Annotated in this window: 58 protein-coding genes and 1 pseudogene (2 of these 59 running past the window's edge); 36 read left to right on the forward strand and 23 right to left on the reverse strand. The window is 73.7% G+C overall.

What is annotated here, in order from left to right; translation table 11 throughout:
• Window positions 1-830, reverse strand: the 5' portion of a protein-coding gene (locus ACIBZJ_RS01505; protein ID WP_395924269.1) for an MFS transporter. 313 nt of this gene lie to the left of the window's left edge; 830 of the gene's 1,143 nt are visible here — the first part of the coding sequence; the start codon lies at window positions 828-830; its stop codon lies off the left edge, out of view.
• 213 nt (window positions 831-1,043) lie between these two features.
• On the opposite strand from ACIBZJ_RS01505, the gene rsgA reads away from it, so the two are divergent.
• From rsgA to ACIBZJ_RS01535, 6 genes are all read left to right on the forward strand, one after another.
• Window positions 1,044-2,063 (forward strand): ribosome small subunit-dependent GTPase A, encoded by a 1,020-nt coding sequence (gene rsgA, locus ACIBZJ_RS01510; protein ID WP_395924271.1) that lies wholly within the window; start codon window positions 1,044-1,046, stop codon window positions 2,061-2,063.
• Between the two features lie 141 nt (window positions 2,064-2,204).
• Complete coding sequence (locus tag ACIBZJ_RS01515) at window positions 2,205-4,094, forward strand: ABC transporter ATP-binding protein (protein ID WP_395924273.1); 1,890 nt, start codon at window positions 2,205-2,207, stop codon at window positions 4,092-4,094.
• The gene (locus ACIBZJ_RS01520; RefSeq protein WP_395924275.1) at window positions 4,091-4,351 is read left to right on the forward strand and encodes a hypothetical protein; all 261 of its coding nucleotides are present in this window, start codon (window positions 4,091-4,093) and stop codon (window positions 4,349-4,351) included. Before ACIBZJ_RS01515 ends, ACIBZJ_RS01520 begins: the two co-directional genes overlap by 4 nt.
• Window positions 4,352-4,377: 26 nt before the next feature.
• Window positions 4,378-4,881 (forward strand): SigE family RNA polymerase sigma factor, encoded by a 504-nt coding sequence (locus ACIBZJ_RS01525; protein WP_395924277.1) that lies wholly within the window; start codon window positions 4,378-4,380, stop codon window positions 4,879-4,881.
• Window positions 4,878-5,672, forward strand: coding sequence for a hypothetical protein (locus tag ACIBZJ_RS01530; protein ID WP_395924279.1), 795 nt, complete (start codon window positions 4,878-4,880; stop codon window positions 5,670-5,672). Before ACIBZJ_RS01525 ends, ACIBZJ_RS01530 begins: the two co-directional genes overlap by 4 nt.
• A 198-nt stretch (window positions 5,673-5,870) precedes the next feature.
• Entirely contained in the window at window positions 5,871-6,806 is a 936-nt protein-coding gene (locus tag ACIBZJ_RS01535; protein ID WP_395924281.1) for a hypothetical protein, read from the forward strand.
• A 154-nt stretch (window positions 6,807-6,960) separates the two neighbouring features.
• Here ACIBZJ_RS01535 and ACIBZJ_RS01540 read toward each other — a convergent pair whose 3' ends face one another.
• A complete protein-coding gene (locus tag ACIBZJ_RS01540) occupies window positions 6,961-7,977 on the reverse strand; it encodes a GlxA family transcriptional regulator (protein WP_395924283.1) in 1,017 nt (338 codons plus the stop codon).
• A gap of 229 nt (window positions 7,978-8,206) precedes the next feature.
• Here ACIBZJ_RS01540 and ACIBZJ_RS01545 point away from each other — a divergent pair, with 229 nt between their 5' ends.
• Genes ACIBZJ_RS01545 through ACIBZJ_RS01555 form a run of 3 tightly spaced genes read left to right on the forward strand, consistent with a single transcriptional unit; the run spans window position 8,207 to window position 9,402 of the window.
• Window positions 8,207-8,785, forward strand: coding sequence for a dihydrofolate reductase family protein (locus ACIBZJ_RS01545; protein ID WP_395924285.1), 579 nt, complete (start codon window positions 8,207-8,209; stop codon window positions 8,783-8,785).
• A gap of 42 nt (window positions 8,786-8,827) precedes the next feature.
• Window positions 8,828-9,106 carry a hypothetical protein gene (locus tag ACIBZJ_RS01550; protein WP_395924287.1) on the forward strand — a complete coding sequence of 93 codons (279 nt, stop codon included), beginning with the start codon at window positions 8,828-8,830 and terminating at the stop codon, window positions 9,104-9,106.
• On the forward strand, window positions 9,103-9,402 hold the full coding sequence (locus ACIBZJ_RS01555) for a CopG family transcriptional regulator (protein WP_395924289.1): 300 nt from the start codon (window positions 9,103-9,105) through the stop codon (window positions 9,400-9,402). Before ACIBZJ_RS01550 ends, ACIBZJ_RS01555 begins: the two co-directional genes overlap by 4 nt.
• Window positions 9,403-9,451: 49 nt before the next feature.
• On the opposite strand, the gene ACIBZJ_RS01560 is transcribed toward ACIBZJ_RS01555, so the two are convergent.
• Entirely contained in the window at window positions 9,452-9,934 is a 483-nt protein-coding gene (locus ACIBZJ_RS01560) for an FBP domain-containing protein (RefSeq protein WP_395924291.1), read from the reverse strand.
• 60 nt (window positions 9,935-9,994) lie between these two features.
• Between ACIBZJ_RS01560 and ACIBZJ_RS01565 the strand changes: the two genes are divergently transcribed.
• Both ACIBZJ_RS01565 and trpS read left to right on the forward strand, forming a co-directional pair.
• Complete coding sequence (locus ACIBZJ_RS01565) at window positions 9,995-10,582, forward strand: TetR/AcrR family transcriptional regulator (RefSeq protein WP_395924293.1); 588 nt, start codon at window positions 9,995-9,997, stop codon at window positions 10,580-10,582.
• Window positions 10,583-10,726: 144 nt separating this feature from the next.
• Window positions 10,727-11,701, forward strand: a complete 975-nt coding sequence (gene trpS, locus ACIBZJ_RS01570; RefSeq protein WP_395924295.1) for a tryptophan--tRNA ligase — start codon at window positions 10,727-10,729, stop codon at window positions 11,699-11,701.
• A 4-nt stretch (window positions 11,702-11,705) separates the two neighbouring features.
• Here trpS and ACIBZJ_RS01575 read toward each other — a convergent pair whose 3' ends face one another.
• Complete coding sequence (locus ACIBZJ_RS01575) at window positions 11,706-12,296, reverse strand: helix-turn-helix domain-containing protein (RefSeq protein ID WP_395924297.1); 591 nt, start codon at window positions 12,294-12,296, stop codon at window positions 11,706-11,708.
• A 67-nt stretch (window positions 12,297-12,363) separates the two neighbouring features.
• Here ACIBZJ_RS01575 and ACIBZJ_RS01580 point away from each other — a divergent pair, with 67 nt between their 5' ends.
• On the forward strand, window positions 12,364-14,067 hold the full coding sequence (locus tag ACIBZJ_RS01580; RefSeq protein ID WP_395924299.1) for an FAD-dependent oxidoreductase: 1,704 nt from the start codon (window positions 12,364-12,366) through the stop codon (window positions 14,065-14,067).
• A gap of 27 nt (window positions 14,068-14,094) precedes the next feature.
• On the forward strand, window positions 14,095-14,865 hold the full coding sequence (locus tag ACIBZJ_RS01585; RefSeq protein WP_395924301.1) for a class I SAM-dependent methyltransferase: 771 nt from the start codon (window positions 14,095-14,097) through the stop codon (window positions 14,863-14,865).
• A gap of 17 nt (window positions 14,866-14,882) precedes the next feature.
• Here the strand turns inward: ACIBZJ_RS01585 and ACIBZJ_RS01590 are convergent, their stop codons facing one another.
• Together ACIBZJ_RS01590 and ACIBZJ_RS01595 are read right to left on the reverse strand one after the other, a co-directional pair.
• Window positions 14,883-17,279 (reverse strand): FtsX-like permease family protein, encoded by a 2,397-nt coding sequence (locus tag ACIBZJ_RS01590; RefSeq protein ID WP_395924303.1) that lies wholly within the window; start codon window positions 17,277-17,279, stop codon window positions 14,883-14,885.
• Entirely contained in the window at window positions 17,276-17,968 is a 693-nt protein-coding gene (locus ACIBZJ_RS01595) for an ABC transporter ATP-binding protein (protein ID WP_395924305.1), read from the reverse strand. Before ACIBZJ_RS01595 ends, ACIBZJ_RS01590 begins: the two co-directional genes overlap by 4 nt.
• Window positions 17,969-18,182: 214 nt before the next feature.
• Between ACIBZJ_RS01595 and ACIBZJ_RS01600 the strand changes: the two genes are divergently transcribed.
• Window positions 18,183-19,577, forward strand: a complete 1,395-nt coding sequence (locus tag ACIBZJ_RS01600) for a sensor histidine kinase (protein WP_395924307.1) — start codon at window positions 18,183-18,185, stop codon at window positions 19,575-19,577.
• Window positions 19,574-20,236 carry a response regulator gene (locus ACIBZJ_RS01605; RefSeq protein WP_395924309.1) on the forward strand — a complete coding sequence of 221 codons (663 nt, stop codon included), beginning with the start codon at window positions 19,574-19,576 and terminating at the stop codon, window positions 20,234-20,236. The genes ACIBZJ_RS01600 and ACIBZJ_RS01605 overlap by 4 nt, the downstream gene beginning before the upstream one ends.
• Window positions 20,237-20,275: 39 nt before the next feature.
• Here the strand turns inward: ACIBZJ_RS01605 and ACIBZJ_RS01610 are convergent, their stop codons facing one another.
• Entirely contained in the window at window positions 20,276-21,505 is a 1,230-nt protein-coding gene (locus ACIBZJ_RS01610) for a CynX/NimT family MFS transporter (RefSeq protein WP_395925970.1), read from the reverse strand.
• 19 nt (window positions 21,506-21,524) lie between these two features.
• On the opposite strand from ACIBZJ_RS01610, the gene ACIBZJ_RS01615 reads away from it, so the two are divergent.
• The 9 genes from ACIBZJ_RS01615 to ACIBZJ_RS01655 all read left to right on the forward strand — a co-directional run bounded on the left by ACIBZJ_RS01615 (window position 21,525) and on the right by ACIBZJ_RS01655 (window position 28,708).
• The gene (locus tag ACIBZJ_RS01615; RefSeq protein WP_395924311.1) at window positions 21,525-22,199 is read left to right on the forward strand and encodes a FadR/GntR family transcriptional regulator; all 675 of its coding nucleotides are present in this window, start codon (window positions 21,525-21,527) and stop codon (window positions 22,197-22,199) included.
• Between the two features lie 121 nt (window positions 22,200-22,320).
• Window positions 22,321-23,391: a site-specific integrase gene (locus tag ACIBZJ_RS01620; protein ID WP_395924313.1), complete on the forward strand. Its 1,071-nt coding sequence runs from the start codon at window positions 22,321-22,323 to the stop codon at window positions 23,389-23,391.
• A 32-nt stretch (window positions 23,392-23,423) separates the two neighbouring features.
• Window positions 23,424-24,263: a helix-turn-helix domain-containing protein gene (locus ACIBZJ_RS01625; protein WP_395924315.1), complete on the forward strand. Its 840-nt coding sequence runs from the start codon at window positions 23,424-23,426 to the stop codon at window positions 24,261-24,263.
• Between the two features lie 87 nt (window positions 24,264-24,350).
• The gene (locus ACIBZJ_RS01630; RefSeq protein ID WP_395924317.1) at window positions 24,351-24,932 is read left to right on the forward strand and encodes a dihydrofolate reductase family protein; all 582 of its coding nucleotides are present in this window, start codon (window positions 24,351-24,353) and stop codon (window positions 24,930-24,932) included.
• 70 nt (window positions 24,933-25,002) lie between these two features.
• Window positions 25,003-25,524 carry a hypothetical protein gene (locus ACIBZJ_RS01635; protein WP_395924319.1) on the forward strand — a complete coding sequence of 174 codons (522 nt, stop codon included), beginning with the start codon at window positions 25,003-25,005 and terminating at the stop codon, window positions 25,522-25,524.
• A gap of 59 nt (window positions 25,525-25,583) precedes the next feature.
• The gene (locus tag ACIBZJ_RS01640; protein WP_395924321.1) at window positions 25,584-26,432 is read left to right on the forward strand and encodes a DUF4097 family beta strand repeat-containing protein; all 849 of its coding nucleotides are present in this window, start codon (window positions 25,584-25,586) and stop codon (window positions 26,430-26,432) included.
• Window positions 26,429-27,361, forward strand: a complete 933-nt coding sequence (locus tag ACIBZJ_RS01645; RefSeq protein ID WP_395924323.1) for an ATP-binding cassette domain-containing protein — start codon at window positions 26,429-26,431, stop codon at window positions 27,359-27,361. Before ACIBZJ_RS01640 ends, ACIBZJ_RS01645 begins: the two co-directional genes overlap by 4 nt.
• Window positions 27,358-28,152 carry an ABC transporter permease gene (locus ACIBZJ_RS01650; RefSeq protein ID WP_395924325.1) on the forward strand — a complete coding sequence of 265 codons (795 nt, stop codon included), beginning with the start codon at window positions 27,358-27,360 and terminating at the stop codon, window positions 28,150-28,152. The genes ACIBZJ_RS01645 and ACIBZJ_RS01650 overlap by 4 nt, the downstream gene beginning before the upstream one ends.
• Window positions 28,153-28,486: 334 nt before the next feature.
• Window positions 28,487-28,708, forward strand: a complete 222-nt coding sequence (locus tag ACIBZJ_RS01655; protein ID WP_395924327.1) for a hypothetical protein — start codon at window positions 28,487-28,489, stop codon at window positions 28,706-28,708.
• 122 nt (window positions 28,709-28,830) lie between these two features.
• On the opposite strand, the gene ACIBZJ_RS01660 is transcribed toward ACIBZJ_RS01655, so the two are convergent.
• Together ACIBZJ_RS01660 and ACIBZJ_RS01665 are read right to left on the reverse strand one after the other, a co-directional pair.
• Window positions 28,831-29,229, reverse strand: a complete 399-nt coding sequence (locus tag ACIBZJ_RS01660) for an MmcQ/YjbR family DNA-binding protein (RefSeq protein WP_395924329.1) — start codon at window positions 29,227-29,229, stop codon at window positions 28,831-28,833.
• A gap of 50 nt (window positions 29,230-29,279) precedes the next feature.
• Complete coding sequence (locus tag ACIBZJ_RS01665) at window positions 29,280-29,639, reverse strand: recombinase family protein (protein WP_395924331.1); 360 nt, start codon at window positions 29,637-29,639, stop codon at window positions 29,280-29,282.
• 150 nt (window positions 29,640-29,789) lie between these two features.
• Between ACIBZJ_RS01665 and ACIBZJ_RS01670 the strand changes: the two genes are divergently transcribed.
• The 3 genes from ACIBZJ_RS01670 (at window position 29,790) to ACIBZJ_RS01680 (ending at window position 31,485) form a co-directional block, all read left to right on the forward strand.
• Window positions 29,790-30,044 (forward strand): hypothetical protein, encoded by a 255-nt coding sequence (locus tag ACIBZJ_RS01670; protein WP_395924333.1) that lies wholly within the window; start codon window positions 29,790-29,792, stop codon window positions 30,042-30,044.
• Entirely contained in the window at window positions 30,041-30,481 is a 441-nt protein-coding gene (locus ACIBZJ_RS01675; protein WP_395924335.1) for a hypothetical protein, read from the forward strand. The genes ACIBZJ_RS01670 and ACIBZJ_RS01675 overlap by 4 nt, the downstream gene beginning before the upstream one ends.
• 170 nt (window positions 30,482-30,651) lie before the next feature.
• Window positions 30,652-31,485 carry a DMT family transporter gene (locus ACIBZJ_RS01680; protein WP_395925972.1) on the forward strand — a complete coding sequence of 278 codons (834 nt, stop codon included), beginning with the start codon at window positions 30,652-30,654 and terminating at the stop codon, window positions 31,483-31,485.
• 54 nt (window positions 31,486-31,539) lie between these two features.
• Here the strand turns inward: ACIBZJ_RS01680 and ACIBZJ_RS01685 are convergent, their stop codons facing one another.
• From ACIBZJ_RS01685 to ACIBZJ_RS01695, 3 genes are all read right to left on the reverse strand, one after another.
• Window positions 31,540-31,992, reverse strand: a complete 453-nt coding sequence (locus tag ACIBZJ_RS01685; protein ID WP_395924337.1) for a hypothetical protein — start codon at window positions 31,990-31,992, stop codon at window positions 31,540-31,542.
• A 255-nt stretch (window positions 31,993-32,247) separates the two neighbouring features.
• Window positions 32,248-32,787 carry a hypothetical protein gene (locus ACIBZJ_RS01690; protein WP_395924339.1) on the reverse strand — a complete coding sequence of 180 codons (540 nt, stop codon included), beginning with the start codon at window positions 32,785-32,787 and terminating at the stop codon, window positions 32,248-32,250.
• A gap of 432 nt (window positions 32,788-33,219) precedes the next feature.
• Window positions 33,220-34,284, reverse strand: a complete 1,065-nt coding sequence (locus ACIBZJ_RS01695) for an LCP family protein (protein ID WP_395924341.1) — start codon at window positions 34,282-34,284, stop codon at window positions 33,220-33,222.
• A 447-nt stretch (window positions 34,285-34,731) separates the two neighbouring features.
• Here ACIBZJ_RS01695 and ACIBZJ_RS01700 point away from each other — a divergent pair, with 447 nt between their 5' ends.
• Window positions 34,732-35,514 carry an SDR family oxidoreductase gene (locus ACIBZJ_RS01700; protein ID WP_395924343.1) on the forward strand — a complete coding sequence of 261 codons (783 nt, stop codon included), beginning with the start codon at window positions 34,732-34,734 and terminating at the stop codon, window positions 35,512-35,514.
• Window positions 35,515-35,527: 13 nt separating this feature from the next.
• On the opposite strand, the gene ACIBZJ_RS01705 is transcribed toward ACIBZJ_RS01700, so the two are convergent.
• Window positions 35,528-36,292: a TetR/AcrR family transcriptional regulator gene (locus ACIBZJ_RS01705; RefSeq protein ID WP_395924345.1), complete on the reverse strand. Its 765-nt coding sequence runs from the start codon at window positions 36,290-36,292 to the stop codon at window positions 35,528-35,530.
• Window positions 36,293-36,398: 106 nt separating this feature from the next.
• Here ACIBZJ_RS01705 and ACIBZJ_RS01710 point away from each other — a divergent pair, with 106 nt between their 5' ends.
• Window positions 36,399-37,916 (forward strand): MDR family MFS transporter, encoded by a 1,518-nt coding sequence (locus ACIBZJ_RS01710; RefSeq protein WP_395924347.1) that lies wholly within the window; start codon window positions 36,399-36,401, stop codon window positions 37,914-37,916.
• Here ACIBZJ_RS01710 and ACIBZJ_RS01715 read toward each other — a convergent pair.
• Genes ACIBZJ_RS01715 through ACIBZJ_RS01730 form a run of 4 tightly spaced genes read right to left on the reverse strand, consistent with a single transcriptional unit; the run spans window position 37,846 to window position 43,852 of the window.
• Entirely contained in the window at window positions 37,846-38,676 is an 831-nt protein-coding gene (locus tag ACIBZJ_RS01715) for an alpha/beta fold hydrolase (RefSeq protein WP_395924349.1), read from the reverse strand. The two genes, ACIBZJ_RS01710 and ACIBZJ_RS01715, sit on opposite strands and share 71 nt — an antisense overlap.
• Window positions 38,648-40,633: a cytochrome c oxidase assembly protein gene (locus ACIBZJ_RS01720; protein ID WP_395924351.1), complete on the reverse strand. Its 1,986-nt coding sequence runs from the start codon at window positions 40,631-40,633 to the stop codon at window positions 38,648-38,650. The genes ACIBZJ_RS01715 and ACIBZJ_RS01720 overlap by 29 nt, the downstream gene beginning before the upstream one ends.
• A gap of 26 nt (window positions 40,634-40,659) precedes the next feature.
• A complete protein-coding gene (locus ACIBZJ_RS01725; RefSeq protein ID WP_395924353.1) occupies window positions 40,660-43,644 on the reverse strand; it encodes an AAA family ATPase in 2,985 nt (994 codons plus the stop codon).
• A 46-nt stretch (window positions 43,645-43,690) separates the two neighbouring features.
• Entirely contained in the window at window positions 43,691-43,852 is a 162-nt protein-coding gene (locus ACIBZJ_RS01730) for a hypothetical protein (RefSeq protein ID WP_395924355.1), read from the reverse strand.
• A gap of 133 nt (window positions 43,853-43,985) precedes the next feature.
• Here ACIBZJ_RS01730 and ACIBZJ_RS01735 point away from each other — a divergent pair, with 133 nt between their 5' ends.
• From ACIBZJ_RS01735 to ACIBZJ_RS01750, 4 genes are all read left to right on the forward strand, one after another.
• Window positions 43,986-44,174 (forward strand): isochorismatase family protein, encoded by a 189-nt coding sequence (locus ACIBZJ_RS01735; RefSeq protein WP_395924357.1) that lies wholly within the window; start codon window positions 43,986-43,988, stop codon window positions 44,172-44,174.
• A 72-nt stretch (window positions 44,175-44,246) separates the two neighbouring features.
• Window positions 44,247-45,506, forward strand: coding sequence for a cytochrome P450 (locus ACIBZJ_RS01740; protein ID WP_395924359.1), 1,260 nt, complete (start codon window positions 44,247-44,249; stop codon window positions 45,504-45,506).
• A gap of 103 nt (window positions 45,507-45,609) precedes the next feature.
• The gene (locus ACIBZJ_RS01745) at window positions 45,610-45,948 is read left to right on the forward strand and encodes an Imm51 family immunity protein (protein WP_395924361.1); all 339 of its coding nucleotides are present in this window, start codon (window positions 45,610-45,612) and stop codon (window positions 45,946-45,948) included.
• A 125-nt stretch (window positions 45,949-46,073) separates the two neighbouring features.
• Window positions 46,074-47,681, forward strand: a complete 1,608-nt coding sequence (locus ACIBZJ_RS01750; protein ID WP_395925974.1) for a RecQ family ATP-dependent DNA helicase — start codon at window positions 46,074-46,076, stop codon at window positions 47,679-47,681.
• 55 nt (window positions 47,682-47,736) lie between these two features.
• Here ACIBZJ_RS01750 and ACIBZJ_RS01755 read toward each other — a convergent pair whose 3' ends face one another.
• Together ACIBZJ_RS01755 and ACIBZJ_RS01760 are read right to left on the reverse strand one after the other, a co-directional pair.
• Window positions 47,737-48,894, reverse strand: coding sequence for a glycosyltransferase (locus tag ACIBZJ_RS01755; protein ID WP_395924363.1), 1,158 nt, complete (start codon window positions 48,892-48,894; stop codon window positions 47,737-47,739).
• Window positions 48,891-49,511: a TetR family transcriptional regulator gene (locus ACIBZJ_RS01760; protein ID WP_395924365.1), complete on the reverse strand. Its 621-nt coding sequence runs from the start codon at window positions 49,509-49,511 to the stop codon at window positions 48,891-48,893. Before ACIBZJ_RS01760 ends, ACIBZJ_RS01755 begins: the two co-directional genes overlap by 4 nt.
• A gap of 61 nt (window positions 49,512-49,572) precedes the next feature.
• Here ACIBZJ_RS01760 and ACIBZJ_RS01765 point away from each other — a divergent pair.
• Together ACIBZJ_RS01765 and ACIBZJ_RS01770 are read left to right on the forward strand one after the other, a co-directional pair.
• Window positions 49,573-50,118 (forward strand): annotated as a pseudogene (locus ACIBZJ_RS01765) (AAA family ATPase); the annotation flags it as partial.
• A complete protein-coding gene (locus ACIBZJ_RS01770; RefSeq protein WP_395924367.1) occupies window positions 50,115-50,879 on the forward strand; it encodes a hypothetical protein in 765 nt (254 codons plus the stop codon). The pseudogene ACIBZJ_RS01765 and the gene ACIBZJ_RS01770, both read left to right, overlap by 4 nt.
• A gap of 64 nt (window positions 50,880-50,943) precedes the next feature.
• On the opposite strand, the gene ACIBZJ_RS01775 is transcribed toward ACIBZJ_RS01770, so the two are convergent.
• The 4 genes from ACIBZJ_RS01775 to ACIBZJ_RS01790 form a co-directional block, all read right to left on the reverse strand.
• Entirely contained in the window at window positions 50,944-51,891 is a 948-nt protein-coding gene (locus ACIBZJ_RS01775; RefSeq protein WP_395924369.1) for a hypothetical protein, read from the reverse strand.
• Between the two features lie 96 nt (window positions 51,892-51,987).
• On the reverse strand, window positions 51,988-52,665 hold the full coding sequence (locus ACIBZJ_RS01780) for a response regulator (RefSeq protein ID WP_395924371.1): 678 nt from the start codon (window positions 52,663-52,665) through the stop codon (window positions 51,988-51,990).
• Complete coding sequence (locus ACIBZJ_RS01785) at window positions 52,662-53,330, reverse strand: sensor histidine kinase (RefSeq protein ID WP_395924373.1); 669 nt, start codon at window positions 53,328-53,330, stop codon at window positions 52,662-52,664. The genes ACIBZJ_RS01780 and ACIBZJ_RS01785 overlap by 4 nt, the downstream gene beginning before the upstream one ends.
• A 119-nt stretch (window positions 53,331-53,449) precedes the next feature.
• The gene (locus ACIBZJ_RS01790; protein WP_395924375.1) at window positions 53,450-53,833 is read right to left on the reverse strand and encodes a hypothetical protein; all 384 of its coding nucleotides are present in this window, start codon (window positions 53,831-53,833) and stop codon (window positions 53,450-53,452) included.
• A gap of 125 nt (window positions 53,834-53,958) precedes the next feature.
• On the opposite strand from ACIBZJ_RS01790, the gene ACIBZJ_RS01795 reads away from it, so the two are divergent.
• Window positions 53,959-54,588 carry the 5' portion of an SGNH/GDSL hydrolase family protein gene (locus ACIBZJ_RS01795; RefSeq protein WP_395924377.1) on the forward strand. It continues 117 nt past the right edge of the window, so only the first 630 of its 747 coding nucleotides appear in the window; it begins with the start codon at window positions 53,959-53,961; its stop codon lies off the right edge, out of view.

Raw genomic sequence — 54,588 nt, forward strand, 5'->3', positions numbered from 1 at the left:
CCGGCGCTCACTGCGGTGAGGGCCAGCAGCCGCGACGGGTCGGCCCGGCCGGTGACCCGGGGCGCGAACAGCTGCCCGGCGCCGATCAGGGCCGTGTTCACGGCGATGACCAGCCCGTACGCCCGGGCCGGCAGGCCGTCGGCGGCCATCGAGAGCGGGAGCGCGGTCAGGTGCTGCCCGAACACCAGCGCGGTCAGCAGCCCGGTCGCGCACAGTCCGAGGAAGACGCGGTCGTGCCGGATCCGGGTGCGGGCCCCGGGCCGCCCGGCCGGGTCGGGGCGGGTCTCCCGGACCAGGACCGCGACCAGCCCGGCGGCGGTGACGCCGGTGGCGACGTCCACCGCGAACACCAGCCGCAGGTCGACACCGGCCAGCAGCCCACCGCCGAGCGCCGCGACGCCGTTGGCGAGGTTCTGCGCCCAGTACAGCAGGCTGAACGCCCGCATCCGGTCGGCCGGGTCCACCACGTCCACGGCGACGGCGGCCAGCGCGGGCTCGTGCAGGCCTCTGGTCGCGCCGGTCGCGAACGCCGCCGCGACGATCAGCGGCAACGACCGGGCCAGGCCCAGCGCGCTGAGCGCGGCGGCGTTGGCGAGCAAGCCGGTGATCAGCGTCGGGCGGCGACCCCACCGGTCGGCGAGCTGTCCCCCGGCGAGTGCCCCGGCCATCCCGCCGAACCCGGCCGCCGAGAGCACCAGCCCCACCGCCGCCGGGCCGAAGCCCCGTTCGCCGGTCAGGTAGAACGCGAGCAGGAACAGCACGACCGACCCGGCGCGGTTGAGGACCTGGACGGTCCAGACGCACCAGAACGTGGCGGGCAGCCGGCTCACGCCGGTGAGCGTGGCACGCGAATATTCGGATGCGCCGCGAATTCGCGGCCGGTAGCGTCCGGGCCGGACAGGAACGGAGAGGGAGGTGTGCATGGCCGCCACCGTGGTTGACGCTGCCCCACGCCTCTCGTGGGCGGGGCGCAGCATCCGGCCCTCTCTCCGACCGGTCACCGGCTGAATCCCGGGACCGCCTACCCGTAAAGGGTTCCTGCGTTGTCTTCTCTTCTCGATCTGTACGGCTGGGATGCCACCTGGGCGGACGCGTTCGCGCCGCACTCCGCCGGGGGCCTGGTCCCGGGCCGCGTGGTCCGCGTCGACCGCGGCCGGTGCGGCGTCCTCACCCCCACCGGTGCGACCCACGCCGAGTTCTCCCGCACCGACGTGTGCACCGGCGACTGGGTCGCGCTCTCCGGCGCGTCCGTCCACGCGGTCCTGCCGCGCCGCACCGCGCTGGTGCGCGCCTCCGCGTCCGGGCTCTCCCACGGCCAGGTCCTGGCCGCCAACGTCGACGTCGTCGCGGTCGTCGTCGCGGCCACGGTGGACGTCGACCTCGGCCGCGCCGAACGTCTGCTGGCGCTGGCCTGGGAGAGCGGCGCCCAGCCCGTCGTGGTCCTCACCAAGACCGATGCCTGTCCGGACGCCGGTCCGGCCCTGGAGTCGCTCGGCGGCGTCGCCGTCGGGGCCGACGTGCTGGCGGTGAGCGCCGTGGCCGGCCACGGGCTCGACGCGCTCGCCGCCGAGCTCACCGGCACCGTGGTGCTCATCGGGCCGTCCGGCGTCGGCAAGTCCACCCTCGCGACCGCGCTGACCGGCGCCGAACTGGCCGTGCGGGGCGTCCGCGCGGCCGACGGCAAGGGCCGGCACACCACCGTGCGGCGCGAGATGATCCCGCTGCGCGGCGGCCGGGGTGTCCTCATCGACACGCCCGGACTGCGGGGCGTCGGCCTGTTCGACGCCGGCGAAGGCCTCGGTCTCGCGTTCGCCGACATCGACGCGCTGGCCCCGGACTGCCGGTTCCGCGACTGCGCGCACGGCAGCGAACCCGGGTGCGCGGTGCGAGCCGCGATCGACTCCGGGGCGCTGCCCGCGCGGCGGCTGGAGAGCTACCGCAAACTCGTCCGCGAGAACGAGTGGGCCGCGTCCCGGACCGACGCCCGGCTGCGCGCGGAGCGGAAAGCCACGATGCGGGTGGCGCAGCGGCAGTACCGCAACCAGTTCGATCGCCCGCGGTGACGGCCGGGGCGGCTTTTTGTCGGGGGGCCGCGGTAGTTTCGCGGTCCGCCGGTGCCGTCGAGGAGGCGGCACCGGCCTTGACCTGAAGCACGCTTCACCTCTTACCGTTCCGGGCGACCCCGACTTCGTGAGGAATCCCCCATGAGCATGGAGATGACCGCGTGGAACTCGATGTACCACGCGATACACGCCCACGAGGAACAGCGGCCGTTCTCCCGCGCCACCCTGCGGCGGATCGGCCGGTTCGCCGCGCCGCACCGCCGGGCACTGACGCTGTTCGTCGCGCTCTCGGTCGTCACCGCGATGCTCGCGGTCGCCACCCCGGTACTGGCCGGGCGGGTGCTCGACGCGAGCGTGCGCGGCGCCCAGAGCAGCGTCATCACCTGGCTGTCGGTGGCGATCGCGGTCATCGCGGTCGCCGAGGCCGGGCTGGGTCTCGCCACGCGGCGCCTGTCGGCCGGGATCGGTGAGGGCCTGATCCTCGACCTGCGCACCGCGGTGTTCGATCACGTCCAGCGGATGCCGATCGCGTTCTTCACCCGCACCCGCACCGGCGCGCTGGTCAGCCGCCTCAACAACGACGTCATCGGCGCGCAGCGCGCGTTCAGCGACACGCTGTCCGGTGTGGTCGGCAACGTCGTCACGCTGGTGCTGACGCTGGTCGTGATGCTCGGCATCTCCTGGCAGGTCACGCTGCTGGCGTTGGTGCTGCTGCCGGTGTTCGTCGTCCCGGCCCGCCGGATGGGCACCCGCCTGGCCCGGCTGGAACGCGAGGCCGCCGACCACAACGCGGCCATGGGCACCCAGATGACCGAGCGGTTCTCCGCGCCCGGCGCGACGCTCGTGAAGCTCTACGGCCGCCCGGCCCGCGAGTCGGCGGCGTTCGCGCTGCGCGCCCGGCGGGTCCGCGACATCGGGGTCCGCACCGCGATGGTGCAGTGGGTGTTCATGACCGCGCTGACGCTGGTGTCCGCGCTCGCCCTGGCCCTGGTGTACGGGCTGGGCGGCTTCTACGCGCTGCGCGGGCAACTCGACCCGGGTGACGTCGTCGCGATGGCGCTGCTGCTCACCCGCCTCTACGCCCCGCTGACGGCGCTGGCCAGCGCCCGGGTCGAGGTGATGAGCGCGCTGGTGAGTTTCGAGCGGGTCTTCGAGATCCTCGACCTGCCGCCGCTGATCACCGAGAAGCCCGGTGCGCGGCCGGTGCCCGGCGGGCCGGTGTCGGTCGAGTTCGACGCGGTGCGCTTCGCCTACCCGTCCGCCGACAAGGTGTCGCTGGCGTCGCTGGAGGAGGTCGCGGCGCTCGACACCCGGGGCGGCGTCGAGGTGCTGCACGAGGTGTCGTTCACGGTCGGCGCCGGGCAGATGGTGGCGCTGGTCGGGTCGTCCGGGGCCGGGAAGTCCACGATCGCGCAACTGATCCCGCGCCTGTACGACGCCGACGGCGGCGCGGTGCGGCTGGCCGGTGTCGACGTGCGTGACCTGAGCACCGACTCGATCCGCGAGACGCTCGGCCTGGTGACGCAGGACGGGCACCTGTTCCACGAGTCGATCCGCGAGAACCTGCTGCTGGCCCGGCCCGAGGCGAGCGACGGCGAGATCTGGGACGCGCTCGGGCGGGCCCGGCTCGCCGACCTGGTCGCGGCGCTCCCGGACGAGCTCGACACGGTCGTCGGGGAGCGCGGATACCGGCTGTCGGGCGGGGAACGTCAGCGGCTCACGATCGCCCGGCTGCTGCTGGCGCGTCCGCGGGTGGTGATCCTCGACGAGGCGACCGCGCATCTGGACTCCACGTCGGAGGCCGCGGTGCAGGCCGCGCTGGCCGAGGCGCTGTCCGGGCGGACCGCGGTGGTCATCGCCCACCGGCTCTCCACCGTGCGCGCCGCCGACCAGATCCTCGTCGTCGAGGGCGGCCGGATCGTCGAACGCGGCACCCACCCCGAGTTGCTCGCGCTGGGCGGCCGGTACGCGGAGCTGCACTCGACGCAGTTCGCCACCGACCCGGACGACCTGGCCGCGCAGCCCGCATGAAGCGGGTCGTGGTGCTGGGCCGCGGCGGCGCGGGGAAGTCCACGCTCGCGCGGGCGCTCGGGGAGAAACCCGGCGTCCCGGTGCACCGTCCGCCGCTTCCTCGCCCGAGCCTGACCGGCGCCCGGCCCGGCCGTCGGGCCGCGGTGCGAGCCACCGCGGCCGGGTCACCGGCCCTCGTCGCGTCCGGCCGGTATGCGGTGACGCCGTCGCGAAATCGAGGTGCAACCGGACGCCCGCGTCAGCGTGTATTCCAGTGAGTGCACTTGACCGGACGGAGCCGCTGGTGGAATCCCAGAGCGAGGCGGAGTTCGCGGCGTTCTACGCCGCCCACTTCCCGTCGCTGTGCAAGCAGCTCTACGCCTACGTCGGCGACCGGGGCGCGGCCCAGGATCTCGTCCAGGAGGCGTTCGCCCGCGGGTGGGCGCGCTGGTCGACGATCCACGCCTATGACGAACCGGCGGCGTGGGTGCGCACCGTCGCGTTGCGGCTGGCGGTCAGCCGGTGGCGCCGGGCTCGTCGATCCCTCGCCTTCGTGGCCGGGCAGCGGGACCAACCGGTGGTGCCGCCGCCGGATCCGACGCACGTGGCGCTGGTGGCCGCACTCGCGCTGCTTCCGGCCAAGCAACGCAAGGCGATCGTTCTGCATTACCTCGCCGATGTCCCGATCGCCGAGATCGCCGCCGGCGAGCGAGTGGCCGAGGGAACGGTCAAGTCCTGGCTGCACCGGGGCCGCACCGCGCTGGCCTCCGAGTTGGGCGAGCCGACCGTCGAGGGGAGGATGCGATGAACCCGGAGGAGGACGTGACGCGGCTGCTCCGCGGGATGATGACCGCCGCCGACGAGCCCTACGGGGGTCCCGGACCGACGCACGCCCGGCGCATCGCGGCGGCTCGCCGCCGCCGGCGGCGCGGCCTGGCCGCCGCGGTGACCGCTCTGGTCCTGACCATTGCCGCGGTCGGCGTGGTGCTCGGGTTCGCCGGCGGCCACGACACCGACCGGCTGCGGCCGATCGCACCGAAGCCCACCGCGTCCCCGTCCCGGACGCCCGGCTCCCCACCGCCCTCCGGCCGGCCGTCGGCGCGGGCATCGGACGCCAACGGGTCGAGTTCCGTGCCGCCCACCAGCACCCCGACCGTGACCGCACTGCGGCCGATCGACTGGCGTAACTCGGTCATGAACCTGCCGGCGAACGACGTCTGCCCGAACACTCGCGTCCAATTCTCCCGGGGAGTCGCCTCGCTGCCGCCGTGGCACTACGAGATCGCCCCCACCACGCAGCCGGTCTACGGCGACGTCAACCAGGACGGGCGCACCGATGCGGTGGTGGTGATCACCTGTTGGGGCACCTCCACCGTCGGCGGTCCGGAGACCAGGTTCATGATCATCGCGTTCACGGGCAACGCCAAGGGCGGGCCGACGCCGATCGGGTTCGTGGACGGCCTGCAGGCCTACGTCGATCCGCTGCCGAGTCTGCGTGAGAACGGCCGCGTCATCGTCGTCGACTGGCGTCCGGAATCCGGTGGCACGTTGGTCCGCACCCACCGCTGGAACGGCACCACGTTCGTCGCGGGTGGCTGACTGATCACTCCGGCTCCCGCCGCCGGCGCGGGCGGGGCCGCCCGGGAGGACGATGATTCGTTCGCGTTGATTCGGTCGCGTTCACCGGGGAGCCGCGCAGGCGTGTTCATGGGGGCGTGATCCAGTGGCGTGAATCCGGCGGAGGCTGGCGTTCGCGCCACTTCTGCGCGGGCGGGCGGCGGTCCTAGCGTCGAGGTGGTGACCTCAGCGTTCTTCCTCTCCCTGCACGTGCTCGCCGCGATCCTCGCGATCGGACCGGTGACGGTGGCGGCCAGCATGTTCCCCCGTTACCTGCGGCGGGCCGGCACCGATCCGCAGGCGGCCACGATCCTCGTCGCGCTGCACCGGGTCTGCCGCGTCTACACGGTCCTCGGCCTGCTGGTCCCGGCGTTCGGCCTGGCGACCGCGGCGTCGCTCGGCGTGCTCACCGACGCGTGGCTGCTCACGTCGATCGCGCTCACCGCGGTCGCCGCCGCCGTCCTGACGCTGCTGGTCCTCCCGCGCCAAGCCGAAGCCCTCACCCTCGCCGGCGCCCCGACGCTGCCCCGCGCCGGAGTGCTGCCCGGCGCCCCAGTGCTCTCCGGGACCTCCGCGTCGACCGAGGCCTCGGCGCTGTCCACGAGTTCTGCTCGGTCCGGCGTCCCGACGCTGCCCGGTGCCGAGGCGCCGTCCGAGATCCCGACGCTGTCCGGGGCCTCAGCGTTGTCCGAGATCCCAGCTTCGTCCGGCGGCTCAGCTTCGTCCGGCGGCTCGGCTCCGTCCGGGGACGGGGCGCTGTCCCAGATCTCGGCGTCGTCCGCGGCCTCGGCGCTGTCCGGCGGGCCCGCGCCGCAGGCGCCGTTCCCGGCGGCGTCCGGTTCCGCAGGCCGTACCGGACGAGACGTGGGTCCGGGGCCGGCCTCACGGTCAACCGCAGCTTCAGCCGAACCTCGCCCGATCGAGGCAGCCGATCCGGCCCGCGAATCCGATCCGGTCGACGAATCCGCCCTGCCCGCCCCGGCCGGCTCCGGGACGCGCTCGGCGCCCGAGCGGCTCGCGGCGCGGCTCGGGATGGTCACCGGCATCTTCAACCTGCTCTGGGCCGTCGTCGTCGTGCTGATGATCGTCCGCCCCGGCTCCACCACCGGCGTGTGACCCGCCCCGAATGTGACCCGCCGGTGCGACCCCGTCCCGAGCAACGGCCCCAAGCAACCGGCCCCGAGCGAACTCCCCGGCGTGCATCCGGCGCGACCCACCCCGCATACCCCGCCCCGGCACGTCCCGGCAAACACGTCCCGGCCGGCGGGTCTCAGCCGGGGAACGACCGGCGGTAGGCGGCCGGGCTCACGCCGACCAGGCGCTTGAAGCGATCCCGGAACGTGCTCGCGGCGGTGAACCCGACCTGCGACGCGATCCGCTCCACCGGCTGCCCGGTGGTCTCCAGCAACTGCTGGGCCCGCCGCAGCCGGACCCGGTTGAGCCATTGCAGTGGCGTCGTCCCGGTCTGTTCGCGGAACCGCCGCGAGAGCGTCCGGTTCGACAGGGCCGCGCGCCGGGCCAGGTCGTCGAGCGTCAGCGGGCGGTGCAGGTTCTCCTCGGCCCAGGCCAGCAGCGGCCGCAGCGACGTCCCGTCCGGCGCCGGCGGCTCGTAGGCGATGAACTGGGCCTGCCCACCGTCGCGCTCCAGCGGCATCACCGAGAGCCGGGCGGCGTCGGCCGCGACCGCGGCGCCGTGGTCGCGGCGCACGAGGTGCAGGCACAGGTCGAGGCCCGCGGCCGCGCCGGCCGAGGTGAGGATCTGGCCGTTGTCCACGAACAGGACGTCCGGGTCGACGTCGATCGCCGGGTACCGCGCGGCCAGTTCGGACGTGCCGAGCCAGTGCGTGGTGGCGCGCAGCCCGTCGAGCAGTCCGGCGGCGGCCAGCGTGAACGCTCCCGCGCACACCGACGCGATCCGCGCGCCGCGCCCAGCGGCCTCCCGCAACGCCTCGAGCACCGGATCCCCCACCGGCCCGGAGGCGCCCACCGGCCGGGAGACTCCCACCGCCCCGGCCGGCCCGATGCCCGCCTCCCTGACGCCCGCCTCCCTGACGCCTTCCTCGCTGACGCCCGGCACGATCACGGTGTCGGCCACGGCGAGTGCCTCCAGCCCGTGCCGGACCCGGATCGCGAACGTGCCGGCGTCCACGTCGCCGGTCGCGCCGCAGACCAGGACCCGGTACGCGGGACGGCCGCCGGGCAGGCGGGCCCGGCCGAAGACCTCGACCGGGACCGCCAGGTCGAACGGAACCACGTGCTCGAGCGCAAGCACCGCCACCGTGTGCACCGGGCTCCTGCCCGGCACCTCACTCCCGCCCGGCACCGGCTCACCCCTCGGCGCCGGGCTCCCCGTCAACGCTGGGCTCCCCGTCGGCCCGAGATTCTCCGTCAGCATGGCAAAAACCTAGCCCACCGCTGGGATCCGGCCACCGGGTGTGCCAGTAATGCACAACCGAGTTGCGTAATCACATCCGCCTCGATACGCACGAGCCATGCCGCGGAGACTGGTACTGAAAATGAACGTTTCGCTCGACGGGTTCGTCGGCCGTAACGACGGTGACGTCGAATGGATCTTCCCGAGCATCGACGAGGAGTTGCAGGAGTGGCTGGCCGACATGCTCGGCCAGGCCGGGGCGCACGTGATGGGCCGGGTCACCTACGGCGACATGGCCGCGCACTGGCCCAGCTCCGACGAGCCGTACGCGGCACCGATGAACGACATCCCGAAGATCGTGTTCTCCCGGACGCTCACCGAGGCCACGTGGCCGCAGACCACCGTGCTCTCCGGCGACCTGGCCACCGAAGTGGCCCGTCTGAAGGCCGAGGACGGCGACGAACTGCTCGCGCACGGCGGCGCCGGATTCGCCCGCGCGCTGATCAGCCGCGACCTCGTCGACGAGTACCGGCTGATCATCCACCCGGTGGCCCTCGGGTCCGGGCTGCCGCTGTTCACCACCGCCACCGACTTGCGCCTGGTCAGTTCCGAGCCGTTCCCGGGCGGCGCGATGGCCGTCACCTACGCCCCCGCCGGCACGCCCCACGCCCCCGCCCGCACGCCCGACCCCGCCCGCACGCCCGGCGCCGCCGAGGGCTAGGCCGATCGGCCCGGGCTGTTTACACTCGTCTACGTTCAGTCCGTGGACGAGACCTACCGGTTCGACGAGCGTTCCTACGACGCCCTCGACGCCGCCGGGATCGGCTGGCAGGCCGCCTTACAGGTGCTGCGCGCACCGAGGCGGGTCCGTCAGCACGTCGGTGCGGTGCTCCGGGTGGCGGCCGCGACCCGCGACGGCCGATGGGTGGCCGTGGCGCTGGTCGAGGAGGAGCCCGATCAGTACCTGGTGGTCTCGGCCCGCGAGCTGGACGGCGACGAGGCCGGCCTGGTGGCCGGAATGCTCGGAAGGAGCGAGGCATGAGCGACGCCGAGATCAACGCCGCCGAGCGGGCCTTGGCCGGCACGGACTGGTCCGGGGCCACGGTCGAGACATCCGCCCGTCCGGTCACCGTCGTGCACTCCACCCGGTTGCCCGCGTTGCTGTCCGAGCGGCTGGAGGCCGAGGCCGCCCGGCGGGGGGTCACCCCGTCGGCGCTGGTCCGTGAGTACGTCGAGGCCGGTCTGTTCGGCCTGGCCGCGACCGGCGATGCCACGGTGACGCTGCGCCTGGCCGACCTGCACCGGGCGATCGACCAGCTCGCCCGCGACGTCGCCTGAGATCCCCGCGGGGGCCCGGATCCCCGCCGGTGCCGGGAGCGGAAGTGGCTCAGGCTCCCAGGGACGTCAGGAATCCGTCGAGGTGCCCGCGCAGGCGCGCGACCTGCTCCTCGACGGTGAGCGACTCCTCGATCCGTCCGCCGACGGCGGGTTTCTTCAGCCCGCGGACGTAGAGCGGGCACGCCAGGTCGGCGCACACGTACGTGCCGACCGAGTTGCCCTGACGCCCGGCCGCGCCGGTCTTGCGCGCGGTCATCAGCGCGACCCCGCTGCCCGGGTGCTGGGTGAGGCAGAGCGAGCACATGCTGCGCCGCAGGTAGCCGCGCTGCCCGGTGGCGGCCCGCAGCACCACCCCCACCGTGTCGGTGACCAGGTAGCTGCGGTCCGGGGCGGACAGGTCGGTCCAGCCGAGGAAGTCCAGGTCGTCCCACGGGCGGGTGTCGAGGTCGCGCGGCAGCGGGAGGCGGTTCGCCTCACCTTTGGAGCAGTTGACGAACGAGCCGCGGATGTCGGAGTCGGTCAGGGCCTTCATGGTCCCGACGCTACTTCGCCTAGGATCCCTAGGCAAACGACTATTTTTTTAAGGAGCGGGATGCCGCGCCAGGGCCTCACCCCCGAGACCGTCGTGCTCGCCGCCGCCGACCTCGCCGACGAGATCGGCGTCGACCGGGTGACGGTGTCGGGGCTGGCGCGCCGGCTCGGTGTGCGCGACGCCAGCCTGTATTCGCACGTGCGCAGCCTGGACGATCTGCGGGTCCGGATCGCGCTGCGGGCCTCGGGCGAACTGGCCGACCGGCTCGGCGACGCGGTGGCCGGGCGCGCCGGGCGCGACGCACTCGGGGCGTTCGGCTCGGCCTACCGGGCGTACGCGCTGGCGCACCCGGGCCGGTACGCGTCCACGCACCTGCAGCTGGATCCGGCGCTCGTCGCGTCCACTCCGTCGGCGCAGCGGATCCTCGACCTCACCGGCGCGATGTTCCGCGGCTACGGACTCACCGATCCGGACCTGACCGACGCGGTCCGCCTGGTGCGCAGCACGTTCCACGGCTTCGCGACGCTGGAGGCCGCCGGCGGCTTCGGTCACCCGCGCGACCTCGACACGTCCTGGCGCCGGGCCCTCGACGCCCTCGACTATCTGCTGCGCCACTGGTCCGACACTGCGCTACCCTCAGCGCCATGACTTCCCCGTCGTGCCTGACCTGGTGGCGCTCCTCGTAGGAGCGGCACCTCTGACAGGCATGACTTCACCAGGGCCGTTCGGCGGAACGGCCCTGACGCGTGTCCGGGGTGATGCCGGGCGGTCCCCGTTCCCAGGAGACCTCCGATGGACAGAGTCCTCACCGGTGACCGGCCCACCGGCCCGCTGCACCTCGGCCACTACTTCGGCACCCTGCACAACCGCGTGCGCCTGCAGGCCGCCGGCGCGGCGCTGACGCTGGTGATCGCCGACTACCAGGTCCTCACCGATTCCGACGCCGCCGGGCGCCTCGCGCCGGTCGTCGAGGGCCTGGTGCTGGACTACCTCGCGGCCGGCATCGACCCGGAGAAGACCACGGTCTTCACCCACAGCGCGGTCCCGGCCCTCAACCAGCTGCTGCTGCCGTTCCTGTCGCTGGTGTCGGTGCCGGAACTGGAACGCAATCCGACCGTGAAGGACGAGATCGTCCATTCGCGCCGGGCGTCGGTGAGCGGCCTGATGTTCACCTACCCGGTGCACCAGGCCGCAGACATCCTGTTCGGCAAGGCGACGCTGGTGCCGGTCGGGCAGGACCAGTTGCCCCACCTGGAGCTCACCCGCACGATCGCGCGGCGCTTCACCGAGCGCTACGGGCCGCTGTTCGATCAGCCGGAGGGACTGCTGTCGGCGGCGCCGCTGCTGCTGGGCACTGACGGCGGCAAAATGAGCAAGAGCCGCGGCAACGCGATCCCGCTGGCCGCGACCGCGGACGTGACCGCGCGGCTGATCCGCGGCGCGAAGACCGACGCCGACCGGCACATCACGTTCGACCCGCAGGGCCGCCCGGAGGTGTCGAACCTGGTGCTGATCGCCGCGTTGTGCACCGGCCGCGCGCCGGAGGCGGTGGCCGCCGAGATCGGTACGGCCGGGGCCGCGGGCCTCAAGAAGCTGGTCACCGACGCGGTCAACGAGTACTTCGCGCCGATCCGGGCCCGCCGCGCGGAGTACGCCCGCGATCCCGGCGTGGTCCGCGCGATCCTGCGGTCCGGCAACGCTCGCGCCAACGCGGTGGCCGACGCCACCCTCGCGGAGGTGCGGACCGCGATGGGAATGGCGTACTGAACGCCTAGCTGTCCGGCCGGGCCGGCCGGGCCCGGACGTGGAGGCGTTCACCCTGGGGCCCGAAGAGGGCGAGGATCTCGGCGGCGTCCGGGCCGGGGTTGCTGATCGAGTGCGGCGTCCGGCAGTCGAACTCCACGACCTCCCCGGCGCCGAGCAGCAGGTCGTGCTCACCCAGGATGAGCCGCACCCGCCCGGACAGCACGTACATCCATTCGTAGCCCTCGTGGACCCGCAGTTCGGTCACGTCGACCGACGCCGGGGTCGGCGGCAGGATCTGCTTGTAGGCCCGCAACCCGCCGAGGTGCTGGCTGAGGGGGATCGTCGTGCGCCCGTAGGTGGTGTAGGGCTTCAGATGGACGCGGGGGTCGCCGGTCACCGGGGCGCCGACCAGTTCGTCGAGCTGGACCTGGTGGGCCCGGGCCAGCGGCAGCAGCAGTTCGAGCGTGGGTTTGCGCTGCCCGGATTCCAGCCGGGACAGCGTGCTGACCGAGATGCCGGTGGATTCCGACAGCTGGGTCAGCGTGGTGCCGCGCTCGATCCGCAGCGATTTGAGCCGCGGCCCGACCGCGGTGAGCACGTCGTCGAGATCCGTCATCCCACCAGTTTGCCATTCCGGCAAGAAAGTTTGTCATTCTCTCCGGGCCGGGTGCACGCTTCCGGCCATGACGACGACTCAGTACGACGTGATCGTGATCGGCGGCGGCGCCGCCGGCCTGAGCGGTGCCCTGACCCTCGGCCGGGCCCGCCGTTCCGTTCTGGTGGTGGACGCCGGCCGCCCGCGCAACGCCCCGGCCGACGGCGTCCACGCGTTCCTCACCCGCGACGGGCTGCCCCCGGCCCGGCTCGCCGCGATCGGCCGCGCCGAGGTCGAGTCCTACGGCGGCACGGTCGTGTCCGGCACCGTCACCGACGCCCGGCCGGACGGCGACGGCTTCACGGTGCGGCTGGCCGACGGCACGACTCTGCGGGCCGCCCGGCTCCTGGTCGCCACCGGGGTCACCGACGAGATCCCCCCGGTGCCCGGCCTGGCCGCCCGCTGGGGCAAGGACCTGCTGCACTGCCCCTTCTGCCACGGCCACGAGGTCCGCGACCGCGCGATCGGCGTCCTGAGCACCGGACCGTTCGCGGTCGAACAGGCGCTGCTCTGGCGCAACTGGTCGGAGCGGATCACGCTGTTCCTGCACACCGGCCCGGAACCCACCGACGAGCAGTTCGAACAGCTCGCCGCCCGGGGCGTCGCCGTGGTGGACGGAGAAGTGACCGGCGTGCGGGTCACCGGCGACCGGATGACCGGCGTCGAACTCGGCGGCGCGCGGGTCGCCGGCGTCGACGCGGTGGTGACCGCCACCACGATGCACGTGCGCCTCGACGGCTGCGAGAACCTCGGCCTGGAGGTCGCCGACCTCCTGCGCGACGGAACCCGGATCGGCACGTACGTGCCGGCCGACCCGACCGGCAAGACGGCCGTGCCGGGCGTGTGGGTCGCGGGCAACGTCACCGCACCGGCGCTGCAGGTGATCAACGCGGCCGCGGCGGGCAACCTGGCCGGGGCGATGCTGACGTTCGACCTGGTCGCCGCGGAGACCGCCCGCGCGGTGCAGACCCGCCGCGCGGACGCGGCACCGTTCTCGGCCGCCGCCGAGCGGGCGGCCGCCGAGCGCGCCGCCGGCCACCACCACCACGGCCTGGGAGAGAATGCGTCCATGTCCGACGAGCTGGCCGAGACTTGGAACACCCGGTACAACGAGACCGCGTCGATCTGGAGCGGGGAGCCGAACTCTGCCCTGGTCAAGGAGGTCACCGACCTGACGCCGGGCCGCGCGCTGGACCTGGGCTGCGGCGAGGGCGGCGACGCGGTGTGGCTCGCCGGGCAGGGCTGGACCGTGACCGCGGTCGACATCTCCGAGGTCGCGCTGGGACGCGCGGCCGCGGCGGCCGAGACGCACGGCGTCGCCGGGCGCATCACGTTCCTGCAGCGCAACCTCGGGCTCTCGTTCCCCGAGGGGCAGTACGACCTGGTGTCGGCGCAGTTCCTGCACTCCTGGGGCGACATGCCCCGGGAGGAGATCCTGCGGCGGGCCGCGGCGGCGGTCGCGCCGGGCGGGGTGCTGCTGATCGAGGGCCACTCCGGAGCGCCGCACTGGCAGGAGTCCGACGGCTCCCCGGCCGGGGACCCGCACGCCGCGCAGCACCAGCACCCGGGCCACGAACTGCCCGGCCCCGACGAGGTCATCGCGGCGCTGCGGCTGCCCGACGGCGAGTGGGACCTGCTGGTCGTCGACGAGCACGAGCGGGTCCGGACGCTCCCCGACGGACGGGTCATCAACCACGTCGACAACACCGTGAAGCTCCGCCGGCGCCCCTGAAAGGATCGGACCGGTAGCGTTCGGGGCGTGCCACCACGCCCCCACACCGACCGCCCCCACACCGACCGCGCCCGCGCCGAATCGTTCGGTGGGATCGCCGCCGACTACGACCGGTACCGGCCCGGATGCCCGGACGCGCTCCTCGCCGACCTCGTCGCGCTGCGCCCGGCCGCGGTGCTGGACGTGGCCTGCGGCACCGGCAAACTCGCGGTGCCGCTGCGGGCCGCCGGTCTCGACGTCCTCGGCGTGGAGATCGACGAGCGGATGGCGGCGGTCGCCCGCGGGCACGGCGTCCGGGTGGAGATCTCGCCGTTCGAGACCTGGGACGGCGCCGGGCGCCACTTCGATTTGATCACCTGCGGCAACGCCTGGCACTGGATCGACCCGGACGCCGGGGCGGCCCGCGCCGCGGCGCTGCTGCGGCCCGGCGGGAGCATCGTGCGGTCCTGGACGTACGCGGTGCTCGACACCGACGCCCAGGCCCTGTTGCGCGACGTCTACGCCGAGCACGCGCCCGGCACCACCACCCACGCCGGGCCCGGCGGCGAGGATTCGTCGCCGGACCCGTTCGCGTCCCGGCCCGAGTTCGGCGCCGCCGAGCACCGGCGCTACCGCTGGGACCTGGAGGTTCCCGCGGAGGAGTGGGTCGGTCTGATCGCCACGTTCTCCGACCACCAGTTGCTGCCCGCCGCGCAGCGCGACCGGCTCCTCGCCGCGCTCCGCGACGCGCTCACCGCCGCCGGTGGCGTCCTGCGCGGCCACGGCGAAGCCGATGCCCTCTTCGCCCGCCGCCTCTGACCCGCGCGGGGCCCTGGTTACTCGGTGCGCAGGGCGGTCGCGGTGCGGGTCCGGGCCGCCCACGTCGCCGGTAGCAGCGCCCCGGCGATCGCGAGTACCACCCCGCCGAGGCCGAGGGCGACCAGCACCAGCGGGGAGAACACGTCCAGCAGCGCGCCGGGCAGTGTCGCTCCGGCGGCGCGGGCCATCGCCGGGACCAGCAGCCGGTGCAGCACCAGCCCGGCGCCGACCCCGAGGAGCCCGCCGGCCAGCCCGACCGGCACCACCGCGGCCAGCACGCCGGCGAGCGCCTGGCGGGGCGTCATCCCCAGCGCCTTCTGCACCCCGAGGTCGTGGACGCGTTCGCGGACGTCGAGCACGACGGTGTTCAGCACGCCGAGGCCGGCGACCGACACCATCAGGACGCTCAGCAGCCCGGACAGCGCCGCCACGATCACGACCAGGTCGGCCGGTCCCTCCTTCGGGGTGTCGTCGGCGAACAGCCCGTACCGCGTCACGGCGTCGCCGAGTTCGTCGGCGTAGTGGTCCGCGTCGGTGCCGCGGGCCACGTCGATGCTCCAGTCGGTCATCGTCGCGCCGGCCGCGGCCCGCGTGAGGAGGTTGAGCCCGTCGTCGTTGGGGTCGAACGTCTCCCCGACGATCGTCACCGTGAACGGCCCGGATTCCCCGCGCAGCGTGAGCGTGTCCCCCACCGACGTGTCGGTGGCGGTGAGCAGCCCGGTCGCGGCGACGGCCTCCCCGGGGCGGCCGAACCAGCGTCCGCCGACCAGGTAGTACCCGGCCCACGACGGGTCGGAGGTGAACGCGGTGACGCTCACCGGCCGCGACAGCGACGGGCTCGACGCCTCGGTGTGCGACGACCCGAACCACCGCGACGTGCCCGCCTGCGCCTCGATGGCGGCCGCGACCACGGCCGGGTCGCTTCCGGCCGGTGCGCTGCCGGCCGGGTCTGGGCCCTTCGGGGTGATCGTGTGCCGGCCCTGGCCGGAGCCCGGTCCGCCGTGGATCTCGACGTCGACCCGGGAGTGTTCGGCCGCGATCTGGATCAGCGTGAACGACGCACCGATCCCGACGGTGAGCGTGACCGCGGCCGTGCCGAACGCGATCGCGGCGACCATCGTGAGGGCGCGTCCCGGGGCGCGGAACGGCCGGGCCAGTCCGAGGGAGAGCGGCCGGGACAGCGGGACGCGCCCGAGGGCCCGCCCGGCCCACCGGCCGCGCCCGGCCGGCGGGGTGCGGCCCAGGGTGAGCGCGTCGACGGTCCGCAGCCGCCCGGCCCGCAGTGACGCCAGCGCGGCGATGACCGCGACCAGCCCCAGCACCCCGGTCACCACGGCGACGTCGACCCACGGCTCGATGTGGGTGGACGCGTCGGCGACGATCCGTTCGGTCTTCTGCAGCAGCGGGATCGCCGCCAGGTTGCCGCCGACGATCCCGATGCCGGCGCCGATCGTCGCCGGGATCAGCGCCTGCGCCATCCAGCCGCGCACCACCTGGCCGGGGGTGAACCCGAGCGATTTGAGGATCCCGATCCGGAAGTACGCCGACCCGACCGCGCCCGCGACGACGGTCCCGACGACCAGCGCGGCCAGCGCCAGCGCGAGCGCCCCGAAGCCGAGCAGGAACGGCACGAACAGCGCCGTCCGGCGGTTGGCGTCGAACCGGGTCGTCAGCCAGGACCGGGTCCCGGTGACCGCCCCGGAGGGCAGCGCCGCGGTGACCGCGTCCCGCGCGGTGTCCATCTGCGTGCCGGTGTCGTGGCCGTCGACCCGGTAGAGCATCTGCAGGCTGCGTCCGGTCGCGGGCAGCGCGGGGAGCGCGGCCGGGAGCATCCACGCGTCGGCGGTCTCGCTGACCGACCGGGCCACCCCGACGACCGTCACCCGGCCGCCGCCGTCGAGTGAGAAGGTCGCCCCGACCGGCGCACCGACCGGGGCACCGGCCGCCAGCACGATCTCGTCGTTCGCGGCCGGCCAGCGGCCGTCGAGCAGCGACAGAGAATCGACGCCGCTCGCCGGGCCGTGGCGTCCGACGACCGTGATCTGCGCGGCCGGGCCGGGGACGCCCTCCGGGGGTTTCAGCCCGACGGTCGCCACACCGAACGGTCCGGCGGTCCGCGTCACCCCGCCGGTGCCGGCGGTCGCGGCCAGTTGCGCGGCGGTCGCTTTCGCCGGGTCGGTGTACACGGTGAGGTGCGCGCCGTGCTGCGCGGCGAAGCCCCGGTCGAACGGGCCGCTCGCGGCGACCAGCAGGCCGACACCGAGCACCCCGGCGGTGACGGCGGCCGCGGTGGCCAGCAGAATCACCGCGGTCTGCACCCAGTGCCGGCCGACCCCGGACCGGACGACCTTCCCGAGTCCCTGGGGCCGACCGGGCGTCGCTGCGGCCGGGCGGGAGGGCGTGAGCGTGCTCATCGGGCGGCCCCGACCGCGGTGTCGGCGGTGATGCGCCCGTCGACGATCTCCACCGTCCGGGTGGCGCACGACTCGGCCAGCGCCGGGTCGTGCGTGACCAGCACGATCGTCTGCCCGTCGGCGTGCAGCTCGGACAGGAGCCGGGACACGTCCGCGCCGGACGCGGAGTCCAGCGCGCCGGTCGGCTCGTCGGCCAGCAGCAGCGCCGGGCGGTTCATCAGGGCCCGCGCGACCGCGACCCGCTGCCGCTGCCCGCCCGAGAGGCGTCCGGGGTAGGTCTGGGCGTAGCGGGCGATGTCGAGGTTGGTCAGCAGGTCGGTGGCGCGCCGCCGCGCGTCGGCCCGGCCGGCCCCGGCCAGCTGGGACGGCAGCACCACGTTGTCGAACACGGTCAGGTCGTCGAGCAGGTTGAAGAACTGGAACACCATCCCGATCGTGCGGCGCCGGTACTTCGCGGCTCCGGCTTCGCCGAGCGTGTCGACGCGCTGCCCGGCGACCAGCACTTCGCCGTCGTCGGGCTTGTCGAGCCCGGCGACCAGGTTGAGCAGCGTCGACTTCCCGCTGCCGGACGGCCCCAGGATCGCGACCGCCTCACCGGCGGCCACGGTGAGCGACACGTCGGCCAGCGCCGGCGGCCCGCTGTCGTAGCGGCGGCTGACGCCGCGCAGTTCGATCACGTTGTCGGTCATGAGGGTTTCTCCCCGTGGTCACGGTGCCGGTCGATACGGACGGGGCGGACGCTAGGGCCGCGGGCGACACGTCCACATCGGCCTGCGGACGCACTGGCCGTACCGCGGCGGGAGGGGGTCGCCGGGCGTCATCCTCACGGCGTAGTCGCCGCGGCGGCGGGAGTGATCCCGGGGAGCGACGCCAGGGGCGGGGCGCGCACCGCAGAATGAGCGCATGTTCCGAGAACGGCGTCCGGCCGGCGGGTGGCTGCGCGGCCTCGGCCGCGCGGCGCGTGGGCTGGCCGGTCAAGCGGTGCGCCCGTCCGGGCCGGTGCTGCCCCTGTCGCGGCGCAACTGGCTGTTCGACGTCGGGCTCGCGCTGTGCCTGGCGCTGATCGCGATCCTCAGCGGGAACGGGGACGACGACGGCTACGTGTCGCTGGAACGGACGTACCCGCCGTACGATCCGGTCCCTCCGGAACTCCCGCCGGTCCCTCCCGCCGAGGTGCACGACCAGGTGGCCGGCGGCACCGCCACGCAGATCCTGCTGCTCCTGCTGATCGCCGCGCCGCTGGTGTTCCGGCGCCGCTACCCCCTGTCGGTGCTCTCGGTCGTGCTGGCCACCGCCGCTCTCGTCGGCGACGACCTGCACAGCCCGCTGGAGCTCTCGTTCTACGTCGCGGTGATCGCCGCCTACAGCGCTGCGGTGTACAGCCCGTACCGGATCCCGGCGCTGGTGAGCCTCCTGCCGGCCGCGTTCCTGTTCCAGCAGTTGCAGAGCGGCGACGCCCAACCGGCGTTCGGCGGGGCGATCAACGCCGTCCCGCAGGGCGCGGTCCCGTACCTGATCCTGCTGCCGATCGCGGTCGCCGCGTACGGGCTGCGCAGCTGGCGGGCCCGCGCGGACGCCGAACGGGCCCGGGCGACCGCGATCGAGCAGGAACGCGCCGAGGTGGTGCGCCGCGCCACCGCCCGGGAACGGGCCCGCATCGCCCGGGAACTGCACGACGTCGTGACCCACAATGTGAGCGTGATGGTGATCCAGGCCGGTGCGGCCCGCAAGGTTCTCGACACCTCACCCGCGCAGGCCCGGGAGGCGTTGCTCGCGGTCGAGTCCGGGGGCCGGGCGGCGATGACCGAACTGCGTCACGTCATGGGCCTGCTGACGATCGACGCCGACCCCGCGGAGGCGGCCGAACCCGACCTCGCGCCGCAACCGGGGTTGTCGCAGGTCGGCCCCCTGGTCGAGCGGGTGCGCCACGCGGGTGTGCCGGTGGAGCTGGTCGTCACCGGGCGGCCGCGGCTGCTGCCCGACGGGATGGACCTGGCCGCGTACCGGGTGGTGCAGGAGGCCTTGACGAACACGGTGAAACACGCGGCGGGCACGTCGGCGGTGGTGCGGATCGACCACGGCGCCGACCGGTTGTGGCTGGAGGTCACCGACACCGGCCCGGTCCCGGTGCCCGGCTCCGCGTCGACGAGAGACGAGGACCCCGACTCGGCGGGGCAGGGACTGATCGGCCTGCGGGAGCGTCTGGCCGTGTACGGAGGGACGCTGCGCACGGGGCCACGGATCCGGGGCGGGTTCCGGGTCGAGGCGATCCTGCCGTACGCGGAGGTAGGCGCGTGAGCGCGCCGCGGGTGGTGGTCGCCGACGATCAGGCGCTGGTGCGGACCGGGTTCCGGATGATTCTCTCCGCGGACGGCATCGACGTGGTGGCGGAGGCCACCAACGGCGCCGAGGCGGTCGACGCGGTGCGGCGGACACGGCCGGACGTGGTGCTGATGGACATCCGGATGCCGCACCTCGACGGTCTGGAAGCGACCCGGCGCATCGTCACCGGCCCCGACGGGCCGCGGATCCTGATGCTGACGACGTTCGACCTGGACCGGTACGTGTACGCGGCGCTGTCGGCGGGGGCGAGCGGGTTCCTGCTCAAGGACGTGACGCCGGAGCAGCTGACCGCGGCGGTGCGGCTGGTGCGCACCGGGGACGCGTTGCTGGCTCCGGCGATCACCCGGCGGCTGGTCGAGCGGTTCGCACGCCGCGACGAGGCCGCGTCGGCGGTGCACCGGGATCTGGCCGGGCTGACACCCCGCGAGCTGGAGGTGCTGCGGTTGCTGGCGCGCGGGCTGAGCAACGCGGAGCTGGCGTCGCGGTTGTCGTTGTCGGAGGCGACGGTGAAGACGCACGTCGCCCGGATCCTGGGGAAGCTGCAGTTACGCGATCGGGTCCAAGCGGTCGTCGTGGCCTACGAAACGGGGTTGGTCTCCCCTGGCGAAACCTGATTTCGGCCCGCTACGGCCCTCTCAGAACGTTTTTGCTGGTCAGAGGGGTCGGTTTCGGCCCGCGGCGAGGCCCGCGACGAGTTGGATGGTCATCAGGACCATGAGGAACACCAGAGGGGTGTGCCACTGCCCGGTGTGCTGATACAGCGCGCCGACGATGACCGGCCCGGGGATCGACAGCAGGTACCCGGCGCTCTGCGCGAACGCCGACAGGCGCGCGACGGTGGCGGCGTCACGGCCGCGCAGCCCGATCATCGCGAGCGCCAGCGGGAACGAGCAGTTCGACATGCCGAGCAGCACGGCCCAGACCCAGGGGGCGCCGGCCGGGGCGATCAGCAGCCCGGCGTACCCGGCGAGGCCGAACACGGCCAGCCCGGCGGCCAGGAGGCTCTGGCTGCGCAGGCGCCCGGCCAGTGCGCCGAGCACGTAGGAGAGCGGGACCCCGAGCAGGGACGTGACCGCGAACAGCAGTCCCGCGGTCGACGCCGAGAGCCCGGCGTCGCGGAACATCTGCGGGAGCCAGCCCATGATGACGTAGGCCGCAGTGGCCTGCAGCCCGAAGAACACCGCGAGCGCCCACGCGGTCGGGTTACGGCTCAGGCTCCGGGCCGGCGCGGCGGCGGCCGGGGCCGTCGTCCCGGCCGGACGCGGGCGCGTCAGGAACAGCCAGGGGATCAGCGCGACCGCGGCGACCGCGGCCCACATGCCCAGGCCGGAACGCCAGCCGCCGAACGCGGAGGAGATCGGAACCGTGACGGCGGCCGCGGCGGTCGCGCCGACGTTGAGCGCGGTCGTGTAGACGCCGGTCATCGGGCCGACCCGCCCGGGAAAGTACTGCTTCACCACGACCGGCATCAGGATGTTGACCAGCGCGATGCCGCCCAGCCCGACCGCGGTCAGCGCGACGAACGGCGCCGGGCCGCCGACCAGCGGACGCAGGGCGAGGCCCGCGGTGAGCGCCGCGATGCCGGCCAGGATGACCGCGTTCACGCCGAACCGGCGGGCCAGGCGCGGCGCGGTCACTCCCACCAGCGCGAAACAGAACGCGGGCACCGACGTGAGCAGCCCGGCCACGGTCGCGCTCATACCGAGACCGGCCCGCATCTCCTCGAGCACCGGGCCGATGCTCGTCACCGCCGGCCGCAGGTTGACCGCGGTCAGGATCAGCGCGACGGCCGCGAGCCACGGCGTGGCCCGGGTGGCCGTGCGCGCGGGACGGCCGGCAGTGGTGACCGGGGTGTTACTCGAAGCTAAGGGCGTCGACACAATCCCATCATAGAATCATGGGATGAATCTTGACCCCGTCTCGCGGCCCCGGAGTCTCTCAGATCACGTCATCGCCACGCTGCGCGGGCAGATCACGTCCGGGGCGTGGCCGGTCGGGTCACGCATCCCCACCGAACCGGAACTCGTGGCGCAGCTCGGCGTCGCCCGCAACACCGTCCGCGAGGCCGTGCGGGCCCTGGCGCACAACGGGTTGCTCGACATCCGGCAGGGATCGGGCACCTACGTCGTCGCGACCAGCGAACTCGCCGGCGTGATGCGCCGCCGCTTCGCCGACGCCCCGCCGCGTGACGTCACCGAGCTGCGCGGGGCCCTCGAGGCGACCGCGGCGAGCCTGGCCGCCGCCCGCCGCACCGACGCCGACCTGCGCCACCTCGACGCGACGCTGGCCGAGCGGGAACGCGGCTGGGAGTCCGGCGACCGGGAAGCGTTCGTCACCGCCGACAGCGCGTTCCACCTGGCGGTCGTGGCGGCCGCGCACAACCAGGTGCTGGGCGAGTTGTACGCGGACCTCGGCGCGGTGATCCGGGAGTCGCTGCGCGAGCACTTCACGCCGGTGCTGCGTCCGGAGGACTACCTCGACCACGCGCGGCTGGTGGAGGCGATCCGGGCCGGCGACCCGGCGGCCGCCGCCGCCGAAGCGACGTCCCACACCGAACCCCTCCACGTTTCGTTCTGATTCGTTTTCGTCATTACGTAATGACTAAACAGAACGTTTCCATCCGCGGTGGCCACGAACACCTGAGTTCCGATAGGGTTCATTATCGGAAGTCTCCAGAGGCGGAGGGAAACGAGCACTCGTGGACGGCGGAACTAACGAAATAGCCGTCACCGGCGCACTGGCCCACCGAGGCGGCGTCGACCACACGATCTCCGCGGACACGGCCCGCCGCATCGCCGCCGCGATCCCCGCCAACACCGCCCGCGCCTACACCACCGACCGCGCCGCGTTCCGCCGGTGGTGCGCCACGACCGGCCGCACACCCCTGCCCGCCACCGCCGAGACCGCGGCCGAATACGCGACGTTCCTGGCCTCCGGCGGCGCACTCCGCGAAAACGGCGAGCGCCAGGGCCCCGCCGCGCCCCGCACGATCGAGCGGGCCCTCTCGGCGATCCGCACCGAACACCGCGAAAACGGATACCTCAACCAGCCCGACCTCACCGGGGCACGCCGGGTCGTCAACGGCCACCGCAAGAACCGCGCCCAGACCGGGGTCCGCGACCGGCAGGCCGCGCCGCTGAGCGTCGAGGACCTGCGCGCGATGGTCGCCACCTGCGTCCCCGCCACCCTCGCCGGTGCCCGCGACCGCGCGCTGATCGTCCTCGGGTTCAGCATGATGATCCGCCGCTCGGAGCTGGTCGCGCTGAACACCGTGGGCGACGTGCGCGACGCCCCCGGCGGCGCCGAAGTGCTGATCCGCTGGTCGAAAACCGACCAGGAGGCCGTCGGTGAATTGGTCGCGGTGCACTACGGCGCGAACCCGCTGACCTGCCCGGTCCGGCTGCTGCGCGCCTGGCGCGAACGCCTCGCGGTGGCCCGGCCCGGCGACGGCCCGCTGTGGATGCCGATCGACAAACACGACCGGCTCCCGCACCACCCGGACTTCTCCGGGAAACGCGGCACCGGCCGCCTGTCCGGAAAAGCGGTCGGGCTCATCCTCCGGGACGCCGCCCGCCGGGCCCAGGTCCCCACCACCGCGCTGTCGGCGCACTCGCTGCGCGTCGGGGGCGCCACCGCCGCCTACGAAGCCGGGAGCGACCTGCTGGCGATCTCGCGCCGCGGCCGCTGGAAGGACGGTTCGCCGGTGCTGCTGCGCTACATCCGCGACGTCGACAAGTGGAAGAACGACCCGATGGCCGGCGTGCTCTAGCTCCCCGGTGGTGCGTCGGCGATGCTGGGCCCGTGCAGTACGTGTCCCGAGCGCCGCGACCCCCGCTGGACGGGCTGATCGACGACCTCTACTACCTGCGGGGCGCACCGCCCTACGCCCGGCTGACGCTGCCACCGATGCCCGCGGCGCTGCTCATCGTCAACCTCGGGGCACCGTTTCGCATCCGCTCCGGCACTGGCCTCGAGACCGCGCAGTACGCCGACGGCTGCGTGATCACCCTGCCCACCCGCGCGCTCGAATTCGGCTACCCGATCCCGACCCGCTCGGTCGGCGCGCACCTCAAGCCGTGGGGCCTGGCGCCGTTCCTGCCGATGCCCGCGGCCGAGCTACGCGACCGGCCGGTGACGCTGGAGCAGGTATGGGGCCGCGCCGCCGTCGCCACGCTGCGCGACCGGCTGGCCACGGCGTCCGGGCCGCACCAGATGCTGACGCTCCTCGAAGACGAGCTGACACGACGCCTGGGCGAACATGCCGGCCTGGGGCTGGTCCGCCACACCGGCGGCGTCCTCGCGGCGGCCCGCGGCGCGGTGGCGATCGGCGGCCTGAGCGGGGCGGCCGGCGTCAGCAGCACCCACCTGGCCCAGCGGTTCAAGGAGCTCATCGGCGTCACCCCGAAGCGGCTGGCCCGCACCTACCGCTTCGCCGCCACCGTGTTCGCGATCGACCCCGCCGGCCCGGTCGACTGGGGCCGCCTCGCCGAGAGCGCGGGCTACTTCGACCAGGCCCACTTCGGCCACGAATTCCGGGCGTTCACCGGGCTCACGCCGACCCGCTACGTCGAGGTCCGGCGGCGGTTCCTGCACGAACACCCCGGCCACGTGATGGAGGGCTGGCCGCTGCCGGCCGATTGATTTCGTACAAGACCCCGCGCTCCCGGCACGCTAGTTTCGCGGGGGCCCCCGAGCGTTCCCGGGGGACGCGGAACAGAGGAGAGCCCCGTGGGCACGGTCGTCCTGTACAGCTCGGTGTCGGCGGACGGCTTCATCGCGGACGACAACGACCTGCCCGGACCGCTCTTCGACTGGCTGACCGGCGGCGACGTCCCGCTGGACGAGAGCGGCGTGCTCACGGTGTCGCAGACGTCCTACGACTACGTCCGGCCCTACTGGGACCGGATCGGGGTGACGATCGTCGGCCGCCACGTCTTCGACCTGACCGACGGCTGGGACGGGAAGCCCCCGGGCGGGATCGACCACGTGGTCGTCGTGACGCACCGCCCGCCGCCCGACGGCTGGGACACCCACGCGCCGTTCCACTTCGTCGACGGCGTCGAGGCGGCCGTGACCACGGCCCGGCAACTCGCGGGTGACCGCCTGGTCGAGGTCGCCGCCGGCGACGTCGGTGGCCAGGTGCTCGCCGCCGGCCTGATCGACGAGGTACGCATGGACGTCGTCCCGATCGTGTTCGGGACCGGCAAGCGCTACTTCGGCTCGGTCGACGCGCAGCACCTGCTGGACGACCCGGACGTGGTGATCCCCGGCAAGCGGGTACTGCACCTGCGCTACCGGGTGCGCCACTAACCACCAGCGCGGTGCCACTATGGCGCCATAGATACTTGTGATGGCGCCATAGTGGTGCCATAGTACTGCCATGGAACTCGCGCCGTATGTCACCGCACTCCGAGCCGACCTCGCCACCGCGGCGCAGGCCGGCGGAGACGACGCCCGGGCGCTCGCCGAACGGCTCACCGCACCACTGGAATCCGCGGCCCGCCTCGCCCTGCTCAACGCACTCACCGCCGCGATGAGCGAAGTCACCCTCGAACTCGCCCCCGGCTCGGTCGACGTCCGCCTCCGCGGCCTCGACCCAGAATTCGTCGTGACCCTCCCGGCGACACCGGAACCCGCCCCCAGCACCCCCACGCCCACGCCCGCGCCGCCCGCCGCGGAGCCACCCCCGGGCGACGACGACACCACCGCGACCGCCCGCGTCAACCTGCGCCTTCCCGGCCCGCTGAAATCCCGCGCCGAAGACGCCGCCACCCGCGAAGGCCTCTCGGTCAACGCCTGGCTGGTCCGCGCGGTCTCCGCCGCGCTCGACCACACCACCCGCCCCGCCCCGCCGCCCGCGGCCACCTCCTCCTCCCAGCGCTACACCGGCTGGGTCCGCTAACCCCCTCAGCCTCACCCCACCCCGGCTTCACCCCACCCCGTCCGGAGGTCAGCTCCGCCATGCCCATTTTCGACACCCCCGAGCCCATCACCGCCGTCTTCGACGCGGAATGCCTGAACCTGCGGATCGTCGCGAGCGACCGCACCGACACCGTCGTCACGGTCGCCCCCACCGACCCCGCCAACAGCCGCGACATCCGCGTCGCCGACCAAGCCACGGTCAGCTACGCCGCCGGCCGCCTCACCGTGCGCGCCCCCAAAAGCTGGAGCCTGTTCACCCGCCCCGGCACCGCCGCGATCACCGTCGAACTACCCACCCGATCCGACGTCCGCGCCGACGCCTCGATCGCCGACTTCTCCTGCACCGGCCCCCTCGGCACCGTCACACTCGCCACCTCCGTCGGCAGCATCCGCGTCGACGACGCCACCGACGTCCACCTCAAAACCGACCACGGCGACATCCACGTCGGCCACGTCACCGGCTACGCCGACATCTCCGGCTCCGGCCGCGTCGACGCACTCGACCTCGCCGCCGACGCCCACATCCGCAACCTCAACGGCGACAACCGCATCGAAGAAATCGGCGGCGACCTGCGCACCAGCACCGCCAACGGCCGCATCCGCGTCGGCACCGCCCACGCCGACGTCGACGCCAAATCCGCCAACGGCTCCATCCGCATCGACGAAGTCACCCGCGGACACGTCACCGCGAAAACCGCCGCCGGCGACATCGAAATCGGCGTCGCACCCTCCACCGCCGCCTGGCTCGACCTCCACACCCAACTCGGCTCGGTCCGCAACGGCCTCGACGCCACCAGCGGACCCGGCGACGCCACCCACACCGTCGAAGTCCGCGCCCGCACCCCCCTCGGCGACATCACCATCACCCGCGCCCAGGCCCGCTCATGATCACCGCCACCGGCCTCACCAAAAAATACGGCGACCACACCGTCCTCGACGACCTCCACCTCACCGTCGAAGCCGGCACCGTGTTCGGGCTACTCGGCCCCAACGGCGCCGGAAAAACCACCACCGTCCGGATCCTCTCCACCCTCCTCCCGGCCGACACCGGAACCGCGACCGTCGGCGGCCACGACGTCGCCACCGACCCCGGCGGCGTCCGCCGCCTGATCGGAGTCACCGGCCAATTCGCCGCCGTCGACGCACTCCTCACCGCCGAAGAAAACCTCCGCCTGATGGCCGACCTGCACCACCTCGGCCGCCGCGAAAGCCGCGCCCGCATCGCCGCACTCCTCGAACGCTTCGACCTCGCCGACGCCGCCCGCAAAGCCTCCGCCCAACTCTCCGGCGGAATGCGCCGCAAACTCGACCTGGCAATGACCCTCGTCGGCAACCCCTCGGTGATCTTCCTCGACGAACCCACCACCGGCCTCGACCCCCGCAGCCGCCGCACGATGTGGGACATCATCCGCGGCCTCGTCGCCGACCACGGCGTCACGATCTTCCTCACCACCCAATACCTCGAAGAAGCCGACGAACTCGCCCACCGCATCGCGGTCCTCGACCACGGCCGCCTCGTCGCCGAAGGCACCCCCGCGCAACTCAAACGCCGCATCGACGGGGGACACGTCGAACTGCGCTTCCCCGACGCCGCCACCCTGCGCACCGCAACCACCCACTTCGCCGGAGTCCACCCCGACCCCGACACCCTCACACTGCGCGTCCCCAGCGACGGCAGCGTCGCCGAACTACGCCGCCTGCTCGACACCCTCGACGCCGCCGGCATCGAACCCACCGAACTCGCCGTCCACACCCCCGACCTCGACGACGTGTTCCTCGCCCTCACCGGCCCCACCGACCACGGAGCACCCCGATGACCTTCGTCCTGGCCGACTCCGCGACTATGCTGCGCCGCAACCTGCTGCACGCCCGCCGCTACCCGTCGCTCACGATCAGCGGCCTGCTCCTCCCACTGATCTTCCTGCTCCTGTTCAACTACGTCTTCGGCCGGACACTCGGCGACGGTCTCGCCGCCGGCAACAACGACGTCACCAGCGCCACCCGGCCCTACATCGACTACCTGACCCCCGGCATCGTGCTCATGGCCGCCCTCTCCGGCGCCGTCAGCACCGCCATCAGCCTCAGCATGGACGTCACCGAAGGCATCGTCGACCGGTTCCGCTCGATGGCCATCTCCCGCACCGCATTCCTCACCGGACACGTCCTCGGCAACGTCCTGCAAACCATGGCCGCCGTCGTACTCGTCACCGTCGTCGCACTCGCGATCGGATTCCGGCCCGACGCCGGCCCCGTCGAGTGGCTCGCCGCCTTCGCACTCCTGACACTCCTCGTCCTGGCCTTCACCTGGCTCGCCGCCGCCATGGGACTCATCGCCCCCAACCCCGAATCCGCCAGCAACCTGCCGCTGCCGCTCACCTTCCTGCCCCTGCTCGGATCAGCGATCGTCCCGACGGACTCGATGCCGACCGGCCTGCGCTGGTTCGCCGAATACCAGCCCTTCACACCACTCACCGAAACCCTGCGCGGCCTCCTCCTCGGCACCCCGATCGGCACCAGCGCCTGGACCGCGACCGCCTGGTGCATCGCGATCGCGACCGGCGGCTACGCCTGGTCGGTCACCGCCTACCGCCGCCGCGCCACTACGTGAGCCCCCCGGCCCCGTCCAACGCACGAGACCCGATCCGGTTCGCCGCCGTGAACTCCGAATGCGACCGATACACCCACCATCGCCCTGCCGCCGCGCCACCCGGGGTCTCAGGAGTTTCCGGCGAAAAACAACCCGTTCCGTGTTCCATCACGCCACCGTCTCGGCCCGGCCAGCGCTGCGGGCGTGCCGGTGTGCCCGCACCCGACACGCGGTCGAACAGTAGGTTCGGCGCCGTCCGGTGGATGGCTGCCGGATGACTCGACCGCAATCCGGTCCTGGTGCCAGGTGCCGCCACTCACTGGCGCGGGCGGGACGGATACGAGAAACCGTCCCGATGCCCGCTGAGTACACCCAGGGTGACCAGTTCCGCGGTGCCCGCATCCACCTGTGCGACCTCTCCGGCCTCGAGATTCGCGATTGCGACGTCACCGGCCTGAAGATCGTGGACTGCTATGGGGGCAACGTCTCCCTCGGCGGCTTCGAGCGTGAGGCCGAGCATCACCGGTACGCGGTGCGCGACCCCACCGTGCTCCAGGCCGGTGCCCGAACCGAGTGACGGCGCGTCCCGGCAATGGACGGCGATCTCGCGGTGGACCTGCGAACCAGACGGCCCGTGAATACGAATGTTTCTCAGCACCGAACCTGGATAAGCGGACACGTGGGAAGGTACACGGCGGTTCATCCACCTGCCTTCAGCCCGAACGCGAGGCGGCGGGGCGCCTGCACTCGATAGCTGTCCGTCACCAACTCGGCAACCTCGACCCAGTCCGTCTCGTCGTCCAGCACCACTCCCACGACATTCACACCCCAGTCGGCCCGGAAGAACGGAGGGCCGACATGCGCCAGCGCGGCCAACTCCCCGGGCGGCGCCCGGAAGGTCATCAGGACGGCCGGATCGTCCGTATCGATGTACGCCGACCGCCTCCCGTCGGTGGAGTAGACGTGCAGGAACGTCCGCCGGCGAATCCGCCACCGCAGGCCGATCCACGCCGGCTCCTCGTACGCCTCGGGCAGCTCCCCGCAGATCACCCGGAGCCGGCCCACAACAGCGGGTGGAACGTCCACGATGTCGCTCATCTGCACCTCCCGCGCCCATCCTGCCCGCCGGGTAGGACACTCGACTAGCGTCAGGTGGATGGCGCGCACGTCGGTGCCGGCGAACGCGCCGTGGAAGCCGGCGATGCGGGTGTCGATGCCCTGCTGCAACACGCACAGCCCGACCCCGCGGTCCTGCAGCTCCACGGCGAGGGCGGCCAGGTGATGACCGATCGGCCGAGCCGATCGAGGCGGGTGATCACCAGCACGTCGTTCTCGCGCAGGTGCCGCATGGCGGCGTCCAGCTCCGGGCGGGAGGCGAGCTTGCCGGAAGCCTTGTCGATGAACAGCTCGGTGCAGCCGGCCGTGGTGAGCAGGTCGCGTTGGGCGTTGGGGTTCTGGTCGCGCTTGGACACGCGGCCATATCCGATCGTGACCTTGATTGCGGACACCGCCGCCGGATCCTCAGACCCGTCGCAAGACCCCTCCACCGGCCCGGCACACCCCCCACCCGAGACGACGACGCCCACTCCACGCCACCCGGTTGCACCCCACCGCCAACCCCTACGCATCCCGAGTACGCCTGCCCTAAACTCCCCCGTGTGACCAAGCGGATCACCATCAGCGTCCCCGACGACGTCGCCGCCCACCTCGAAGGCGTCGGCCCCCGGCACATCTCCGGCTACGTCACCGACGCCATCCGCCACCACGTCCGCCGCGAAGAACAACTCCGCCAGCTCGACGAAGCCTTCGCCGCCACCAGCGCCCCCGAACCACCCGACCGCGAACGCGCCGAACGCTTCCTCGACCACGTCGCCACCTGGCAACACAACCACCGGCTCGGCTCCGACGCGTGACCACCACCCGCGCCCCCAGCCAAGTCGGACTCGTCTTCGACCACCACCCCCTCACCGCCTACGCCACCAGCAAAAACCTCATCGCCCCCTCACTCGTCGCCTCCGTCCTCGAACGCCGCCAACGCATCGCCGTCTCACCCCTCGTCCTCGCCGAGGCCTACTGCTCCTTAGACCCCGAAGAAGCCGACGTCCTCGACCTCCTCACCGGAGGAGCACTCGCCGGCGCCCTCATCGTCGAACCCTTCGACGGCGACACCGCCCGGCTCCTCGGACGCGACTCCTCACCCACCCTCACCGCCGGCGGCGGACACCGCCCCACCCTCGCCACCCTCCACACCGCACAACTCGCCGTCCGTCACGCCGCCGGCGTCGTCACCGGCGACCCCGCACCCCTACGCAAACTCCTCGGCCCCGACTGGCCCGTCCTCTTCGTCTGACACACACCCGCAGCCGACTGCCAGACCGTCACCCTTCGACCCGGCCCGAACCAACCCCGGCCTACCGTCGACCCGTGACCACGACCGGCAACAACAGCCAGCCGACCCACAGCCCGGCACCCACGGCGACCCCCACCGACCCCACCCAGCGCCTACGCACCCTCGGCGCCATCAGCTTCACCGTCCTCGCCTGGGCCTCCGCCTTCCTCGGCATCCGCTACGCCGGCCACCACTACACCGCCGGACCCCTCGCCTTCGGCCGCCTCACCACCGGCACCCTCGCCCTCGGCGCCGCCCTCCTCGCCACCCGCACCTGGGTCACCCCCACCCGCCGCGAATGGCTACTCATCGCCCTCTGCGGCATCGCCTGGTTCGGCATCTACAACGTCGCCCTCAACGACGCCGAACGCCGCGTCGACGCCGGCACCGCCGCCATGCTCGTCAACCTCGGCCCCATCCTCATCGCCCTCTTCGCCGGACTCCTCCTCCGCGAAGGCTTCCCCCGCTGGCTCCTCATCGGCGCCGCCGTCGCCTTCACCGGCGTCATCCTCATCGGCATCCCCTCCGCCCGCCAAGGACACTCCGACGCCACCGGCGTCCTCCTGCTCCTCGTCGCCGCCCTCACCTACGCCATCGGCGTCCTCGCCCAGAAACCCACCCTCCGGCGCCTCCCCGGCCTCCAGGTCACCTGGCTCGCCTGCACCATCGGGACGCTCACCACCGCACCGTTCGCACCCGGCTTCGCCCACGAACTCACCCGCGCACCGGCCGGATCCACCGCGGCACTCCTGTACCTCGGACTCGTCCCGACCGCCGCCGCGTTCGGCACCTGGGCCTACGCACTCGCACGCACCGACGCCGGACGACTCGGCATCACCACCTACGCCGTGCCCCCGCTGGCCGTCCTCGGCGGCTGGGCCCTGCTGGGCGAAACCCCCGCCGCGCTGGCCCTCGCCGGCGGCGCCCTCTGCCTCACCGGAGTAGCCCTGTCCCGCCGCCGCTGACCCCTGGGGGTCCCAAAAAACGGGCCTCCACTGAGACGAACCGGGGAAGGAAACTCAGTGCACGCCCCAGGTCTGCGTGTTGCGGTCCTGCGCGAGCTCGATCCCGGTCACGTTGGCACCGAGATGGGTGTGATCGGAGAACAGCAGGTCGAGGTGAAAGTTGAACCGCCACGTGTCATGACCGTTGGGGCTGATGGTGACCTGGGTCGCCGCGCCGCTGCGCAGGGCATCCCACGTGCTGGGGTGCATGATCACCAGGTTGATGGGCCCGCTGTCGCTGTTGTCGCGGAACTGCCCGAAGTCGTTGTCAATCGCCGCTACCTCGGTCTGGTCGCGATCCCGGATGACCACGCTGACGTGCGTGTCGTGGTCCTTGTCCTCGTTGTTGGTGTGGAAGCTGACAGTCGCCTGTACCAGGGTGGCGCCTGGCGCGGCCTGGGCGGACGCCGGTACCCCGGCGACGACCACGGCCGAGCTGATGACCCCGCCGACCAGCAGCAACCGCATTGCTCGCATGCTCTCTCCTCGACAGACCGAACTGAGACCAGCTCGCTATGGCGACAACACTCACTACCGTCCCGAACGCATGTTGTAGTCCCTCGATGAGGGCGCCCAGATCCAGACCGGCACGTCCGTTGACCTTGGCGTCGAACGGTCCTGGACCTGCCGTCACGACCAGCCCGAGCGCCAGCGCACCCACGGCACGTTTTCCGACCGCGTGATTCCGCTTCTCCTTGCACTCCCGGCGATCGGGCCGGCCCGCTAGGCGGGGCCGCCGCATCCAAGATCGACGGTGGTGACCGGCTGACCGGCGGGCGTGGTCACAGCGATGGACCCGCAGATCGGGTGACCGGCCATGCCGCGCAGCAGATAGGTCCAGGCCAGCCCGTTGCCGACATAGAGCGACGACAGACCGATGATCGGGCCTGTCAGGTCGCCGGGCCGGATCGACGGGTGCACGTAGTAACGGCTGCCGCGGTGAAGGACCGTGAGGAAGTAACCCTGACAGCTGGGCGAATAGAACAGGTACGCGTCGCCGATCCCCGCACCCGTCGCTGGATCGGTCAGGTGCAGATGACCCTCGTCGGTGATCACCGAGGTGTTGAAACCGACCGAGTCCAGGGCGCAGCCGTTCTGGTACGGGTCCCCGCCGATCACCGGGGTGCCGACGATCGCGGCGGCTGGTGGCGCGGAACTCAGCGACACGATCGTCGCGGCCGCGAGAACGACTCCAATAATAGAACCACGAAGCCTCATGAACCCTCCATTCGACCTTTTTCGGTTCATATCGAACCACAACACCGCTGTTCCCACGCACCGGATCTGCCCCGGCCGTACCGGGGCGCCGGCAAGAGCGCTGCCACCACCGGCAAACGGTGAGGTGAGGCCGCGGCCCTCGCCGGCGGCCTCACCATCCGAGGCATCTGATCGTGGTCGGGGAGATCGAGGTGAAAAACGCGTGCGGCCCGACCTGCCGGACCGCGTCGTCCGGGTGCTCGCTTAGATGCGACGGGGCTTCTACCGCGGCCCGGGAACGCCAGGTTGCCCGGCACCGGCTTGATCAGCGACGACGAGCGCGTCGTCAAGAAGATTTGTCTGCCGGCGTTTGTTCGTGTGTACGTCGTGGTCGATCGTCCAGACGTAGGGGCTTGTTATTTTGTTGTAGTTCCCGGGCTAAAGACCGGTGGCCCGGACTCCCTGACGGGAACGGGCCACCGGGGTGAGGTGTACCGGTCAGGTCGCGGAGACCCACGTGGGGTTGGCCGCGACGAACTGATCGACCGTGTCGTTCTTGATCGCCTGCAGCATCTCGAGGCTCGTGTCGCTGAGCTTCTCGTACCAGATGCCGTCGACGGTCTCGGCGTTGAACTTGCCGCCGTTGGTCTTGATCATCGTGAGCTGCTCGGGCTTGATGCCCTTGAGCGTGAACACCCAGTCGGTGATCGACACGTTGTTGTTGTAGAACGTGACCGCTCCCCCGAGGGAGTCGAGGACCTTGCTCACCGTCACCGGGTTCGTGATGACCCCGGACGACGTGGCCTTCTGCATGATCGCCTTGATCAGCTGCTGCTGGTGACGCTGGCGGCCGTAGTCGCCGTCGTTGTCGGCGAGCAGGTCGCGCTGGCGGGCGTAGTCGAGGGCCTGCCAGTTCGTGAAGTTCCGGCAGCCGGGGTAGTACACCTGCGGCCGCACACCCGGGCGCCGGCCGGCCGGGGTGCCGTCGGGGTTGATGTAGTACGGCGCGGCGCGCTTGCCGGTCTGCTTGTCCCACCCGATGTGAATCGACGTGACCTTCTCGTCGACACACATGCGGACGCCCTTGAGCGCGGTGACCACCGACTCGAGCCCGGCGAAGTTCACGATCGCGGCGCCGTCGATCTTCATGCCGCCCATCAGGTCGCTGACCGTGTTGGCCAGGAGCTCGAGACCCTTGGTGCGGCCCCCCTTGTCGCGGAAGCCGAACTGGAACGCGGCGTTGATCTTGTCGCGCCCGCCGGGGTACTGCGTGTCCGGGAACGGGGGGATCTTGACCAGGCTGTCACGCGGGATCGACGCCAGATACGCGTGGTCGTGGGCCGCGTTGATGTGCGCGATGATGATCGAGTCGGCCCGGACACCGGCGGTCGGGTCGGTGGACCGCTCGTCGATGCCGACCAGCAGCAGGTTGATCGGGCCGTCGATCGACTTGCCGGTGTCGGCCGCGTCGCCGAGACCGCCGTCGTGCGTGATCTTGCCCGCGTAGTGGTTCACCGCGGCCGGAATGCCGACGCCCACGCCGACCGAGAGGACGACGAGCACGGCGCCGAACGCGACCGCGAGCCAGGCCCAGCGCGGGCCACCCTTCCAGGTGCCGGGCCGGCGCGGCGGGCCACCCGGGCCGGTGGGCCCACCGGGAGCGGGACCGGGACTACTGGGGACCGGACCGGGGCTGCCGGTGCGCTCCGGCGAGCCGAGGCTAGTCAGCCCGACCTGCCCGGTCAGCGCGATTCACGCGGCCTGCCCGGTGACTGCGACCCGCCCGGATGTCGCGCCGACGCATCAACAACCTCATCTCTCTGGCCGTTATCCGCACACTCTATTGCCCCGGTGCCATCGCGTCGGTAGCCGGGGAAACACTCGTTCAATCCGTAACGCGTTCCCCCGGTGAGGGGTTCGGTGGCAGTCGTCCGGGGTCCGACGTATGGGCTTGTTATTTTGGTCGTGCTAGCGTCGGTAGTCCTCCGCTGCTCCGGATCGAGGGTCGAGATGCCGAGTGATTCCGAGTCCGGCGCCGGGCCGGCGGGCGTCGCGGTCGTCACCGGTGGCGGCAGCGGGATCGGCCGCGCGGCCGGTATCGCGCTGGCCGCCGCCGGTTTCCGCGTGACGTTCGCGGGCCGCACCGAGGCCACCGTCGCCGAGTCCGCCGCGCTGGCCACCGCGGCCGGCCCGTCGGCCGCCACGGCCGCGGTGGCCGACGTGACCGATCGGGCCGCGGTCGACGCGCTGTTCGGCGCGGTGGTCGCCGCGCACGGCCGGATCGATCTGCTGGTCAACAGCGCCGGGGTGTTCAGCGCCGGCCACCCCGTCGCCGACACGACCGACGACGACTGGGACGCGTCGCTGGCCGTCAACGTGACCGGGAGCTTCTCCGCCGCCCGGGCCGCGTTCCGGGTGATGTCGGCGCAGGAGCCCCGCGGCGGCCGGATCCTCAACCTCGGGTCGGTCTCGGCCCAGGTCCCCCGCCCGCACGCGACCCCGTACACGGTGTCCAAGCACGCGATCACCGGCCTCACCCGCGCGCTCGCGCTCGAAGGCCGCGACCTCGGCATCGCCGTGGGGCAGCTCGACGTCGGCAACGCGGCCACCGCGATGACGCAGGGGCTGCAGGTCGGCGCGCTCCAGCCCGACGGCTCGCGCCGGGCCGAACCCGCGTTCGACGTCACCCACGTCGCCGACACGATCGTGTTCCTCGCGCGCCTCCCGCTCACGGTCAACGTCCCGTTCCTGACCGTGATGGCCACCGGCATGCCGCTGCTCGGGCGCGGCTGACCGGAGGCGCCGCTCAGCGGGCCAGACCGGCCTCGATGCCGTCGAGCAGCCAGCGCAGGCCCTGGGCGAACGTGTCGGCGCTCAGGGCCCGGGCCTCGACCGCGGCCCGCAGGTGCGGGAACTCGCCGCCCTCGAGCAGGGCCCGGTAGAACGGGTGGCCCAGCGTGCGGGCGTGGGCCGCCGGGGGCGCCACCGCCGTCCGCGTGACGTACCCGAGCACGTAGTCGTCGACGGCCACCAGGATTTCGAGCCGGCGGGCCGGGGGCAGTCCCAGCGGGTCCGTCGCGCGGAACGACTGCTCGAGGTGGCGCAGCCCGTTCGGGCCGCCGAACCGGCGGCCCTCGGCCATCAGCGGCACCAGCCACGGGTGACGGGTGATCTGGTCGCGGGTCGACTCCGCGATCCCGGTCAGGGCCTCGCGCCAGTCGTCCGGAAAAGGTTCCGGGAGCACGGTCTCGGCGGCGGCCGCGTCGCCCATCAGGTCGAACAGGTCGTCCTTGCTGCCGAGGTAGGTGTAGAGGCTCATCGCGCGGGCGCCGAGTTCGGCCGCGACGCGGCGGATCGACACCGCGGCCAGCCCTTCGCGGTCGGCCAGCGCGGTGGCGGCGGCGACGATCGCCGCGCGGCTCAGCGTCGAACGCCGCCGGGTCTCCGGCCGGGCCCAGATCGGCTCCCGGGTCCCCGGCTCCTGGGGCTCGAATTCCTGGGGCTCCGGTTCCGGCGCCTCGGACTCCTGGGCGTCTTCCGGGGCGTCCTCGGCGAGGTCGGCGCTGGTCATGGACCCCATCGTAGCCGTACGGCGTACGACTCAGACGCTACGCTGTACGCCACAGCCGCTACGGCGTACGCTCGGCGTACACCGTAGCGGCTCCAGAAAGGTCCTCATGACCACCACCGCGCCACCCCCGCGCCTCGACCCGCAGATCCGCCGCCTCGCGGTGGTCGTGCTCGCGGGCACGATCATGACCGTCCTCGACACGACGATCGTCAACGTCGCGATCAACGACCTCGGCCGCGACCTGCACACCTCGCTCTCCACGATCCAGTGGGTGCTCACCGGGTACACGCTCGCGCTCTCGATGACGATCCCGCTCACCGGCTGGGCCGTCCGCCGCTTCGGCGCGCGCCGGGTCTGGCTGGCCGCGCTCCTCGCGTTCGGCGCCGGCTCGCTGCTCTGCGGCGTCGCCTGGTCGGTCGGCAGCCTGATCGTGTTCCGGATCCTGCAGGGCGCCGGCGGCGGCGCGCTGCTGCCGGTCGGCCAGACGATGCTGGCGCAGGCGGCCGGGCCGGAGCGGATGGGCCGGGTCATGTCGGTCGTCGCGATCCCGGCGATGCTCGCGCCGGTCCTCGGGCCGGTGCTGGGCGGCGTCATTCTCGACCACCTCGCCTGGCGGTGGCTTTTCTTCGTCAATGCGCCGGTCTGTGGGGTTGCCGTCGCTCTCGCGGCCCGGTGGTTGTCGTCGGATCATGGTGGATCAGATGTCCGGGTCCGGTTGGATGTGATCGGTCTCGTGTTGTTCTCCCCGGGGCTCGCCGCCCTGGTCTACGGTCTGTCCGAGGCCGGCAACGGCGCCGGCCTCGCCAGCTCTCGCGTCCTGGCCTGGGTGTCGGCCGGGGTCGTGTTGCTCGTCGCGGGTGTCGTCCACGCGGGGCGGGCGCAGGCGGGTGCGGCGCTGATCGACGTCCGGCTGTTCACCCGCCGCGCGTTCCTGCTGCCGACCGCCGGGGCGTTCTGCTACGGCGTCGGGCTCTTCGGCGTCGTCGTGCTGCTGCCGCTGTACTTCCAGCTGATCCGCGGCGCCGGGTCGCTGGAGGCGGGCCTGCGCCTCGCACCGCTGGGTCTCGGCGCGATGCTGACGATGGTGGTGTCCGGGCGGCTCGCCGACCGGTACGGCGCCCGCTGGATCGCGGCCGGCGGCGTGCTGACCGTGGTCGCCGCGCTCGCGGTCTGCACCGGGGTCACCGGCGGCACGAGCCTGCCGCTGCTGCTCGGCGTCGTCTTCGTGATCGGGCTCGGCCACGGGCTGGTGACGCCGCCCCTGATGGCGGCCGCGTTCCGGGGCCTCGACCGGTCGCAGGCCCCGGCGGCGTCCACCGCGGCCAACGTCGTCCTGCGCGTCGGCACCGCGATCGGGCCGGCCGTACTGGCGGTCGTCCTGCAGAGCGCGATCCGCGAGCGGGTGCCCGGCGCGGCCGGCACGCTGGCCGACGCCGGCCGGGCCGTCGCGTCCGGCGGCGCCGACGCCCTGGCCGGCGCCTTCGGGGAAGGCTTCCGCTGGGCCGCCGCGGCGTTGGTGGCCGCCCTCGTCCTGGTGCTGGCGATTCCGGGGGTCAGGCCAGTACCGCGGCCGGAGCCGGAAGAAGGCGGGCCAGCTGGCCCGCCAGCTGCTCCGGACGCGTGAAGTAGGCGTCGTTGCTGCCGTCGACCCGCAGCACCGACAGGCCCGGTACCTCGGCGGCCAGGCCGGTCAGGGCGGCGGTGACCCACTCCCGGTACGCCAGCCAGACCAGGCCGAGCTCGGTCGGCAGCACCTCGGCGAGGTCGGACTCCCGGCTCAGCACCGCGACCGCCGGGCACCGCACCCCGCGGTACAGCCCGGCGACGTCGAGCGTCTCGACCGCGCGCAGCGCCTGGCGCAGCGTGTCGGGCGCGTCCCGCAGCGCGGCGCCGAGGTACGCCGAGAACGCGGCGATCGACGCAGCCGGATCCGTGCCGGGCGGGAGCGCACCGAGCTGGTCCGGCCGCACCGGGTTGCCGTACCCGTCGATGCTCACCGCGAGGGGGCACTCCGGGTGCCCGGCCGCCCACCGCGCGGCGACCGCCCCGCCCAGGCCGTGCCCGATCACGGCCGGGCGCTCGAGACCGAGCGCCCGCACGACCGCGTCCAGGTCGGCCACGACCGCGTCCCAGGTCCAGTCCCCGGCCCCGGACCGGCCGTGGCCCCGCGGCTCGACCGCCACCGGCCGGTATCCCAGCCCGCGCAGCAGCGTGCCCACCGCGTCCCAGGAATCGGCCGTGGCCCGTGCGGCCGGAAGCAGAACCAGGTCGCCGCCCCAGCCGTCGCCGGACCCGCTCTGCGGGTGACGTCCGAAGTCCCGGACCGAGATGGGCACGCCGGCGGGGACGAGGACGTCAGCGGGCGGCAGCCCCAGCGCGTTCATGATCCCCACTGTCTCGCCCGCGTCGACCGAATATCCGGGCCGCGGCCCGGTCGGCCACGTACACCGCACCCAGCAGTGTGGACACCGCCCACAGCAGGGTCGCGCCCACCACCTGGTCCTGCTGCACGCTCGCGCTCCCCCACGGCCACCGCAGCACCATCACCCGCAGCAGGCCCGTGTACCACTCCGGTGCCACGATCCGGCCGGAGACCGCGAGCAGCACACCCGCCGCCGCCGCCGTGCCCGCGGCCAGCACCACCACCGCCAGCCGGCTCCCCTGGCCGCGGCGCGCCCCCGGCCGCGGGTCCGTCCCGCTCACGAACCACACCACGAGGACGCCACTGAGCAGCAGAACGGCGTCGACCAGCAGTTCGGTGGCGTAGGACCAGCGGGCTTCCTCGAACACGCCGGTGAAGTAGACGCCGAACGGGCCGGCCGCCCACAGCGCGACCACGGTGACCGGTGACGTGAGGTACCGGGCGGTGCGCGAGCGCAGCACGGTGCGCAGCCAGCCGCCCGGGCCGGCGCGCAGCGCCAGGGTCAGGGGCGCGGCCCGGACCAGGAGCAGCGGGGCGGCCACCGCGAGCAGCAGGTGCTGGATCATCGCGACGCTGAAGTACGGCGCCGTGTACCGCGCGACACCGCTGTTCGTCGCGACCAGCACGACCGCCACCCCGGCGAGCCACGCGACGCCGCGCCGGGCCGGCCAGACGACCCCGGCCCGGTGCGCCCGGGTCTCGAGCCGCAGGTACCCGGCGGCCAGGGCGGCGCAGACCACCAGCCAGACGAGATCCAGCCGCCAGCCGGTGGCCAGCTGCCCGAACGAGAGGCTCGCGGGCAGGTCGTACCCGAACATCTGCACGCCGGCCGACTCGTGGTGCGCCGCCCCGGCGCCGGATTCCAGCGGTGCCGGCACCCGCGACAGCGCGACGATCAGCCCGGCGACGGCGCCGAGCAGCACCAGCTCCAGCACGGCGAACCGCAAGAACGGCGCGGTGAGGCCCCGGCCGATCGCCGGGATCGTCTGGGTGCGGTGCCAGTGCCCGATCGCGGCCAGGGCCGCCAGGGCGACGAGTTCGACGGCGACGAGCCGCCCGTAGGCGCTGTCGAGCCCGGTGTCGGACGGGCCCAGCACCAGGACCGCGTGCAGGATCGCGCCTGCGCCCGCGGCGCACACGCAGGCCAGCGCGGCGCGGCCGTACCACCCGGCGGTGCGCTGGAGCGCGTCCCTCCCCGCGGGGCCGGTAGCGGCGGCGCCGTCGGTAGCCGCCCCACGGTCGGTAGCCGCGGCGCGGAGGCGGAGCAGGAGGGCGCCGAGGGCACCGGTCCAGAGGGTCAGCGCGCCGAGGTGGAACAGCAGTGCACCGGCAGCGAGCCTGGTGTCGGCGACCGGCACCTCCTGCGCGACGAACGCCGACGGCGCGATGCCGAGCAGCGCCGCCCCGAGCGTCGCGGTCGGGGCCCGCCGGGCGAGCAGCAGCGCCGCCACCGCCGCACCGGCCGCCACCGCCCGGGCCCGCCCCGGCGGCGTCCCGAACCCCACGCCGCCGAGCGCGCCGGAGGTCAGCACGTCGGTCACCGGCCGCCCGAGCTCGTCCGAGATCGTCAGCAGCCAGGCCACGACGGCCGCGGCCACCCAGACGAGGGCCGCCCGCGCCGCGAACGCCCGGTGCCGCGCGCCGGCCCCGCCCGGCGCAGGGCCGTCGCTCCAGAACGCGGCGGCCAGCGCGTTGCCCGCGACCAGGGCCGCGGCCAGGTCGCCGGTGAGCCGGGCCAGCGGCAGGCCCCACCCGGTGAACGCTCCGGCGTCCGGGAGCCCCGGCACGATCGCCTGGCCGTCGCCGTAGCCGAGCGCGACCGCGGTCGTGCCGAGCGCGACCGCCCCGGCGGCGACCCCGACCACCAGCGTGGCCCGGCCGGGTGGAACCAGATTCTGCAGAGGTGTGGCGTGCCCCATGCCTCTCCTACGCGCCGAAGGAGCGGTCAGTTCACCACGCCGTCGAGCAGGCCGGCCCGGCGGGCGAGCGCCGCCGCCTCGGTGCGCCCGCCGGCCCCGAGCTTCGCCATCAGGTTCGACACGTGCACGCTCACGGTCTTGTCGCTGATGTACAGCGCCCGGCCGATCTGCCGGTTCGTCCTCCCCAGCGCCAGCAACTCCAGAACCTGCTGCTCGCGGGGCGTCAGTTCCGCCTCCCGTCGCTCCGCCGCCGCCCGCGCGGGCACGCGCGCCGGCCCCGCGCCCCGCAGCAGCCCCAGCGCCTCCAGCTCGGCGAGCAACGGCTCGGCCCCGAGCGCCTTCGCGACCGCTCCGGCCGCCTCGGCCTCCCGGTGCGCCCCGGACTGGTCTCCGGTCGCCGACAGGGCCGCCGCGTAGCGCGCCACCGACCGGGCCCGCTCGAACGGGTGCCCGTACCCGAACTCCTCGACCGCGTCGCGCCAGACCGTCACCAGTTCGCCGGCGCCCGGCGCATCGACCCCGGCGGCCCAGCGCAGCCGTGCCCACTCGGCCTCGGCGCGGGCCACCCAGGCATGGCTCTCCGGCCCGCCGAGCCGCCCGCGGCGGCTGCGCGCGGCCGCCGCGTGCTCGCGCACGACGGCGATCAGCGCCGACCCGCGGCCGGCCGCGGCCACCCGCTCGTCTTCCGGGGCACCGGCCACCGACGCGGTCAGCGCCGCCAGCGCGAGCGTGTGCAGGCGGTACCGGGCGTCGAACCACTCCTGCCCCCAGAGCGTGCCGACCGTCTCGACCACGTCGTCGTGCGTGGACAGTGCCCGGGTCACGTCACCGCGCTGCCCGTAGACGTCGATCAGCGCGGCACCGCCGAGGATGCCCATCATCGCGTCCCGTTTCCACCAGGGACGGTTCGCCTTGGCCCGGCGGACCGCGTCGGCCGAGCCCCGGCCGGCGTAGACCGCGAGACTGGCCGCCACCAGCCCGGCCCGGGCCAGCGCCGGGGCGTCGGGGTGCGCGTCGGCCCGGCGCACCGCCTCGTCCCACCGGCCGGTCACGTAGTCGGCCTGCACGAGCATGATGTGCGCGTCGGCGCCGTAGGGCGCCCAGGGCCGCCCGCCGTCGCGTGCGATGGCGGCGACCTCGACGAACGTGTCGCGGGAGTGCTCGAGCTGGCCGCGTTCGTACTGATAGACCGCGAGGCTGTACTTCGAGCGGAGGTTCGCGCGCAGGTCACCGGATTCCCGGGCCCGCGCGATGCTCTCGCGCAGCAGCCGCTCGGCGTCTTCCGGCGCACCGCGCCAGCGTTCGACCCGGCCGCGCGTGGTCACCGCGTCGGCCTCCACGTTGAGCGTGCCGACCTCGACCGCGACCGCCCGGGCCCGGTCGGCGTAGCGGATCGCCTCGTCGGCGGTCTCGTCGTTGCCCGACAGCGCCCGGGCGAGCGCGGCCAGCGCCCGGGCCCGCAACGCGCTGGGCGGCTCCTCCGGCACCGCGTCGAGCGCCTGCCGGGCCAGCGCGACGACGTCGTGCCCGCTGTCGAGCGTGAGCGCGTGGTCGGCGAGTTCGATCAGCAGCGTGGCCCGGACGCCGGCCGGTGCCTCGGCCGGCAGGCGGCCCAGCGCCTCCTCGATCAGGTGCACGGCCCGGAACGGGTTCCCGGCGTGCGACGCCGCCCACGCGGCCTTGCGCGGCAGGTCGGCCACCGTCCGCGGATCGTCGACCAGCGGCTGCAGTTCCTGCGCGGCCTCGTAGAGCCGTAGCGCCTCCCCCGGCGCCGCGATGCGCATGGCCTCGTCGCCGGCGCGGATCCCGGCGTCGAACGCGGTCGGCGGGTCACCGGCCTCGCGGGCGTGGCGGGCCAGGTCGGCGTCGGTGCCCGGCAGCTCCTGCGATGCGATGACCTGCGCGAACTGGGCGTGGTGGCGGCGGCGCTCACCGGGCAGCAGATCGTCGTAGACGGCTTCGGCCAGCAGCGCGTGCCGGAACACGTACCCGTCGGAGCCGGTCCGGTCGAGCACGTAGGCCTCGGCCGCTTCGCGCAGCGCGGCGTCGAGCGCGGCGTCGTCCAGAGCGGCGACGCGGGCCAGCCGGTCGTGGCTGATCTCCCGCCCGGCGACCGCCACCACCTGCAGCACGTGCCGGGTCTGCGGCGAGAGCCGCTCGATCCGGAGCAGCAGCAGGTCGGCGAGGTTGCGCGGCACCCCGGGGGACGGGCCCGCTCCGACCCCGACCTCGGCCAGCAGCTGCTCGGCGAAGAACGCGTTGCCCTGGGCCCGGTCGAGCAGGTCGCTCAGCGCGCGGTCGTCGACGTCGGCGCCGGACCCACCGGCCAGGCCCCGCAGGATCGCCGCGACGTCGGCGCGGCCGAGCGGTTCGAGCGGCACCCGCAGGACTCCGGGCAGCCGGCCCCACTCCAGCGCCACCGACCGCAGCGGATGGCGCCGGTGCAGGTCGTCGGAGCGGTACGAGCCGACCAGGACGACCGGCGCGTCGGGCTCGGCGGCCAACCGGGCCAGCAGGAACCCGAACAGGTCGCGCGTCGCGCCGTCGGCCCAGTGCAGGTCTTCGACGACGAGCAGCACCCGCCGCTGCGCCGAGAGGTCGAGCAGCGCGCCGAGCACGGCCTCGTAGAGATCGGCCGGATCGAGCCGCCCCTCGCTCCGGGCGCCGCCCTCGGACCCGACCAGCCGCCGCTGCGGCAGCAGCCGGGCCAGCGGCGGATACGCCGCGCGGAGCGTGCCGACCGCGTCCGGCTCGTCGCGCGCGAGCCGCCCGAACGCCTCGCTGACCGGCAGGAACGGCACCGCGTCGCCACCGAAGCTGACGCAGTGCCCGACCAGCACCAGCGCGCCGTCGGCGGCGGCCGCGCGGGCGAACTCGCGCAGCAGCCGCGTCTTGCCGATCCCGGCCTCGCCGGAGACCAGCGACGCCGCCGGCGGGCCCGGGGTGAGCAGCCGGCCGAGCGCCGCGAGTTCGTCGTCGCGCCCTACCAGCGGCGTCGGCTCGGTCGTCATGAACCCATTGTGGTCCCCGGGTCCGACAGAATTTCCGGGCACGCGGTCAGGACGGGCGAAGCTTCGAGCGCGCGAACAGCAACGTCGCCAGCCGGGCCCGGTGGCGTCCCGGCCTCTCGCCGGCCTCCCGGCGGGGGGCACCGCGGGAGAGCCGCTCGCGGGTGTAGTCGTACTGGGCCTTCGCGAATTCCTCAGTCAGGGAGAACATGCTCCTACGGTGGGCGTCTGAGGGGGGTCCGGGCATCGCCAGTACTCCCTAGACCGGGCCCCCTTAGACCCGGCGGCGACGCCTTAGCCGCGTCCGGCGCGAACGGGCACCCGCCGATGCCCCCGGCGCTGGGGTGAGCACGAGCGGGTGCGTGCGGGCGACGGCGGTGGACGCGATCTCGTCCGGGTACGTCCCGATCGTGGTGCGGGAGGCGGTGGGCGACCGCGACTCCCGGCCGCACGAGGCGAACCTGGTCGATCCGGCCGCGAAGTACGCCGAGGTCCGGGACGAGGCGACGGTCGTGCGACGGCTCGCGATCTGAAACAAGTTCTCTTTCGGCGGGCGAATGGGCGCTAACATATCGACGCTTCGAATCCGGCTGGCAGGAGCGGCGATGAGCACGGTGAGCGCGCCCCGGCGCGAGTACGACCCGGTCGACATCAGCACGATGGACTTCTGGTCGACCACGGCCGCCGACCGCGAGCGCACGTTCGCGATGTTCCGCGACGAGCGGCCGGTCTCCTGGCACCCGATGCCGGAGAGCGGGCTGATGGACGCGCCCGACGACCCCGGGTTCTGGGCGGTCATGCGCCACTCCGACATCGTGGAGGTCTCGCGCCGCAACGACGTGTTCGTGTCGGGCCGGGGCGTGATGTTCGGCAACGTGCCGGAGGAGTTCCTGGAGGCGTCGCAGTCGTTCCTGGCGATGGACCCACCGCGGCACACGCTGATCCGCAAGCTGGTGTCGGCCGCGTTCACGCCGCGCCAGGTCGCGCGGATCGAGGACCAGATCGCCGCGAACGCCCGGATCGTGGTGCAGGAGCTGGCCGCGACCGGCGGTGGCGTGGACTTCGTCGAGCACTGCTCGACGAAACTGCCGATCCGGACGCTGGCCCAGATGATGGGGATCCCGGAGTCCGGCTGGGACACGGTCGTGACGCACGCGAACACGCTGGTGTCGGTCGCCGACCCGCAGTTCTGCGCCGGGCGCGATCCGCTCGAGCTGCTGGTCGAGGCGTTGTTCGCGCTGCACCAGGAGGCGCAGGAACTCGCCGCGCGGCGGCGGGTCGAACCGGCCGACGACCTGATGACCGCGCTGGTGCAGGCCGAGGTCGACGGCGTCGGGCTCACCGACGCCGAGATCGCGGCGTTCTTCGTGCTGCTGTCGGTGGCCGGGAACGACACGACCCGGCACACCACGTCGCACGCGATGCGGGCGCTGACGCTGTTCCCGGCGCAGCGGGAGTGGCTGAGTGAGGACTTCGACGGGCGGATCGGCACCGCAGTCGAGGAGTTCGTCCGCTGGGCCACGCCGGTGATGACGTTCCGGCGGACCGCGTCGCGGGATTTCGTGCTGCAGGGGAGGGAGATCGCGGCCGGCGACAAGGTCGTGATGTTCTACGCCTCGGGCAACTGGGACACGTCGGTGTTCGCCGATCCCGACCGGTTCGACCTGTCGCGCAAGCCCAACCCGCACGTCGCGTTCGGCGGCGGGGGCGCGCACTACTGCCTCGGGACGAACGTCGCGAAGGTGCAGTTGCGGTGCCTGTTCCGGGAGCTGCTCCAGCAGTTGCCGGACCTGCGGGCGGGCGAGCCCGACTACGTGGCCGGCGCGTTCATCCACGCCGTCCGCCGCATGCCCTGCGACTTCTGAACCCCCCGGCCCCGATCCGGTCGTCGGGCTTGCGTCCACGCGCGTGGAGCAATTCCCGGGGCGCCTGAACACCGGCTGGCGCGCGGATGGAATCCTGTCCCCCGTGAGCGCCACGCGGTTGATCGAAACGACGCCCGGGAACTTCTCGCTCGTGCTCGACGCCGGCTCCACGCCGGCCGACGCGGCGGTGTCCGACGCCGGGCACGAGCCCAACGGGTACTTCTGGGAGGGCGTCGCGGCGTTCCTGGTCGGCACCGAGGCACCCGGTCTCAAGGACCGCTTCGCCTACGACCCCGAGGGCGGTATGTTCTGCGCCTACGGCGCCGACCGCGAGGCCCTGGAAGACCTCGGCATGCTCCTCGACGAGGTCGCCGCCGACCCGGCGCGGATGACCGAGGTCCTCACCAGCGCCGAAGCGAACGGCTTCGAGTTCGACGACTGACCGTGACGACCGACGCGTGTAAGCCGGCATGAAGGTGGGGTATCCGCGCACCCGTGACTGTTGACGACGAGCGGCGCCGCCGCCGGCGGCGCAACCCGCTCACCTGGGCCCGCCGCCGAAGCGACCTGAAGAAGCTCCGGACGATCGCCTCCCAGCTCTACGGCTGGGACGAACTCCGGCCGGTGCAGTCCGAAGCGATGCTCAACCTGGCCAACGGGAGGGACACGCTCGTCGTCGCCCCGACCGGCTCCGGCAAATCCGCGATCTACCAGGTCCCGGCCGTCCTCATCGACGGCCCGACGATCGTCGTCTCGCCGCTGCTCGCGCTCCAGCGCGACCAGATGGAGGCGCTGGCCGCGCACGGCGCCCCGACCGCGGTCGTCGTCAACTCCGACCGGACCGCGGCCGAGAACAAGGCCGCGTTCGCGGCCCTGCGGGACGGCAGCGCCGAGTTCCTGTTCCTCTCTCCCGAGCAGCTGACGAAGACCGACGTCCTGGACGCGCTGAAGGACGCCAAGCCGTCGTTGTTCGTGGTCGACGAGGCGCACTGCGTATCGGCCTGGGGCCACGACTTCCGCCCCGACTACCTCCGGCTCGGCGAGGCGATCGACCACCTCGGTCATCCCACCGTGCTCGCGCTGACCGCGACCGCCGCCCCGCCGGTCCGCGCCGACATCCTCGCGGTGCTCGGCCTCACCGACCCGGCCGAGGTGATCGGCGGCTTCGACCGTCCCAACCTCTGGCTCGAGGTCGCGCGGCAGGTCACCGCCGCGGGCGTCCGCAAAGCAGTGATCGAACGGGTGGTGGCGGAGACGCCGACCGGACTGCTCTACGTGCAGACGCGCCGCGAAGCGACGGACTACGCGGACGCCCTGCGGGAGCTGGACGTTCCGGCGTTCGCGTACCACGCGGGCATGAAGGCCTCGGATCGGGAGGCCGTGCACGACGCGTTCCGCGGGAAGGAACCGGTCGTGGTCGTCGCGACGTCGGCGTTCGGGATGGGGATCGACAAACCCGACGTGCGGTTCGTGATCCACGCCGGGCCGGCCGAGTCGCTCGACTCGTACTACCAGCAGATCGGGCGGGCCGGTCGCGACGGGGAGCAGGCGATCGCGGCGCTGTACTTCCGGCCGGAAGACCTGCACATCCCCCGCTTCTTCACCGGCGGCACGCCCGATGAGGACCTGCTGGTGCGGGTCGGCACCGGGCTCAAACACCACCCCGGGCCGGTCCGGGTCGCGGATCTCTGCGCCGAGCTCGACCTCACGAAGGCGAAGGTCACCCGCGCGGTGAACCTGTTCGCACAGTCCGGTTCGGTCGACGCGACCCCGGACGGGTCGGCGTGGCACGGGCGGCGCACGGTCGGGAAAGCGGTCGGGCTCGCGGTCGAGTGGGCCGCGCAGCGGCGGCGGATCGAGCAGACCCGGGTCGAGATGATGCGCGGATACGCCGACACCGAGGGCTGCCGGCGGCAGTTCCTGCTCGGCTACTTCGGCGAGGACCTGGCCGGGCCGTGCGGCTTCTGCGACACCTGCCGGGACGGCACCGCCGAGGAGAACCCGTCCGGTGAGACCGGGTTCCCGGTGCAGTCGCGGGTGCGCCACACCGAGTGGGGCGAGGGCATCGTGATGCGCGAGGAGGACGACCGGCTGACCGTCCTCTTCGACGAGGAGGGCTACCGGACGCTGTCGCTGAAGGCGATCCGGGAGCACAAGCTGCTCACCCCGCTGTAGGGACGCGGGACGGCCCCGGCTGCCGGGCTCAGGTGGGGCGCGCCCGGCTGCCGGGCTAGGCGGGCCGCTCTCCGCGGAGGTGGGCCGCGGCCGCACCGGCCGGGTCGAGGGCCCGGATCCGGGCCCCGAGTGCGGACGCCGCGGCGCGGTGCGGCCCGGGCTCGAGCAGCCCGGCGATCGCGGCCCGCAGGGCGGCGGCCCCCGACCGGCGCGGCAGCGTCCGCCCGGCCCCGGCGGCGGCCACCGCCGACCCGATCGCCGGATGGTCCATCAGCGGATGCCCGGGCAGCACCAGCACCGGGACCCCGTGGGCCAGCGCGCGCATCGTCGTCCCGTGACCGCCGTGCCCGACGACCAGGCCGACGCCCGGCAGCAGCGTCTCGTGGTCGGCGTGGCGCACGACCCTGGCGTTGGCCGGGGCGCGCAGGGAGGCCGGATCGACCGAGGCGCCGGTCGTCATGACCGCGTCGACGTCGAGGCCGCCGGCCGCGTCGAGCAACGCCTGCAGCGTCCGGTCCTGCCCCGGGTACCAGATCGAGCTCAGGCTCAGCAGCACCCGGGGCCGCCCCGCGGCCGCCGGCGGCGGGGCGTCCGGCGAGGCCGCGTCCGGCGGGGCCGCGTCCGATGGCCCGGCGTTGGGCGGGGCCGTCGGGGTGACCGGGCCGACGCAGGTCAGGCCGGTGAACGCGCCGGCGCGGCCGGTGCCGAATCCGGGCAGGACGGTGGCGATCGCCGACTCCGCGGCGCCCCAGACCCGGGCCGGCCCGCAGCCGCGCAGCGCCGCCACGGCCGCGATCGGCGTCCGGGCGAACGGCCCGGCGAAGTACGACGGCAGCGTGTGCACCAGCGTCACCGTGCGGTACCCGGCCGCGGCGACCGCGCGCCCCACCGCCAGCAGCAGACAGTCCACGACCACGACGTCGGCGCGCTCCCGGGCCGCCACCGCGACCGCGCCGCGCCCGGCCGCCGGGTCGGTCAGCACCGCGCTGAGCGCTCCGACCGTCCGCGCCGCGCTGCGGTGGACGGCCGGGTCGTACGGCCGCAGCCCGGGCAGCGGCGCGAACCGGAGCCCGGCCGCGCCCACCGCGGCGGCCTGTTCCGGATGGCCGAGCACGAGTGCCCGCCCGCCGTCCGCGGCGAAGCGCTGGGCGACGCCGAGCAGCGGCGGGAGGTTGCCGCCCGCACGGAGCGTGACGAAGAGGCCTGTGGTCATCGTGTGCTCCCGGTGGCCAGGACGGCCTCGGTCAGCCGTCGCATGCGGGCTTCGGTCGCGGCCCGGGACAGCCCCCGGTCGCGCCGTAGCAGCTTCCAGGTGAAGAGGTCGGTCGCGACGGCGAGGAGATCGAGGAGTTCCCCGCCCGAGCCGGACTCGGACTCGGACGACGCGGACGCGGACGCGGCGGAGCCGGGCCGGAACGGCGCGAACACCTCGGCCACCCAGGCCCGGTGCAGGTCGCGGCCCGGCCCGGTGATCGCCGCGAACCGCGGGTCGTCGCGCTCGTGCCCGATCAGGTGCAGCATGAAGTCGCCGCGCCGCTCGTAGTGGGCGACCACCGTCCGCACCGCGGCGGCGACGTCGCCGACCGGGACCCGCCGCTCGTCGCGGGTCTCGTCCAGACCGGCCGCGATCGCCGCGCCGAGCAGGGCGTCCCGGGTGCCGAAGTGCCGCAGGACGGTCTGCACGCTGACGGCCGCGCGGGCCGCGATCGCCTCCAGCGTCGGATCGAGGTCGAAGGACTCCTCGGCCAGTTCCCGTACCGCCCGCAGGATCCGCAGCCGCGTCCCGGCCACCGCGTCCGCCCGGGAGCGCATCGTGTACGTCCGTTTCACGGTAACGAACACTGCCGTCAAATAGCTTTCGCGTCAATGCCTACTCACGTGGAATACCTGCCGGAAGTCGGGCGTCCGGTACGCCGACCTGGAGTGGCCGCTGCGCGAGGTCGGCGCGGTGCTCGACGCCCGGAGCGCCCACCCCGGCCGCACCGCCCGCGCGCACCTGGCCGCGCTGGCCCGCAGCAACCGGATCCCGTTGCCGCGGGTGGACGAGGTGCTCGACCGGGTCGGGCTGACCGCGGTCGCCGGCACCCGGGCCGGGACGTTCTCGCTCGGGATGAGCCAGCGCCTCGGCATCGCGGCCGCCCTGCTCGGCGACCCCGGCGTGTACGTGTTCGACGAGCCGGTCAACGGCCTCGACCCGGAGGGCGTCCGCTGGGTGCGGGAGCTCGGGCGCTCGCTGGCCGCCGAGGGCCGCACGGTGCTGCTCTCGTCGCACCTGATCAGCGAGGCCCAGCTCATCGCCGATCACCTGCTGGTCCTCGGCCGCGGGCGGTTGCTCGCCGATGCCCCGCTCGCCGGCCTCCTCGCGTCCCATCGCTCGCTGGAGGACGCCTACCTGGCGCTGACCTCGGACAGCGTCGAGTACGGGGTGACCCGATGAGCGCGGCGATGGCTTTCGAGTGGGTGAAACTGCGGACGTTGCGCTCGACCTGGTGGTGCGTGGGCGTCGCGGCCCTGCTGCAGGTGCTCTACGCGCTGCTGCTCGGCGTCGACGCACGCTCCGATCTGGAGCACAGCGGCGGGCCGTCGGACCTGGCCGTGGGCGACGCGGGGCTGTTGTCGGTGCAGTTCGACCAGTACGCGCTGATCGCCGCGGCGCTGCTCGCGGTGACCGGGGAGTACGCGAGCGGCACGATCGGCGTCACGCTGCGCGCGGTGCCGGTCCGGGGCCGGATGCTGGCCGCGAAGGCGCTGGTCGTGGCCCTGGCCGCGGCCGGGGTGGCCACGGCCCTGATGCTGCTGGCAGCGGTCGCGGGCGGGCTGGCCGCCGGGTCCTCCGCCGGCTGGGACGGGCCCGGGCTGCGCGGCGACACCGCGCTGGTGGCCGCGTACGCGGCGGCGATCGCGGTGTTCGCGCTCGGGCTCGGCACCGCGATCCGCAGCGCGGTCGGCGGCCCGACGGTCGTACTGGTCATCGCGGTGGTGCTGCCGACCGTGCTGGCCCGGATCAGCCTGGAGGCGGTCGCGCGCGTCGACGACTACCTGCCCGGCTCGGCCGGCGTCGCGGTGCTCCACGGCGCGCTCTCGGACCCGCCCGCCGCTCAGGCCTACGGCCCGATCGCCGGGCTCCTGGTGTTCGCCGCCTGGTCGGCCGCCGCCCTCGCGGCCGGCTACGCCGTGCTGCGCCGCCGGGACGCCTAGGCCCGGCGTCAGGGGCCCGGCGTCAGGGGCCCGGCGTCAGGGGCCCGGCGTCAGGGGCCCGGCGTCAGGGGGTCCAGTAGACGTCGAACGACACCTCGACGTCACCGGTCAGTGACCCCGGAGACGGGACGAACACGATCCAGTCTCCCTCGAGCTGACGCCCGTTGAAGTCCGAGACGAGTGGACCGGTGCCGCCGGGTGGCGCGGCCGGAATGCTGTGCGTGACGCCGGCTCCCGGCCTTCCCGCGTGCCGGGGGTAGTGCGTCACCGTCAGGTCCCGGCCGAAGCGGTTCCGGACGCCGGTGATCGTGGCGTCCGGAAACGCCGCCAGCGCGGGGGTGGTCACGACCGACGACGACGCGGATCTCGTCACGAACGCGGACACCGTGAAGGGGACCGGACGAGCCGGCGGCCCACCGGGCGGCAGACCCGACTCGATGCCCAGTTCGGTGCCCGGGATGTCCACCCACTGCACCGAACCTGCCGGATAGAGCAGGATCCCGCAGACCGCACCCGCCCCGTAGTGGGCGACGTGCCCGCTCGGCATCCCCGCGGCGAACCCCTGCGACGACGCGTACCGGCCCGCGCGCCAGAACCAGGTGTCCATGCTGTCGGCGGCCGGATCCGCCGACAGGCCCAGGTCGAGGGCCGGCACGTCCCGGAATTCCGCGGTACCGGGGGCGATGAGATACGTCCCGAACACCAGCCCGGCGCCGTAGTCGGCCTGCTCGAAGTTGGGGAAGCCGTGCTGGTAGCCCTGGGCCACCGCGTAGGAGTTCGCCCGGGAGAAGCGCGCGCGCAGCGGCTGGCCGGTCAGGTCGCCGAACTCCGTCGCGGGGACGTCGCGCCAGGCCGCCGCGGCCTCCGGAAGAAGGTAGTGCCCGTAGACGATCCCGCGCCCGTCCTGGTAATCGGCGCGCTCGAAATTGGGCCAGCCGCACACGTAGGGCCGCGGTCCGATCCATTCGTTCACGCGACGGAAACGGAGCTCGATGTACTCGTCGGTCGCCATCGATGCGATCTCCACTTCACGAGGGGCTGCCTCGACACCATGATGACGTGACCGGCTCCACAGTCAACGGAAATGTCCACACTCAGCCCGGACGCGTCACCTCGCGGCCGGTCCGGCCGGCTCGTCGCCGGTGAGTCCGGCCTCGTGGGCCACCAGGGCGGCCTGGACGCGGTTACGGACCCGCAGCCGGGCCAGGATCGCGCTCACGTACGCCTTGACCGTGCCCTCGACCAGGAACAGCCGGCGGGCGATGGCGGCGTTGGACAGACCGCCGGCCAGTAGCGTGAGCACGTCCCGTTCCCGGTCGGTGAGCACGGCGATCCGCGCGCGGGCGGCCGCGGCCCGGCCGGTGCGGGCCCCCGCGTAGGCGGCGATCACCCGCCGGGCGACCTTCGGCGACAGGAACGCGGCCCCGTCGGCGCCGGCGTGCACGGCCGCGAGCAGCTCGCGCGGGTCACCGGACTTCAGCCGGAACCCGGCCGCTCCCCCGGTCAGCGCCCGGTCGATGTACTCGTCCTCGCCGAACGTCGTCAGCATCAGCACCGCGACCGACGGCGCGACCCGGCGCAGTTCCTCGGCGGCGGCGAGCCCGTCCACGGCGGGCATCCGGATGTCGAGCAGCGCGACGTCCGGGCGGTGCCGGCGCGCCGCCTCGACGGCGGCACGCCCGTCGGCGGCCTCGGCCACCACCTCGACGTCCGGGTCGGTGGTGAGGATCGCCCGGACGCCGGCCCGGATCATCGCCTCGTCGTCGGCGACCAGGACGCGGATCACCCGCGGCCCCCTCTCGCGGTGCGGCCGGGAATCAGGTCGACGCCCGCGACGCGTCCGCCGGCGAAACACACCCGGTAGACGTCGCGGACGGACGGGAACAGCGCGGCGCTGGTGCCGTAGTAGGAGCAGTCGGCGCCGGGCGGGCGGGGCGGCTCGGCGACCGCGGCACCGGCGGCGCGGGGGATCGTCGCGGTCAGCGTGAACACGCCGCCGGAGTCGCCGGTGGCGAGCGACCCGCCGGTCAGCCGCACCCGCTCGGCCAGCCCGAGCAGCCCCGACCCCGGCTCGGGCCTGGGCCCGGGCCCCGTCTCCGGCCCCGGGCCGCCCCCGGGCACCTGGTCGGGGGGTGCGGGCAGGGGGTTGCTCACGGTGACGGTCACCGCGGCGGCGGTGTGCGTGAGGCGCACGCGCACCGGGGCGCCCGGCGCGTGGCGGGCGGCGTTGGTCAGCGCCTCCTGGACGACCCGGTACAACGCCCGGTCGGCCAGCCGCGGCAACCCCGTGCCCCCGCCCGGCCGATCGCCCGCCCGATCGTCCGGCTCTCCCTCGTCCGAGGAGAAGTCGAGCACCAGACCGGCGCTCCGGACGCGCCCGGCCAGCGTGGCGAGGGTTTCGTCGGGCGGGGCCAGCGGCGCCGCCGCGGACGTGCGCAGGACGCCGATCACCGCGCGGAGCCGATCGGTGGCGGCCGCCGCGCCCTCCCGCAGCTCGGCGGCGGTGGCGCGCTGGGACGGACCGAGGGCCGGGTCGAGCTCCAGCGCCCCGGCGCGCAGCGCGAGCAGGCTCAGCTCGTGGCCGAGTACGCCACCCAGCGGTCGGTCCCGCGCAGCACGGCGGAGAGGAACGCCAGGCCGGGCGCCCCGGCCGCCAGCGCGCCGTACGTCCAGAGCGCCGGGCGGGGACGCTGCGCCGAGCGTCCGGCCAGGAACGAGAGGACCACGAACGGACCGGCCAGCCAGGGATCGACGGCGAGCACCCCGGCCGCCAGGACGAGCGACGCGAGCGGAGCCGCCCGGCGCAGGCCCACGGCGACGGCGAGCACCAGACCCGCGACGAGCAGCCCCTCGGCGTACGGGCCGTCGTCGAGGCGCTCGCCGTTCAGCGGGAGCAGGACGCAGAGCAGCAGCCAGAGCAGCACGCCGCCGCCGATCCGCCGCACCACCGCCATGGAGCCGACCGTACCGGCGGCCCCCGGGCGACCGGCACTGCCGAAAGTCAGGTCCCCGCTCCCGGGCGGCCCGCCGGGGCTGGCCGCCCGCCGCGCCGCGGCGGACACCTGATCCAATACCGGACATGCGGTACGCGGCGATCGGCGACAGCTTCACCGAGGGGGTCGGCGACGTCCGGCCGGACGGGACCGTGCGGGGGTGGGCCGACCGGGTCGCCGAGGGGCTGGCCGCGGCGGGCGAGCCGGTCGGGTACGTGAACCTGGCGATCCGGGGGCGGCTGCTGCGCCCGATCGTCACCGGGCAGCTCGACGCGGCGCTCGCGCTGGACCCGCTCCCGGACCTGATCACGCTCAACGGCGGCGGCAACGACATGCTGCGCCCGGGTGTCCGGCTCGGTGACCTGATCGCGCTCACCGAGACCGCGGTGCGCCGCTGTGCCGGCGCCGGAGTGCGGCTGGTGCTGCTCTCCGGGGCGGATCCGACCGCGCAGCTGCCGCTGGGCCGCGTCGTCCGGCGCCGCGGGGTCGCCCTCACCGCCGGCATCGCGGCCCTGAGCAGCACGTACGACCTGACGTTCGTGAACGTGTTCGGCGACGCCGAGATCCGGGACGAGCGGTACTGGTCACCCGACCGGCTGCACCTGGCGACGCCGGGCCACGAGCGGGTCGCGGGCCTGGTGCTGCACGCGCTCGGCCACGGCGACGTGCCGGCGCCCGCTCCCCCGGCGCCGCCCGCGGCCCGGAGTGCGCGGACG

Origin of the sequence: Cryptosporangium sp. NPDC051539 (genome assembly GCF_044454545.1) — a bacterium.
GTDB lineage: Bacteria > Actinomycetota > Actinomycetes > Mycobacteriales > Cryptosporangiaceae > Cryptosporangium.

Bases quoted from the DNA above. Each gene is read 5' to 3' on its own strand.
- ACIBZJ_RS01600 (WP_395924307.1), top strand. From the start codon at position 18,183: ATGTTCCGAGAACGGCGTCCGGCCGGCGGGTGGCTGCGCGGCCTCGGC.
- ACIBZJ_RS01775 (WP_395924369.1), bottom strand. From the start codon at position 51,891: ATGGCGACCGACGAGTACATCGAGCTCCGTTTCCGTCGCGTGAACGAA.
- ACIBZJ_RS01545 (WP_395924285.1), top strand. From the start codon at position 8,207: ATGAACGTTTCGCTCGACGGGTTCGTCGGCCGTAACGACGGTGACGTC.
- ACIBZJ_RS01730 (WP_395924355.1), bottom strand. From the start codon at position 43,852: ATGTTCTCCCTGACTGAGGAATTCGCGAAGGCCCAGTACGACTACACC.
- ACIBZJ_RS01580 (WP_395924299.1), top strand. From the start codon at position 12,364: ATGACGACGACTCAGTACGACGTGATCGTGATCGGCGGCGGCGCCGCC.
- ACIBZJ_RS01705 (WP_395924345.1), bottom strand. From the start codon at position 36,292: ATGACCAGCGCCGACCTCGCCGAGGACGCCCCGGAAGACGCCCAGGAG.
- ACIBZJ_RS01530 (WP_395924279.1), top strand. From the start codon at position 4,878: ATGAACCCGGAGGAGGACGTGACGCGGCTGCTCCGCGGGATGATGACC.
- ACIBZJ_RS01615 (WP_395924311.1), top strand. From the start codon at position 21,525: ATGAATCTTGACCCCGTCTCGCGGCCCCGGAGTCTCTCAGATCACGTC.
- ACIBZJ_RS01555 (WP_395924289.1), top strand. From the start codon at position 9,103: ATGAGCGACGCCGAGATCAACGCCGCCGAGCGGGCCTTGGCCGGCACG.
- ACIBZJ_RS01700 (WP_395924343.1), top strand. From the start codon at position 34,732: ATGCCGAGTGATTCCGAGTCCGGCGCCGGGCCGGCGGGCGTCGCGGTC.
- ACIBZJ_RS01515 (WP_395924273.1), top strand. From the start codon at position 2,205: ATGAGCATGGAGATGACCGCGTGGAACTCGATGTACCACGCGATACAC.
- ACIBZJ_RS01755 (WP_395924363.1), bottom strand. From the start codon at position 48,894: ATGACCACAGGCCTCTTCGTCACGCTCCGTGCGGGCGGCAACCTCCCG.
- ACIBZJ_RS01710 (WP_395924347.1), top strand. From the start codon at position 36,399: ATGACCACCACCGCGCCACCCCCGCGCCTCGACCCGCAGATCCGCCGC.
- ACIBZJ_RS01560 (WP_395924291.1), bottom strand. From the start codon at position 9,934: ATGAAGGCCCTGACCGACTCCGACATCCGCGGCTCGTTCGTCAACTGC.
- ACIBZJ_RS01725 (WP_395924353.1), bottom strand. From the start codon at position 43,644: ATGACGACCGAGCCGACGCCGCTGGTAGGGCGCGACGACGAACTCGCG.
- trpS (WP_395924295.1), top strand. From the start codon at position 10,727: ATGGACAGAGTCCTCACCGGTGACCGGCCCACCGGCCCGCTGCACCTC.
- ACIBZJ_RS01715 (WP_395924349.1), bottom strand. From the start codon at position 38,676: ATGAACGCGCTGGGGCTGCCGCCCGCTGACGTCCTCGTCCCCGCCGGC.
- ACIBZJ_RS01790 (WP_395924375.1), bottom strand. From the start codon at position 53,833: ATGGCGGTGGTGCGGCGGATCGGCGGCGGCGTGCTGCTCTGGCTGCTG.
- ACIBZJ_RS01740 (WP_395924359.1), top strand. From the start codon at position 44,247: ATGAGCACGGTGAGCGCGCCCCGGCGCGAGTACGACCCGGTCGACATC.
- ACIBZJ_RS01720 (WP_395924351.1), bottom strand. From the start codon at position 40,633: ATGGGGCACGCCACACCTCTGCAGAATCTGGTTCCACCCGGCCGGGCC.
- ACIBZJ_RS01685 (WP_395924337.1), bottom strand. From the start codon at position 31,992: ATGCGGTTGCTGCTGGTCGGCGGGGTCATCAGCTCGGCCGTGGTCGTC.
- ACIBZJ_RS01635 (WP_395924319.1), top strand. From the start codon at position 25,003: ATGGAACTCGCGCCGTATGTCACCGCACTCCGAGCCGACCTCGCCACC.
- ACIBZJ_RS01565 (WP_395924293.1), top strand. From the start codon at position 9,995: ATGCCGCGCCAGGGCCTCACCCCCGAGACCGTCGTGCTCGCCGCCGCC.
- ACIBZJ_RS01770 (WP_395924367.1), top strand. From the start codon at position 50,115: ATGAGCGCGGCGATGGCTTTCGAGTGGGTGAAACTGCGGACGTTGCGC.
- ACIBZJ_RS01660 (WP_395924329.1), bottom strand. From the start codon at position 29,229: ATGAGCGACATCGTGGACGTTCCACCCGCTGTTGTGGGCCGGCTCCGG.
- ACIBZJ_RS01650 (WP_395924325.1), top strand. From the start codon at position 27,358: ATGACCTTCGTCCTGGCCGACTCCGCGACTATGCTGCGCCGCAACCTG.
- ACIBZJ_RS01655 (WP_395924327.1), top strand. From the start codon at position 28,487: ATGCCCGCTGAGTACACCCAGGGTGACCAGTTCCGCGGTGCCCGCATC.
- ACIBZJ_RS01575 (WP_395924297.1), bottom strand. From the start codon at position 12,296: ATGACGGATCTCGACGACGTGCTCACCGCGGTCGGGCCGCGGCTCAAA.
- ACIBZJ_RS01590 (WP_395924303.1), bottom strand. From the start codon at position 17,279: ATGAGCACGCTCACGCCCTCCCGCCCGGCCGCAGCGACGCCCGGTCGG.
- ACIBZJ_RS01640 (WP_395924321.1), top strand. From the start codon at position 25,584: ATGCCCATTTTCGACACCCCCGAGCCCATCACCGCCGTCTTCGACGCG.
- ACIBZJ_RS01645 (WP_395924323.1), top strand. From the start codon at position 26,429: ATGATCACCGCCACCGGCCTCACCAAAAAATACGGCGACCACACCGTC.
- ACIBZJ_RS01595 (WP_395924305.1), bottom strand. From the start codon at position 17,968: ATGACCGACAACGTGATCGAACTGCGCGGCGTCAGCCGCCGCTACGAC.
- ACIBZJ_RS01520 (WP_395924275.1), top strand. From the start codon at position 4,091: ATGAAGCGGGTCGTGGTGCTGGGCCGCGGCGGCGCGGGGAAGTCCACG.